Origin of the sequence: Echinicola shivajiensis, assembly GCF_018642165.1 — a bacterium.
In the GTDB taxonomy this organism is placed as follows: domain Bacteria; phylum Bacteroidota; class Bacteroidia; order Cytophagales; family Cyclobacteriaceae; genus Echinicola; species Echinicola shivajiensis.
In genome coordinates this window covers 1-57,671 of the sequence record NZ_JAHHZM010000006.1, presented here as the reverse complement: position 1 = coordinate 57,671, position 57,671 = coordinate 1, and the positions used below count along the sequence as shown (strand labels likewise).

General features: G+C 38.6%; 36 protein-coding genes (1 of these 36 running past the window's edge). 14 read left to right on the top strand and 22 right to left on the bottom strand.

Annotation, left to right across the window (positions count from 1 at the left end; all coding sequences use genetic code 11):
- The 8 genes from KMW37_RS12100 to KMW37_RS12065 all read right to left on the bottom strand — a co-directional run.
- Window positions 1-127, bottom strand: the 5' end (the start) of a protein-coding gene (locus KMW37_RS12100) for a universal stress protein (protein WP_215224897.1). It extends 701 nt beyond the left edge of the window; only the first 127 of its 828 coding nucleotides appear in the window; it begins with the start codon at window positions 125-127; the stop codon falls past the left edge of the window.
- Window positions 128-686: 559 nt separating this feature from the next.
- Entirely contained in the window at window positions 687-2,465 is a 1,779-nt protein-coding gene (locus tag KMW37_RS12095) for a sulfatase-like hydrolase/transferase (RefSeq protein WP_215224896.1), read from the bottom strand.
- Between the two features lie 127 nt (window positions 2,466-2,592).
- A complete protein-coding gene (locus tag KMW37_RS12090) occupies window positions 2,593-3,651 on the bottom strand; it encodes a glycoside hydrolase family protein (protein WP_215224895.1) in 1,059 nt (352 codons plus the stop codon).
- A gap of 151 nt (window positions 3,652-3,802) precedes the next feature.
- Window positions 3,803-4,249 (bottom strand): hypothetical protein, encoded by a 447-nt coding sequence (locus tag KMW37_RS12085; protein ID WP_215224894.1) that lies wholly within the window; start codon window positions 4,247-4,249, stop codon window positions 3,803-3,805.
- A gap of 23 nt (window positions 4,250-4,272) precedes the next feature.
- Window positions 4,273-6,162 (bottom strand): RagB/SusD family nutrient uptake outer membrane protein, encoded by a 1,890-nt coding sequence (locus KMW37_RS12080; protein ID WP_215224893.1) that lies wholly within the window; start codon window positions 6,160-6,162, stop codon window positions 4,273-4,275.
- Window positions 6,163-6,188: 26 nt separating this feature from the next.
- Window positions 6,189-9,734, bottom strand: coding sequence for a SusC/RagA family TonB-linked outer membrane protein (locus KMW37_RS12075; RefSeq protein WP_215224892.1), 3,546 nt, complete (start codon window positions 9,732-9,734; stop codon window positions 6,189-6,191).
- A gap of 107 nt (window positions 9,735-9,841) precedes the next feature.
- On the bottom strand, window positions 9,842-10,864 hold the full coding sequence (locus KMW37_RS12070) for a FecR family protein (protein ID WP_215224891.1): 1,023 nt from the start codon (window positions 10,862-10,864) through the stop codon (window positions 9,842-9,844).
- A 139-nt stretch (window positions 10,865-11,003) separates the two neighbouring features.
- Window positions 11,004-11,588 (bottom strand): RNA polymerase sigma-70 factor, encoded by a 585-nt coding sequence (locus tag KMW37_RS12065; RefSeq protein ID WP_215224890.1) that lies wholly within the window; start codon window positions 11,586-11,588, stop codon window positions 11,004-11,006.
- Between the two features lie 463 nt (window positions 11,589-12,051).
- On the opposite strand from KMW37_RS12065, the gene KMW37_RS12060 reads away from it, so the two are divergent.
- The gene (locus tag KMW37_RS12060) at window positions 12,052-12,489 is read left to right on the top strand and encodes a hypothetical protein (RefSeq protein WP_215224889.1); all 438 of its coding nucleotides are present in this window, start codon (window positions 12,052-12,054) and stop codon (window positions 12,487-12,489) included.
- 101 nt (window positions 12,490-12,590) lie between these two features.
- Window positions 12,591-13,061 (top strand): rhodanese-like domain-containing protein, encoded by a 471-nt coding sequence (locus KMW37_RS12055; protein WP_215224888.1) that lies wholly within the window; start codon window positions 12,591-12,593, stop codon window positions 13,059-13,061.
- 212 nt (window positions 13,062-13,273) lie between these two features.
- Here KMW37_RS12055 and KMW37_RS12050 read toward each other — a convergent pair whose 3' ends face one another.
- Window positions 13,274-15,112: an alkaline phosphatase gene (locus tag KMW37_RS12050; protein ID WP_215224887.1), complete on the bottom strand. Its 1,839-nt coding sequence runs from the start codon at window positions 15,110-15,112 to the stop codon at window positions 13,274-13,276.
- Between the two features lie 518 nt (window positions 15,113-15,630).
- On the opposite strand from KMW37_RS12050, the gene KMW37_RS12045 reads away from it, so the two are divergent.
- The 7 genes from KMW37_RS12045 to KMW37_RS12015 are packed head-to-tail and all read left to right on the top strand — an operon-like array spanning window position 15,631 to window position 22,337.
- A complete protein-coding gene (locus tag KMW37_RS12045; protein ID WP_215224886.1) occupies window positions 15,631-16,254 on the top strand; it encodes a TetR/AcrR family transcriptional regulator in 624 nt (207 codons plus the stop codon).
- 36 nt (window positions 16,255-16,290) lie between these two features.
- Window positions 16,291-17,556 (top strand): TolC family protein, encoded by a 1,266-nt coding sequence (locus KMW37_RS12040; protein WP_215224885.1) that lies wholly within the window; start codon window positions 16,291-16,293, stop codon window positions 17,554-17,556.
- A gap of 11 nt (window positions 17,557-17,567) precedes the next feature.
- Window positions 17,568-18,473, top strand: coding sequence for an HlyD family secretion protein (locus KMW37_RS12035; RefSeq protein WP_246581461.1), 906 nt, complete (start codon window positions 17,568-17,570; stop codon window positions 18,471-18,473).
- Window positions 18,466-19,377: an ABC transporter ATP-binding protein gene (locus KMW37_RS12030; protein ID WP_215224883.1), complete on the top strand. Its 912-nt coding sequence runs from the start codon at window positions 18,466-18,468 to the stop codon at window positions 19,375-19,377. Before KMW37_RS12035 ends, KMW37_RS12030 begins: the two co-directional genes overlap by 8 nt.
- Window positions 19,367-20,113, top strand: a complete 747-nt coding sequence (locus tag KMW37_RS12025) for an ABC transporter ATP-binding protein (protein WP_215224882.1) — start codon at window positions 19,367-19,369, stop codon at window positions 20,111-20,113. The genes KMW37_RS12030 and KMW37_RS12025 overlap by 11 nt, the downstream gene beginning before the upstream one ends.
- Window positions 20,114-20,115: 2 nt before the next feature.
- Window positions 20,116-21,222, top strand: a complete 1,107-nt coding sequence (locus KMW37_RS12020) for an ABC transporter permease (RefSeq protein WP_215224881.1) — start codon at window positions 20,116-20,118, stop codon at window positions 21,220-21,222.
- Window positions 21,219-22,337: an ABC transporter permease gene (locus tag KMW37_RS12015; RefSeq protein WP_215224880.1), complete on the top strand. Its 1,119-nt coding sequence runs from the start codon at window positions 21,219-21,221 to the stop codon at window positions 22,335-22,337. The genes KMW37_RS12020 and KMW37_RS12015 overlap by 4 nt, the downstream gene beginning before the upstream one ends.
- Window positions 22,338-22,540: 203 nt before the next feature.
- Here the strand turns inward: KMW37_RS12015 and KMW37_RS12010 are convergent, their stop codons facing one another.
- On the bottom strand, window positions 22,541-24,052 hold the full coding sequence (locus KMW37_RS12010; protein WP_215224879.1) for a sulfatase: 1,512 nt from the start codon (window positions 24,050-24,052) through the stop codon (window positions 22,541-22,543).
- A 272-nt stretch (window positions 24,053-24,324) separates the two neighbouring features.
- On the opposite strand from KMW37_RS12010, the gene KMW37_RS12005 reads away from it, so the two are divergent.
- From KMW37_RS12005 to KMW37_RS11985, 5 genes are all read left to right on the top strand, one after another.
- A complete protein-coding gene (locus KMW37_RS12005) occupies window positions 24,325-24,804 on the top strand; it encodes a YchJ family protein (RefSeq protein WP_215224878.1) in 480 nt (159 codons plus the stop codon).
- A 74-nt stretch (window positions 24,805-24,878) separates the two neighbouring features.
- The gene (locus KMW37_RS12000) at window positions 24,879-27,221 is read left to right on the top strand and encodes a type IA DNA topoisomerase (protein WP_215224877.1); all 2,343 of its coding nucleotides are present in this window, start codon (window positions 24,879-24,881) and stop codon (window positions 27,219-27,221) included.
- 189 nt (window positions 27,222-27,410) lie between these two features.
- The gene (corA, locus tag KMW37_RS11995) at window positions 27,411-28,508 is read left to right on the top strand and encodes a magnesium/cobalt transporter CorA (protein WP_215224876.1); all 1,098 of its coding nucleotides are present in this window, start codon (window positions 27,411-27,413) and stop codon (window positions 28,506-28,508) included.
- A 195-nt stretch (window positions 28,509-28,703) separates the two neighbouring features.
- Window positions 28,704-31,316, top strand: a complete 2,613-nt coding sequence (locus KMW37_RS11990) for a PAS domain S-box protein (protein WP_215224875.1) — start codon at window positions 28,704-28,706, stop codon at window positions 31,314-31,316.
- 546 nt (window positions 31,317-31,862) lie between these two features.
- Complete coding sequence (locus KMW37_RS11985) at window positions 31,863-32,252, top strand: response regulator (RefSeq protein ID WP_215224874.1); 390 nt, start codon at window positions 31,863-31,865, stop codon at window positions 32,250-32,252.
- A 55-nt stretch (window positions 32,253-32,307) separates the two neighbouring features.
- Here KMW37_RS11985 and KMW37_RS11980 read toward each other — a convergent pair whose 3' ends face one another.
- From KMW37_RS11980 to KMW37_RS11925, 12 genes are all read right to left on the bottom strand, one after another.
- Complete coding sequence (locus tag KMW37_RS11980; RefSeq protein WP_215224873.1) at window positions 32,308-33,921, bottom strand: fibronectin type III domain-containing protein; 1,614 nt, start codon at window positions 33,919-33,921, stop codon at window positions 32,308-32,310.
- Between the two features lie 384 nt (window positions 33,922-34,305).
- Window positions 34,306-35,820: a sulfatase gene (locus tag KMW37_RS11975; RefSeq protein WP_246581460.1), complete on the bottom strand. Its 1,515-nt coding sequence runs from the start codon at window positions 35,818-35,820 to the stop codon at window positions 34,306-34,308.
- A 388-nt stretch (window positions 35,821-36,208) separates the two neighbouring features.
- Window positions 36,209-37,873, bottom strand: a complete 1,665-nt coding sequence (locus KMW37_RS11970) for a glycoside hydrolase family protein (RefSeq protein ID WP_215224872.1) — start codon at window positions 37,871-37,873, stop codon at window positions 36,209-36,211.
- Between the two features lie 18 nt (window positions 37,874-37,891).
- Complete coding sequence (locus KMW37_RS11965) at window positions 37,892-40,345, bottom strand: glycoside hydrolase family 95 protein (protein WP_215224871.1); 2,454 nt, start codon at window positions 40,343-40,345, stop codon at window positions 37,892-37,894.
- Window positions 40,346-40,465: 120 nt separating this feature from the next.
- Complete coding sequence (locus KMW37_RS11960) at window positions 40,466-41,989, bottom strand: RagB/SusD family nutrient uptake outer membrane protein (protein ID WP_215224870.1); 1,524 nt, start codon at window positions 41,987-41,989, stop codon at window positions 40,466-40,468.
- A gap of 26 nt (window positions 41,990-42,015) precedes the next feature.
- Window positions 42,016-45,396 carry a SusC/RagA family TonB-linked outer membrane protein gene (locus KMW37_RS11955; RefSeq protein ID WP_246581459.1) on the bottom strand — a complete coding sequence of 1,127 codons (3,381 nt, stop codon included), beginning with the start codon at window positions 45,394-45,396 and terminating at the stop codon, window positions 42,016-42,018.
- A 48-nt stretch (window positions 45,397-45,444) separates the two neighbouring features.
- On the bottom strand, window positions 45,445-46,503 hold the full coding sequence (locus KMW37_RS11950; protein ID WP_215224869.1) for a FecR family protein: 1,059 nt from the start codon (window positions 46,501-46,503) through the stop codon (window positions 45,445-45,447).
- A gap of 211 nt (window positions 46,504-46,714) precedes the next feature.
- On the bottom strand, window positions 46,715-47,395 hold the full coding sequence (locus tag KMW37_RS11945) for an RNA polymerase sigma factor (RefSeq protein ID WP_215224868.1): 681 nt from the start codon (window positions 47,393-47,395) through the stop codon (window positions 46,715-46,717).
- A gap of 304 nt (window positions 47,396-47,699) precedes the next feature.
- A complete protein-coding gene (locus KMW37_RS11940) occupies window positions 47,700-48,110 on the bottom strand; it encodes an SRPBCC family protein (RefSeq protein ID WP_215224867.1) in 411 nt (136 codons plus the stop codon).
- Between the two features lie 2,190 nt (window positions 48,111-50,300).
- Window positions 50,301-50,762 carry an IS200/IS605 family transposase gene (gene tnpA, locus KMW37_RS11935; protein WP_215224866.1) on the bottom strand — a complete coding sequence of 154 codons (462 nt, stop codon included), beginning with the start codon at window positions 50,760-50,762 and terminating at the stop codon, window positions 50,301-50,303.
- 362 nt (window positions 50,763-51,124) lie between these two features.
- Window positions 51,125-52,687 (bottom strand): sulfatase family protein, encoded by a 1,563-nt coding sequence (locus KMW37_RS11930; RefSeq protein WP_215224865.1) that lies wholly within the window; start codon window positions 52,685-52,687, stop codon window positions 51,125-51,127.
- 510 nt (window positions 52,688-53,197) lie between these two features.
- On the bottom strand, window positions 53,198-55,267 hold the full coding sequence (locus KMW37_RS11925; RefSeq protein ID WP_215224864.1) for a sulfatase-like hydrolase/transferase: 2,070 nt from the start codon (window positions 55,265-55,267) through the stop codon (window positions 53,198-53,200).
- Between the last annotated feature and the right edge of the window lie 2,404 nt (window positions 55,268-57,671).

Below are 57,671 nucleotides of genomic sequence, written 5' to 3'. Positions count from 1 at the left end.
CCAACAGCGTATTGACTACATTTACCAAGGTTAGTTGAGCGCCAAGTTTTTCTGAAATTTTTAATGCACTTAAGAAGGCATTTTCTGAATATTTCGAGAAATCTACGGGAACAAGTATTTTTTTCATGACGAATAGGCATTTAATTAAACATTCATGACTTAAAAAGTTGATGGATTTAAATTGCCCATCAACCTAAGGGTTCTGACCATTTCCAATATCAAAAAGTTGTTGCAAAGAAAAAATGACCAATTTTGGTTTTACTGATGACTTTTATCATCCCGAAGCAGTAATCAGTACTAGACAATTGGCATTATTAAACGCAATATTTATGGATCATAAATTTTCTTTTACGCCTTCAATAAATTCACTTTTTCCGATTTTACTAACAAACAAAAAAATCCCGGAAATGCTTCCGGGATTTTTAACCTTTTCAAACCCTAATTATAACCTATTAAACGATTCTATAACAACAAATTAGGCGATTAATTAGGACATTTACTCTAATATATTTACCTAAAACCAATACTAAATTTGCCTTAAGCAAAAAATATATCATTTTTTGTGCAAATCTATCATACATACAACTATAAAAATGTACAGTTACACTTCTCTTTCCTATTTAATAGTCATAAATCAATTTTGAGAATCTTCTTTTTCCACATCATCAGTCATTAGTAAAATTATATCAAACCGAATTCATTCTATCCAAAAAGACGTAAAGCATAATACGGTCTCCCCATTGATTATCTGGATTGGACACCTCTACCTCTAGTTCCAATTCCACCTTACCTGCCTTAGAATTCTCCAGCTTTCCTAGTTCCAGCATCGAGTTATCCCCTGTCATCTTAAAAGATATGATGGGATTTCCACTTTCTCTAAGCTTAACATAGTCCCGTTCTGTTTTCAGTTCAAGGGATAAACTGCCCAGCTCTCTCAATACCTTTCCACTTTTGATAATCTTAACATGCTTGACTTTAACATTTGCATAGGTCAATCCAGAGTTTGATGACTCATACTCCCTAGCTATTCTCAATTGATAAGTCTGCTCTGTATTTGAAATGAACTTGCTTAAATCAACCTTTATGACTTTAGCCTGAGGTGTAAACTCTAACTTATCATAAATGTATCCGCCTAGCATTACCTCGTCTTTAAGCCCTTTATAATCCCCATACTTGCCCAGTAACTTATGTTTGGCTGGATACTTTGAAAGCTCACTGTTTTCAAAAATATCATCAAATAGGCCTTCTAATACCGTCCTAGCAGATGCAGTAATACCGGAATCATTTTGCTGATAAAAAGGATGTAATTCCCTTGGATCCTCCTTGAGATTATACAATCTCCCATCGTAATACAGTTTATAGTCCTTATCCCTTATATAAGTAGTCAGAGGATGAAAGAACGTCGAAAATATATAAGGTTTGCCTACTCTTTGTTTCTGATCAAGAACAGGCAATAGGGATACCCCATCCAATTTTTCTTTTACAGCAGATAAATCATATCCCGCTAAGTCTGCGAACGTCGGATAAAAATCAGTAAAATCGACAAGCTCATCAGAAGTTTGCCTTTTACCATCATATTTCACTAGCAACGGAACATGTACACCATCATGACTTGTAGTACCCTTTCCACCATAGATTACCTCACCATCACTCATATGATGCTCTAATGTTTTACTTCCATTATCGGTAGTATAGATGATAATTGTATTTTCATACAATCCATTTTCTTTGAGTTTTTGAATCACATTTCCAATCATCTTGTCCGCATATGTCACCATATCCTCAAAGTTTTGCTGCCAGTCAGTGGAAGTGGGATCTACGCTATCTGGCGTTGGCTCAAATGGATTATGCGCCAAGGACATTGGGTAATATATAAAAAAAGGCTGATCTTGATTTTTCTCGATAAAATCCAAGGTTCTTTCATTAAATCTATCAGGAGCATAGTCAGCTATAAATGCCCCTTCATTCTCCTCTAGTGGACAATTATAAAAATACCTTTTGAAAAACTCAGCATAAGTGAGCTCTCCTGGACTGCCATTGAACAAACTGAATTCGTCAAAACCCAATTCTTCAGGAGTTTTACTCAAGTGCCATTTCCCAAATGCTGCTGTTGTATAGCCTGCAGCTTTCATCATCTGTCCCAGTGGAAGAAATTCAAGATTAAAACTACCCCAACCCGTATAATTACGGTAGTTATACTGTCCAGTGATCAATTTAACTCTTGTGGGCACACAGAGTGGTTGGGCATCACAATTGGTAAAATCGGTACTTTCCTGTGCTAAGGCATCCAAATTGGGAGTCTGAAAGTTTAAAACCTCCTTATATCCCAAGGTCTCATAGCCCATATCATCCCCCAGAATAAAAATAATATTGGGTTTTGATGATTCGGCTTTCTCCCGCACTTGAGCGACTAAGTCCCAAAAATTCAACATAAAAACGCCTGCAAATATGAAGTACTTGATCATTTCCTTATTTTATAATGTGGTTTTTAAAATCCTAAATTACTATAAGCACTTAAAACCTAGTTAAAACTGACTTATGTGCTAATCTGAGTAAACTTTAAATGCCTGAATCATTGGTTCTCCTTTTGATTTATTCTTTGAATTTTAGGATATAACTTACCGTATGATCTCCACCAAACACATTGGTGCCTGAAGGCAAATAAAGATATTGGGGTTTGCCATCTAAAATAAGCAATTGAGGTCGCTCAAATTTAGCATAAGGGCGATTTTTTGGGCCATAGTGGACAGCCACATTCGACATATCTATAGGAACATAGGCATTGACATGATGAAATCCTTTCTCATACTCTCGGAAAGTGATGCCGTCGTCAGATAACCACAACAAACCACCACCTTCTTCGATCATACCGTGATTATCTGTAGTCAGCAAGGCAAATTTCCCGTTATACATAAATGCATATCCGTCTTCAATATTGGTATCATTGGAAGTCACGGGAAAGGGAAGTTGAACATATGGGCCTTCCAAATTTTCTGATACAGCAAGCCCCATTCTGGCTTTTTCAGATTTAAAATACAAGAAGTAGCCACCATTGGGATGCTTTAAAAGTGCTGGATTATTGACTCCATTGCTTGCTTGATAATTCCAATATTCCGGATTCTTGGGAGTATCCAGTATCAATCCATCTTTGTTTACTTTTTTCCATGGACCATAAGGACTTTCTGAAATGGCCATTCCTACCTTTTGATTGGACGGATGTATTGGACTATTAGGATTATCATTGGCAATATACAATAGAACATACTTACCATCTATAAATTGTATAGCAGGATTACATGCCCCGAAACGGTCCCATGAATCCAAACCAGTTCCAGCAATAGCTACATCTAAGAAAACAAATGGACCTTCTGGTCCCTCACCTACATAATGCGCAATTTCACTACTAGACCGCCATCCTGGCTCCACAGTATTCCCTTTCCACCTAGCCACAAAAAGATGAACTTTACCTTCTTTATCCATCACGGGGGAGGTTCCCCAAATCGTATAGCCTGGTTCATCGATGGCGACTCCAATATATTCCCATTGATCAGCAAATTCCTCCTTACCCTGGCCCAAAAGATTATCTGAAATAATAAATGATAGCAAGATTATCCAAAATATCTTACTATTGATCACCAAGACGTTTTTCATTTTTTCACCAATTTTAATCGTCACTTTAGGAAATTATAGTCTCATCCAAAACGGATGTTAATAGAGATTTTTCCTATACATTTTTTCTAAAAAACAAGGAGTTCATTTTTCCATGAACTCCTTGCCCCATACATGATAAAGTTATTCTAACTTAATCCACCAAATTAATGGTCCAATCATGGAGTGTACCATCTGCTGAATGAAGTCTGTACATAAAACTTCCAAATGTCAAATCACTTATAACCCCTCCTTTTGGGGCTCCATTTAAAGGCTCTACTAATTGGCTTCTGTGTGTAATAAGAAATCCTGCTTCGGTAAGCTCTTCCAAAGAAGGGACAGTAATAGTTACCACAAAGTTTTCATTATCAATATCCACTTTAGTCCCACTCAAAACAACTCTCCTCACACCTGTAGTTTCTTGATCATTATTGTAATATTCAGAAAGATGAAAATCATCTTTTATCTCGTATTCAAATATTTGCACATTCTGGATAAAGGCTTGATCTCCCCATTGTGCCAAGTCCATGTCTATTCTTGGATCGCAAGAACTAAATATCCCAACTAATCCAGCCAATATTATTAAAATGTATTTTTTCATGACTTTACAATTAAATATTTCAATTAAAACCACCCTGGATTTTGTTCAAGTGTTACTCCCCCTTTACTCAGATAAATCTCTATTTCTTCTGTGCCTATTGGAGATAAGTAATCCCTATCAGGATCTACAAATCCCCCATCTCCTGCATTTCCAAAATCTGCGGTGTTAAAGAATGGATTAAAATAATTTCCAGTTTCATCCAAGCCAAAATTGTTTCCTTCCAATAATTTCACATCATTCAATCCTACCCATTGAAAACCCTCTTGCTCGATTAGACCATTTTCATTATTCCAATAGGAGATAAATTCTGCTGCATGAGCTCCCAAAGGTTTGAAACCATTAAAAACTTCATCCATTACAGCCCATCTACGAATATCATCCCAACGAAAGCCTTCAAGAGCCAATTCTATCCTCCGCTCTCTTCGAATTTCATTTAAAATATTGGAAGCAGCTGGATCAAACCCATCATTATTAGAATAATTAATGGTCCATGAATTAATTGCTGCTAAATTCATTTCCGGCATGCCTGCCCTTTGACGAATTACATTGACACTTTTATCCAAATCATTTTGGGTAATATTACCCAAAATTGCTTTGGCCTCAGCAAAATTCAATAAGGCTTCTGCGTAGCGCATAATCAAATCAGAAGTCTCTCCATTTCTCCATTCATTTACATCAAACACCACTCCTTTCCAAGGTCTATATCCTGTAGGAGATGGTTGTCTCTGTTGATTTTGGATCAAACCCGGATAACTGGTCTTATAGGCGTGTTGGGAGCCTCCAGTTTGGTCATTAGCAACATCATATGCATCATAAAACCTGATTGTATTCCCTTCATTATTAACCGGTCTTGTCCAAATGGTTTGAGACAGTCTTGGATCTTTGTTTTCTCCAAGTGACCTTAGACTACTTTCATCATAAGTCATAGTGGATATTTCTGATGGAAGTCCATCTGCCATTAAAAACGCATCTACTAGTTGCTTAGTAATTCCCAGACCTGTTCCTTCATTAAAATTTCCATACACATTATGAGTGAGTGAAGCATCCTGGCTAAATACACGGTAAAAGAAAGCACCTGAAACTCCAGAATAATCCTTTTGTTGAAATAGATCTATCAGACTTCCTTGATAAATATTTCCTCCCTGATAATCAATAAGCAATTCACCAGCTTCTACCGCTTCCTGCAAAAACTCTGAGCCATCTTTACCTTCCACAGCAAATGGGGTATCCTTTTTTCCATGATAATATTCCCAGCTTCCTTCAAATAGTCCCACTCTTGTCTTTAACAAAAGTGCAGCCTCCTTATTGATCCTGCCAATTCCAGCATCTGATTTCCACGATAAATTCACAATCGCTGAGTCCAAATCTTTGATGATCTGAGAAGCCACTACATCTCTACTATCTCTTGGTTTGTACAATTCATCACTATCAATATTGAGCGATTTGGTAATAATCGGAACATCTCCATAAGTACTTAAAAGCTCAAAGTAAACCAATGCCCTTGTAAAGAAAGCTTCTCCTGTATATTGTCTTGATAAGATATCTCTAGGTACCTTATAGGTATTTTCAAGCAAATAATTAGCTCTTCGAATAAATCCATAATGTCCATCCCAACCAATTGAACCTGGGGCCGCACCTGAAACCCCTCTAGTATTTATTCTTCCCGCCGGACCTGAAGACACCAAATTATCTGTCCCATTCTCTGACGGAAGAACCCTGTTGCTTCCCATTGTCCTTAAAAGCATATTGTTATCATAAAAAGCGTTAACATAGCTTTTAAGGTCACTAGAATTAGTGAAAAAACCTTCTTCACTAAAACTGTCCAAAGGTTGTAAATTCAGAAAATCATCGCTGCATGATGCAAAGCCCAAGTTCATTGCCAACACCATGATGTATATACTCAACTTTTTCATCTTCTCCATCTTTTTTGTGTTCTTGATTAAAATCCGACATTAAGGCCAAAAGAAACAGTCTGGGAAGTAGGATAACCGCTTACCCCTCTTCGGATGAGCGTCGGATCCAGCTTAAGCCAAGAATTATTGTAAACAAATCCCAGATTTTCTACTGATGCGTTTAAGGACGCCCTCTTCAAACCTATTCGCTGAATAAGCTCCGGATTAAAGGCATAGCTTAGACTGATATTCTTAATCCTAAGGTTAGAAAGGTCAAATGCATAATGGTCATTCACTCTGTTCACATTCTTGCCATTTTGATATACCCTAGGAAAGAAAGCATCAGGGCTGTCCACTGACCAATATCCTAGTTCATTATGAAGATCATATGCCGTTCTGGAAGACCAACCTGTTGTGGAGGCGTGTCCCATTGCCATAGTATTATTGACATACCTGGTTTCCTGACCTACGCCATCAAGGAAGACAGATAAGTTCCAGCTTTTCCAACCAGCTCTAAGGAACACTCCGTATTTGTACCTTGGATAACTGTACCCTAATAATTCTCGGTCACCTTGGGCAAACCAATATCCTCCTGATCCATCACTAATTATCCCATCTCCATCTAAGTCTTTATAGAACACATCTCCGGGAAAATAGAAACCATTGCCATTGGCTACCCAGCCAGTTAAGTTTTCATTATTCTGGGCAATGCCTTCAAAACGCTGTCCATATACTTGTCCAAATACTTCACCCGGGGTCCATGTCCCCCCTCTTAATCCCGCTTCATTGCCAGGGCCGTATTCCACCACATAACCAATATAATCAGACAATATCCCTTTGATTCCATAGCGTAATGGTGAGCCGGCAATATTAAAAGCCTCATCTTCCCAATCCATGGAAAGTTCCCAACCTCTCGTTTCCGTTACTGCGTTGTTTGCCCTAGGCACAGATGTACCCAACACCACTGGCAGCTGCTCGGCTACACCCAAGGCATCAAAGGTAGTCCTTTGATACCAATGGTACTCTACCTTCAGACGGCTTTGAAAAAGTCCTGCTTCCATCCCAAAACCGATAGACTGAGGCTTTTCCCAAGTTCTATCTGATCGAGCTAGTGGCGGTGATGTAACATAAGGCTGACGACTTCCTTCAATAATAGAACGAGTGGTAGGATTGGTGCCAAAAACAGGTTGATAAGTATATAAATCTACATTATCGTTGGTCCCTCCATTTCCATTTACATCCAAACGCTGATTACCCAACTTTCCCCATGAACCTGTCACTTTAAATACATTGACAACCTCTTTAACCGGCCAAAAATCCTCCATTGCTATATTATAACCTGCTGATACGGAAGGGAAAAACGCCCATCTATTTTCTTCTGCAAAACGTGAAGAACCATCATAGCGTCCATTGAAGTCTAATAAATACTTGCTCTGATAGTTATAGCTTGCACGCATATAGACTCCCCTGGTTGCCCAATGGTACAAGCGTTCGGTCATAGAATAATTGTCTCCATAAGCGTTGCTCAAAACCGGAAAATCCTTGCTATACAGGTCCCTTCTGCTAGTATTGATTGCATTATACTTATTATACTCCTGTTGGGCTCCCAAAAGGAATAACATATGGTGATTCTCAATATCTTTCTTGTATTCAATATTTAAATCAGCCTGATAATAATGGCGATTGGCTTCGGACCTATCCAGTTCATCATAGGCGGCAGAACGGGCCGACCTCCTAAAAGTACCATCTCCCTGATCTACCATCACCTCAAAGGTGGTTGCACGGTTATTATTATAAGTGATATTTCTTGAATACTGTCCCCGAATAGTCATTCCCTTCATTGGCTTCATCACCAAATTGGGCGTCATCCATAGTTCATCTTCATTTCCTTCAAAATTCCCTTGCAAACCTTCAAAAACAGGAAATGCACTCAACCAATGATAGTTACCATCTGGATTTTTTATAGGAACGTTGGGAAAATAACTGATATTATTCCATAAATTCCCATCAGAGCCTTCTGTACCTGCAGCTCCTCTAAAGTTTGGACGAGTAGTTTTAATATTGGAATACCGGACATTCAACCCAACATTTATCCATTTATTGATGTCAGTATCTACTTTCAAAATAGCATTATACCGGGAAAACTTATCCAGATCAGTTTGATAGACCCCTTCTTTCGAATTATAGCCCAATCCCAAATAATAAGTTGTACTCTTATCACCACCTGATATGGTTAAATTATGGGTTGCATTAACAGAATGATTTTTAAAAGCTTCTCCAACATAGTCTGTATTCCCATGGGCATAATTATGTGCTTCCCACCTCATATCATCTGCTGCATTGCCTCCATCACGTTCGCCGATTCTACTGTTATTGGGAATTTCTCCCGCTATATGTCTCCTGATATTATCAATCGTAGATTGAGGGTAAAATCCTGTTACCTGCTGGGAATTATAAAAAGCATCATTCATATCCAAAGCAAAATCCAATGAGTTTTGGGTATGCGGCAACATAAATGGAGAGTTAATTTGAACATTAGTGGAGTAGTCTACCTGCATCGGCTTTCCTTTCTGCCCCTTCTTTGTTGTGATAACAATTACGCCAAAAGGAGCCCTAGAACCATAAATAGCTGAGGCTGCAGCATCCTTTAAAACCGAAATTGATTCAACATCATTTGGATTGACTGTATTAATGTCCTGCTCCACCCCATCTACAAGTATCAAGGGAGATTGAGTATTGCCCAAACCCGTAAACCCCCTAATATTCAGGTTAGCTGTTGCATCAGGAGCTCCAGAGGTAAGATTTACATTAAGCCCAGGAACTGCTCCTTCCAACATTTCAGCAACAGATCTTACAGGTCTGTTCTCTAAAACTTTTGGATCAACCATTTCAATAGCTGCAGTCAAATTGGCTTTCTTTTTAGTACCATAACCAACCACAACAACTTCTTCAAGCCCCTTATAATCCTCCTCGAGCTTAATCTCGATGGCTGATTGATTGTTTACAGTTACTTCCTGAGACTTATAACCTACAAAAGAAATTACCAATACCGCACCTTCATCAGGCACCTCAATAGAGAAATTACCATCGATATCAGTAACGGTCCCTTTAGTGGAGTTCTTTACCAATACAGTTGCGCCTGGTATGGGCTGCCCATCGAAATCCGAAAGGACTGTTCCATTTACAGTAAATTCTCTGATTGCGTATTCGATTATTTTCTCCTCAGAAGAGGCCTTACTTACACTGATGTTATTGTTAACCTGCTTAAATCTGAGTTTTTTCTCTCTGGCTATTTCGATCAAAACATCTTCAACGCTTTGCTTCTTTTTTTCAAGACTGATTCTTTCCGATAAAAACGAATCTGCTTTATCATACACGAATACAAAAGGGGTCTTAAGTTCCAATTCCCCAAATAGATCAACAAGCTTTTTATTATCAAAGCCGACATTGACACTTACTTCTTTCATGCTTTTCACGCTTTGGGCATTCGTATCCGTAGCCCATAACATGTTCACAAATAAAATCTGAGTGATTAGCCCAATTATAGAATAGGTAAATCCCATGAGCAATAGTTTTAGTACTCTTTTTTTCATACTTTTGAATGGTTTATTGTTTTAAAACAAGGCAATTAAACTTCTCTTTTACCGTATTGATTGGCAGATCAATACGGTATATTTTTTCTCATAAGCAAGGTTGTTTTTCAATTAAACATGAGTATCAATTTCTTGTCTTTCAATTCATAGTTAAAGCCCTTATTATAGGAAACCGCATCTAGGATGTTCGATAAATATTCGTTCTTGAAACTTCCCTTTAGATTCCAAGTTTGATCAGGAATACCTTTGATTTCCACACTTATACCATACCACCTACTGATTTCCTTTACAAAACCCGAAAGGTCCACTCCATCGAAAATCAATTCTCCATTTTTCCATAAAATGGCCTTATTAAAAGTGTTTATATCATTTTCTTTGCTAAACTCTCGGAATGCATCCAAAGATTTTATATAGGTCAAGCCCTTGCCAGGTGTTAAAAAAAGCGCCTTCTCTTCATCATTCTTGTGATTTAAGACTTTCACAGCCCCTTCCAATAGGGCTATGCTTAAGTGATTATCCCCTTTAAATGCGTGAACGTTGAACTCTGTCCCTAGCACTTTTACTTCCAAGTCTTCCACTTTTACTGCGAATGGTCTGCTTGTATCCCTTACTATATCAAAAAATGCTTCACCTTCTAGTATTACAGACCTGCTAGAATCTGAAAAATGCTCTGGATAAGAAAGTTTGCTATCTGCATTTAGCCATACTTTTGATCCATCTGGCAACTGAAATTGGGATTTTTGACCCAAGGGGTTCATTTTATGAACTTCAGCAATTGAAATAGGTTGAATTACTTCCTCCTGTTTATTAAAAAACATAAGGGATAAAACCAATATCGTCACCAATGATGCTGCTACACCATAGCTTATTCTTCTTATATTCCAGCTTTTCGTGTTATTTTGATCACCATCCTTTAAATACTGTTCCCAAATTTTTCTTTTTTGATCTTCATGATTAATCAGCTTATTGTCCTCTATATCTGCCAACCAAAAAGCCTGGAGTTTTTCAAATTCATACTGGTTTCTATGATCCTTTTTCAGCCATTCATGCACAGCCTTCTTTTCAGAAGTAGAAGCACTTCCTTGAAAAAATCTGATTAATAAAATTTCTATATCTTGGTTCTTATCCATGAAGTCATGTTATCTAGATCAATAATAAAGACAACAGTTCTTCTAAAAACCCGTAATGATCATTTAACTTTTTTCACTTTTTCAGAAAAAATATTTTAATGCAAGATAAAACGCCAAAAAATATATCAGTAAGTACATACTAAAGCAATAAAGACAGAAACCGCTGATTTGAAACAGAAATCCTACCCTTATATTCATCATAAAATTGTTGAAGAGTTACCCTTAAATCTGTAATGGCCAATTTCAAATGAACCTCAACAGTCCTCTCTGATATTTCCAATATCTCTGCCACCTCCTTATAGGATAAATTTTCGTCCTTTACCATTTTGAAAACCAGCCTTCTTTTCGGTGGTAAATTTTCAATCACCCGATTAAGTTCCCTTTTTAAATCACTATTGATCATCTTCTTTTCTGGATCTGAAACATCTGGAATTAGATAATCCTGTATATCATCAATGCTTATTTTTCCTTTTTCTCTTGAAGCAACCTTAAGCGTATTTAGTGCCCGGTTTTTAACCATTTTGAATAGATATCCTTCAAAATTTTGAATTTGAAGCAATCCTTCCCTTTTCTGAAGTAATTGTAGAATCACATCGGAAACGATCTCCTCGGCCTGTTGGTAGTTGGGTAAAAACAATAAAGCCAAATTGATAAGTCTAGTATGATAATGATCAAAAAAAAGAGAAAATGCCCTTTCATCATTTTTATCAACTATTCTGCTCAAAATATTTTTCAGCTTAATTGGATTCATATCTCACCAAAAGGGGATTTAAATAAATTGGATGACTGAAGCAAAACTTTTTCGTAAGTAATTATTTCTGCTTTACAACAAATATCAAATTTAGAACATTTGCCCTAAATAACAATTGTTTGTATAATTTTTACATAATTACAAACATCCCCCCTCGAATTGCCATATTGACCGTACGTTGATAGTTATTCCTTTAATTTTTTCGGAGCAAAAAGAATAATAGGCATATTTTTTTTATTCAATACTAGCCCATAACAATCTTAGCTTAAACAAAACATCGTAATTGATAGTTAAAAAAATGTTCTTTGTTCTGTATTGATTGAAATAAATATTTGACCACAAAAGAAAACAAGAACAATATCAGGAAGGTAAAAAATCACCCTAATATAATTCCTGAATAAAATTGCTCAGAGTTTCAAACTATATAATTACGAAAATGCAAGGCGTTAATCCCGGACATCAAGGATTGTTCGAAAATCTCTTAAATAATTTTCACACTGTTACAAAAAGAAGCCCCTCTACTAGTGAAGAAAAAGAAATTCTAGAGTTGTCCCAATTACTGGTAAGTCCTGAACAGGCTATTGTTGCTCCTCAGATTACACATTACCATTTAATCCAATCTACCATGGACACTACTTGTATGGAATTCGGAATGTCTGATCTTAGTTCCAAAAAGGAAAGATGGGCGGGAATCTTCTGTTTTGAAAATAAATACATTTTGGTCAGCTCACCTTCCTCAATTGAAAAGTCCAGTCTAGAAATTCAAATTTTGGGATCGGACATAAGCGCTATTCCTCTTATAATATCCTATAAAACCAAAGACGGTTTCTGGTTGGAGTTTGAATGGCTGTACCATTTCACTTTTGATTCATAATGGACATATAGCATTTTTTTAAGTACCAATAATGGAAAAAATGCACCTTAAGTTTTTAAAACTAGGTAAAAAGCTCAAATTGTAATTAAATTAAAAAAGCCATGATTGATTACAATAGACACCTTACTTCAAAAAAGAAAAAGACAGTCCTTCTTTACATCCCTCTTATATTCTTAATAGTTTTAGTCACTTTAGCCTTTCAACAAAAAGAACCTTGGACTGCCAAGCAAATGATGCCTCCAGCTGAATTGGCAAAGAAACTTCAATTACCTGATTCCAGACAGCCATTGATTATTAGCATTGGACCACAAGCGGTAATAAAAAATTCAGTGGATATTGGACCTGGAGAAAACCCAAAAAACATAAGCAAGCTAAAAGCCTTAGTAAACAAATTGCCCAAGGATAGTGAAATCGTATTGTATTGTGGATGCTGCCCACTAACCAAGTGTCCAAACGTAAGACCAGCATTCTCCACCTTAAATGAAATGGGCTTTAAAAACCATAAGTTATTGGCTCTTTTGACCAATATAAAAGTAGACTGGATGGATAAAGATTACCCCATCAAAGAATAGCTTAATTCCTTTTCAAAGTGGAATAAACTTAAAAAAAGATCGAAATAGCTCTAAGCAGTCTTATTTCGATCTTTTTCTTATACATTCCAAAGTAATTTATGCCCCATGGCAGAAAAGGAAAACCTAGCATATTTTGCTATAAGGATTAACTTTTGGACTCCTTATTACACTCTTTTTGGGATGGAAATTCGCCAAATATATTTTCAAAGCTCCTACTGGTTTACTTGATGATACTTTTCAACCAATTTCATGATTTTTTCAAAAATGGCAGTGTTCTCAAAAACTCCCGTAAATTCTTCTGCATGGGAACCATAAGCAAAAAGAGGCACCATTATACCTGTATGGTCATGGGTACTAAATTCTAACTCAACTTCTCCCTTTTCCAAATTTCCCTGAGGTACCGTCACTCCACCGGTTTCATGATCTGCGGTGATAAGCACCAAGGTTCCGGGGTGTTCATCAGCGTATTTTATCACCTCTCCAACAGCCACATCAAAGTCAATCTCTTCTTCAACTACCATTTCAGCATCATTGATATGTCCACCCGAATCAATCATAGCTCCTTCAATTAATAGAAAAAATGGGGCTTGCTTTCTATCCAAGAATGCTAGCGCGTTTTGTGTAGCCTCCAACAGATAACCTACCCTACCATTTGTCACTTTAGGTAGGCCCTGATTACTGGCAAAATATCCTATTCGGTCTTCCTCGGCTCCAGCTATTTCTCCCAATGATTTAGCCATAACAAAGCCGGACTTTTTTAAAGGCTCGATTAAATTCCTTCCATTGACCAAAAAATCATTTTTCCCAGCTCCTACAAACAAACTTAATTTACTTTTACTCAGATCACTCGCTATATCTACTGTCATTCCCCTATCCTTTCTGTGTGCATAAAAAGAAGATGGAGTAGCTCCTGTCACATGATCAGTAGTCACTATTCCACTGTTGAAATTATATTCCTTGAGGATTTCTGGTAGATTTTTCAATGCTTGATCATTCACAGAAAACCCTATGGCCCTATTATTGGCTTTTTCACCTGTGGCCAAAGCGGTGGCACCTGCTGCTGAATCAGTAGTAAAATCATCTGCTGACTGGGTCTTTACCAAGGCGATATGCTTGAGCTGGGTAAGCGTCAATTGACCGCCATTTGCATACATACCAGCTGAAATGTGTGCTAGGCCATTTCCATCGCCAACCATCAAAATGATCTGTTTTACTGGTACTTCTTGACCATCCACAAGATATTTTGGTTGGTAAATATCATGTTGATGATTACTTCCCACCACATTCTTTGGCATTATTCGGAGGTATTCATAAGCTTTGTTTGGCTGATCGGTATTGATATAATCAATTCCTAAATCATAAAAAGCTTTCCATGCTGATTTGCTATCTGGTGCACCCCAAAACCTAATGGGTCGATTGGCATCATGAACAGTTTTGATCAGGTCTTTCAACACTTTTTCCTCATCAGCCACCAATCTGCCCTTTCCATTCCAAACAGAATATTTACTATAAGGCAAACTTACCAAGGCAATTTTATCCCAAGGCAAACCACTTGTTAGATCTGTACTTTGGTAATCAAACTGGATAAGATCCGAATATTTTGAATAATCCTTTGGATCTGGCCTGCTGCCAGAAACCACCACCCGTACACCAGGTTTTGAACCATCAGAAAGAATATCTCTGTAATTTTCCAAGTTTTTTTCAAGCACGGCCAAAGTAGCGTATGCCTCAGTTTTGATGTCTACCAATAATTGGAAATTCATGGAAGGTTCAAGGCCCAACTCGGCAGCTTTCCTAATAGGTTCCAGATAAAGGCTTTCCAAAGTTCGCCCGGCTGTTATGCTTTCCTTTTCGTGAGCCACCATAAGCTGTCCTTCCACTAATAGCACATCAGCTTCTATAGAAGCACAATGATTGGAAAAAGCTGTCCAGAAAGGCACATTTTGCTCATAGTCATTATGGGAATGAAGTTTAAAAAGAGGCTCTTCTTGGGCTATCAAGTTAAAAGACAATAAAAAGCACATAAGTGCCAAGAGATTCCTGATTTTCATGTAGAGATTGATTTATTTTGTTGGTTTTAAAATACTAATCCATCAAAATATTTGGGATCAAGACAAGCCTCTCTCAATAGAAATTAAACACGCAACTCCATTTTTATACTTCCCAGTCAGTTGAACCACTATTTAGAACAGATCATCTTTAATATTTCAAGCGCTTTGCACTTAGAATATTTTATACATAATCCATTCTTAATTCCATGATGGCTAAAGAATAGGATATAAATGATGTTAACGAAAACTCCTCTATTGGATTAATAGGCACAATCACGAAAATTCCAAATACTAATTGATTGAGCGATACATTGAATAATTGGGGATGTTGAAAGTACAAAATTATTCAGAATATTTTCGAAAATAATCCCAATAAAGATTACCAATTGGTTAAGTTTCCCACAAGACGCCTGTCCAATTAATGATTAAAAGTGATTTAATCATTTGATTAATATTTTTGATTAAAATCTTTGTTTAATAACTATTTGATGAATACCTTTCAGAAAAAATCATCATTTATGTCTCTTCAAAGCAAAGAAAAAGATCATTCTACGGAAGAATTAATAAAAAGATCTGCCAAAAAAATCTTTCAGGAAAAAGGATTTGCAGCAACCAGAACGAGAGATATTGCAGAGGAGGCGGGGATTAATCTTGCCTTATTGAATTATTATTTCAGGAGCAAACAAAAATTATTTGACCTGATCATGTTAGAAACATTGCAGGAATTTATCCAATCCATCAGTGTGGTCTTCAATGACAGGAACTCAACCTTGGAGGAGAAAATAGAAGCTTTTGCTCATAGGTACATTGATTTTTTGCTTGGCCAGCCCAATATCCCCTTATTTATCCTCAATGAAATCAAGGGTAAACCAGAACATATAATAGACAATGTCCCCATGAAGTCCATCCTTCTCCAATCCCATTTTACCCAACAATATGAAAAGGCAGTTATGGATGAAGAATTACCACAGCTTGACTTCATGCACTTTCTTATGAATCTGATAGCATTAACTGTCTTTCCTTTTATAGCAAGTCCTCTGTTGAAACCTCTGGGAGGAATTTCCAATGAAAGATTCAGAGAAATGATGCTGGAAAGAAAGAAACTGATTCCTAAATGGATAGGCTTACTAAAAGCCATATAAATCATAAACCATGTGTTTGAATAAAAATAAATTATCATGGCCAATCTAATCAGTAAAACCATTTTCATCCTGACACTTCTTTACATTCCCATAGCAGAAGCTCAGGAAATCAACTCCATTAGTTTGGACAGCTGCTATAGTCTGGCAAAGCTAAACTATCCACTGATCAAACAATATCAACTCATCGAACAAACCAATGACCTAAACATTGATAATATAAATAGAGGAATACTACCCAGAATACAGTTTGCAGGGCAAGCCTCTTACCAATCAGATGTCACTTCAGTTCCTGATTTTGAAATGGCTGTCCCTCCCATCAGCAAAGACCAGTACAGAATTTATGGAGAGATAAGCCAACCCCTTACTGAATTGTTTATCAATGACAAACAAAAACAATTGGCCAAGGCCTATACCCAAATTCAAAAACAAAACACCGAAGTAACCCTTTATCAATTAAGGGACAGGGTCAATCAGTTGTATTTCGGTATTCTATTGGCCGAACAACAGTTGAACCAAATTCAACTTTTTAAATCAGATATTGAAGCTGGAATAGCAAAAGTCCGATCTGCAGTAGAAAATGGTGTTGCTTTAAGGAGTGAGTTAGAGTTATTGCAGGCTGAACTGCTACAGATCAATCAAAAAGCCATCAGTATCCAATCTAATAAAGCAACTTTTAAAAAGATGTTGGCCCAATTCACCCAGCTTTCAGTAAGTGATTTTGACCATTTAGAGAAGCCAGTACTGCCTCATTTCAGTAATGAAAATAATCGACCGGAAAGACTATTATATGCCAACCAAAGGGACTTAAACGCTATCAAGCAAACCATGATTTCTGACAAGTCCTTACCAAGGTTCAATTTGTTTTTCCAAGGCGGTTATGGACGTCCTGCATTAAACATGTTGGATGACAATTTCAAACCGTATTTTATAACTGGGATCAAATTGCAATGGAATGTATCCAGCTTTTATACCACAAGCAGAGAAAAGCAAATACTAAACCTTAACCAGTCAGAACTGGCTGTTCAGGAAGAAAACTTCCTGTTCAACACACAACTGAATATCGAGCAACAGGAAACAGAAGTCGGCAAGCTAAAGAAACTCATTCAAACAGACCAAGAGATCATTGCGCTTAGGGAGAATATCAAGAATACTTCCCAGTCGCAACTTGAGTATGGGGTAATCACTGCTTCTGATTATTTGCAAAGGGTCAATGAAGCCAATCGGGCAAGGCAAGATCTCTCCTACCATGAAATACAGTTAATGGCTGTATTATATGATAATAAAACCACCACAGGAAACTAATGAATAGTCCTATGAAAAATATAAATATCATCTTTACTGTTATTTTACTGATGGCTATAAGCCAAGCCTGTGAAAAAAGGACCTTTGATGCCTCTGGTGCCTTTGAGGCGGAAGAGACCATTATTTCAGCCGAAGTTTCAGGCAAAATAATGGAGCTAAAGTTGGAAGAAGGACAAGAACTGACCCAAGGTCAAGCAATAGGCTATATAGACAGCACCCAATTGGCACTACAAAAAAAGCAAATTGCAGCGCAAATAAGGGCCATTTTAGCAAAAAAACCCAATATCCCTGTCCAATTGGCCAGTATTCAAGAAAGGCTTCAGGCAGCAAAAAAGGAACAAAACCGCATACAAAATCTAATAGCTGAAGATGCCGCCACTGCCAAACAACTGGATGATATCAATGCCGAAGTACTGGTATTGGAGAAACAGTTCAGCGCACAAAAGTCCAGCTTAAATATTTCCTCTGGAGGTTTAGATCAGGAAATCTTACCGCTACAGGCCCAGCAGCAACAAATTGAAGACAATTTGAAAAAGAGTCTTTTAATCAATCCCATAGCGGGAACAGTATTGGTAAAATACATGGAAGAGTATGAAATGGCTGTTCCGGGAAAGCCATTGTACAAAATTGCCAATCTATCCACTTTAATCCTTAGGGTCTATATTACAGCTGACCAATTGGCAGAAATTCGATTAGGACAAGAAGTTAGGGTATTTACTGATAATGGAAAAGGAGAATTCAAGGAGACACAAGGAACAGTAAGCTGGATAAGTGATAAAGCTGAGTTCACTCCCAAAACCATCCAAACCAAGGCAGAAAGGGCCAATATGGTTTATGCTATAAAGGTAAAGGTTCCCAATACGGGTCAATACAAAATAGGGATGTACGGAGAAATCAACTTTTCAGAAAATGATTGATATTGTCCTAAAAAACATCCATAAATCCTACCAAAAAGGAAGCATCAAAGCCTTACAGAGCATTTCCTTCTCGGTAGATAATGGAGAGCTCTTTGGATTGATTGGTCCCGACGGAGCTGGAAAAACTTCCTTATTTAGGATATTGACCACCCTTATCCTTCCTGACCAAGGTGAAGCCTGGGTAAATGGAGCGGATATTCAAAAGGACTATAAAAAAATCCGCCAACATATTGGCTATATGCCAGGGAAATTCTCCCTTTATCAGGATTTAACGGTGGAAGAAAACCTCCGGTTTTTTGCCACTATTTTCAATACCAGCATTAAGGAGAACTATGAGCTGATCAAAGATATCTATATTCAAATTGAGCCTTTCAAAAATCGAAGGGCTGGCCAACTCTCTGGCGGGATGAAGCAGAAACTGGCACTTTGCTGTGCACTCATCCATAAACCCAAGGTATTATTTCTTGATGAACCTACCACAGGGGTGGACACAGTTTCGAGAAAAGAATTCTGGGAAATGCTCCATAGGTTAAGAGAGCAAGGTATCACCATATTGGTTTCCACTCCTTATATGGACGAAGCCAAGCAATGCGATAGAATCGCACTAATTCAGTCTGGAAAAATCATGTCCATAGACCAACCCAAAAATATTGTTAAGCAGTTTCCCAAACCCCTATTTGCCATAAAATCCAGCAATATGAGTGCTTTGCTGAAGGAATTACGAGATCACCCAATGGTAGACAGTTGTTTTTCCTTCGGGGAAAATCACCATATTACCCTTAAGGACCCGCAAATGGAAAACAAGCTATTGGATACCTTGAAGACCCACGGTGACTTACACATCTCCCCCATCACGCCGAGTATAGAGGATTGTTTTATTCAACTGATGAACAATGAAGGGTAAACCAGTAATAAGTGTCCAAAAACTGACCAAAAAATTCGGTGATTTCATTGCCACCAATGCCATTAGCTTTGATGTGCAAAAGGGAGAAATATTTGGTTTTTTGGGAGCAAACGGTGCTGGAAAAACCACCGCGATGCGTATGCTCTGTGGACTTTCTATCCCCAGTTCTGGAGAGGCAAAAGTGGCTGGGTTTGATATTTATAAAGAGACCGAAAAGATCAAGAAAAATATAGGCTATATGAGCCAAAAGTTCTCCCTATATGAGGACCTCAACACATGGGAAAACATTGAGTTCTTTGGAGGGATATATGGATTGAGCAGTAAGGAAATTAAAGCCAAAAGCAAAGCCCTGATTGAGCAGTTGGGGATGGAATCAGAAGCTGATAAGTTAGTAAGTTCACTTCCATTGGGCTGGAAGCAAAAGCTGGCCTTTTCGGTGGCCATTATTCATGAGCCTCAGATTGTTTTTCTGGACGAACCTACTGGCGGAGTAGACCCTGTCACAAGAAGACAATTTTGGGACTTGATTTATGATGCTTCCGATAAGGGAATCACGGTATTTGTCACTACCCACTATATGGATGAGGCAGAATATTGCAATCGGATATCCATGATGGTAGATGGCAGCATCAAGGCCCTGGACAGCCCTGAGAACTTAAAGTCCCAATTCAATGCCAACAGCATGGATGAGGTATTTTATGAACTGGCACGCGGTGCCCAAAGAAAATCAGACTAAGGATGAAAGTGTTTTTGGCGTTTGTTCGGAAAGAATTCTATCATGTATTTCGTGACAGAAAGACCCTTTTATTATTATTTGGACTGCCCATAGCCCAAATTATCCTCTTTGGCTTTGCTTTGACCAATGAAATAAAAGACAGCTCCATTCTGATCTGCGATTATGCCCAAGATGAAACCAGTCATCAAATTACCGATAAATTGGCAGCGGGAGACCATTTCATCTTGAAAAAGCAGCTTTTGAGCCATCGAGAAATACTGGAAGAATTCAAGGCTGGAAATATAAAAATGGCCGTAGTTTTCCCTCCTAATTTCCAGCATGATCTATATCATGAAAACAGGTCGCAAATCCAGCTTATTTCCGATGCCTCTGATCCCAATATTGCTACCACCATTAGCAATTATGCCAGACAGATCATCCTAGACTACCAGCAAAGCCTGATTCCTGACCATAATCTCCCCTATTCCATCAATGTGGAAACAAGGATGATTTATAATCCGGAACTGAAAGGGACGACCAACTTTGTTCCCGGAGTAATGGCACTGGTTCTGTTATTAATCTGTGTATTAATGACCTCGGTTTCCATAGTAAAAGAAAAGGAAATGGGAACGATGGAGGTTTTATTGGTTTCTCCCTTCAACCCTATTTTGGTCATACTGTCCAAAGCTGTCCCCTATCTCGTGCTCTCATTGGTCAATCTTATCATCATCCTTTTGCTTAGCATTTACCTACTTGATATGCCCATCAATGGAAGTATCGTGTTGCTGTTTGCTGTCAGCGCATTGCTGATCATCACTGCGCTTTCCATGGGTTTACTGATTTCCAATGTCACCAATTCCCAACAGGCAGCCATGTTGGTTTCGCTGATGGGAATGCTTCTGCCCACCATGATATTCACAGGCTTTATGTTTCCCATAGAGAATATGCCTATCGTGCTGCAGGTAATTTCCAATATCGTTCCCTCAAAATGGTATTATATCATCGTAAAATCCATTATGATCAAAGGGTTGGGATTTGCTGCAATTTGGAAGGAAACCCTGATACTTATGGGAATGACCTTGGTTTTACTAGCACTGAGTATTAAGAATTTCAAAACCAGATTGGCATGAAAACCCTGAGATTTCTATTGCGCAAAGAATTCAAGCAAATATTCAGGAACCCTATCATCCTGAGATTGATCTTGGTCATTCCAATAGTCCAGCTTTTGGTGCTTCCATTGGCTGCCGACTTTGAAATAAAGAACATCAATATAGCCGTGGTTGACCATGACCGTTCCCCCTATTCTCAAAAATTGACTTCAAAAATCATCGCGTCCGGCTATTTCAAACTCAGTAATTTTGGCAATAGCTATGAGGAAGCGTATGAAATAATGGAAAAAAACGAGGCCGACCTCATCTTGGAAATACCTGTTGATTTTGAAAAGAACTTTGTCAGAGAACAGCATGAAGATCTATTTCTTGCGATCAATGCCATCAATGGCACCAAGGCCAGTGTTGGTGGAGTTTATCTAAGTAATATTATCAACAACTTCAATCACGAAATTCGACAAGATTGGTTAACTATGTCTAATAATTCTGTCCCGCAAATTGAAATAGCCACACTCAATTGGTTCAACCCTCATATGAATTACAAACTCTATATGGTTCCAGGCATTTTGGCCTTTTTGGTCACCATGGTCGGATCCTATATGTGCTCGCTCAACCTGGTCAAAGAAAAGGAAATAGGAACCATAGAACAGATCAATGTAACACCTATCAAAAAATATCATTTTATCCTAGGCAAACTGATCCCTTTTTGGTTGATCGGTATGTTTATATTCAGCATTGGACTATTTATCGTGGCCCGAGTAGTTTATGGTATTGTGCCCGCAGGAAGCATCTTGGTATTATACGCCTTCTTGGCGCTTTACTTGGTAGCTGTTTTGGGAGTTGGACTCTTGATTTCCACTTATTCCAATAGTCAGCAGCAAGCCATGTCCTTGGCCTTTTTCTTTATAATGATTTTCCTATTGATGAGCGGGCTATTTACACCAATTGAAGGGATGCCTGTTTGGGCCAAGGTTATTACCAAGATCAATCCTGTTACTTATTTTATCGATGTAATGCGTATGGTGGTGATGAAGGGAAGTGGTTTTTCCCAGTTGAAAAATCATTTCTTGATCATGTTTGGTTTTGCGGTATTCTTTAACTCCTGGGCCATTTGGAATTACCGTAAAACGAATTAATGAGTTTGGTTTAACCACAGAGGGCTCAGAGGGCACTGAGGGATTAAGTTAAATATGAGTCAAGATTATTTTAGCTAGGTGAAGTTTTCCAATCACCTTTTTATAATAAATGAGGGATTCTAAATCCCGCTGAATTTGCTGTTCGGGATTACAAATCCCGAACAGCTTTGAATAGCTGCTCTGGATTTCAAAAAAACTAACGATTATTCATAAATCCCTGTATTCCCCTGCTCCCAAAGTGGCATTAATTGCTCGACTATTTCTGGATTTTCTTGGGCTATGTTCACAGTTTCATTAGGATCATCTCTATGATCATAAAGCTCTATTTCGGGCTGTTGGTCCCTATAATATTTACTCAATCTGTAATCAGGTGTCCTTAATGAAATTCCATTTCTAAAATATCCATAGGCTGTATTTCTCCAATCTTCCCAATTAGGGTTTTCCATCAATGGGACCATACTTTTTCCATCCAAAGGATAATTGGTCTCTACACCAGCCAAGTCCATCAATGTAGGATAGATATCAGTAGAGCTAACAATTTTGTCAATGACAGCCCCCTCCAATTTAGGGTTTTTAATCATCAGAACACTTTTAAGGCCTCTTTCAAAAATAGTATGTTTCCCCCAAACCAGTTGGTCTCCCAAATGCCATCCATGATCACCCCAAACCACTACAATGGTATTTTCATCCATTCCCAAGCGCTCCAGTTCCTCCAAAACCTTTCCTACCTGCGCATCCACATAGCTGATTGCCGCTAGATATCCATGTCGCAACCTTTTGGCATAAGCATCTGAAATTTTATGATCAAGACCTGCTTTTTCCTCTCCCAGCTGATAATTATTAAACTCTCCACTCCCATGTAAACTGACCTTGGAAGCATTTTCCGGAATATCTGCAAAAGGGGCTAAAGGGATGGAATCTTCATCATAAAGGTCCCAGTATTTTTTTGGTGCGTTGAATGGTAAATGTGGCTTAAAGAATCCAACCGCCAAACAAAAAGGTTCTTCAGATTTATTTTTTTTCAAATACCTCAACTTCTCAATAGCCAAATTTGCTGTAAGCCCATCAGGATACCCCTCATCACCTACCTCTGCCATTTCATAAGGTTTTACCTTCATCTTCAGGTCATTTCTATTACTTCCATCAGCATAGCCAAAAAAAGCATTGTGCCCAGTTCCCCATTTACCCGCATCAAATAGCATCTCATCCCAACTATGAGGCAACTCTAATTTATCACTTTTAGGTTCTCGATAAGCATATACATAACCATCAGGATGATGGGAAATTTTACCGATCCCTATAGTATAATATCCGTTTCTATTCAGCTGATGAACAAAAGTCTCCGGCACTTCCCCTTCAGGTTTCCCTGCAATCTTATCTGCAGCCACCTGATTACTCAAATCCCCTTTGGTTCTAGGTAATTGACCGGTCAACAGACTATATCTAGAGGCTCCGCAAGTAGGTACAGTAACATAATGGTTCTTAAACAAACTACTTTGGCTTGCTAGTTTGTCCAGGTTAGGAGAATGGACATAATCCTTCCCATAAGCCCCCAACTCGGGCCTTAGATCATCTATGGCAATAAAAAGGATATTTGGCGGGGCTTGTTCTTTCTCTTGGCAACTAACTGTTGAAAGCAATATTAAACCAAAAAGGGCGATTAGGGCGATAGACTTTAATTGAAAATAATTCAACTTTGCGAAGTTAAAAGACATTTGATTTTCTTTAATTCAAAATTAGGGAATAAAAATCAAGGTAATATTTCACTCCACAAAATTTTAATGGAATAAAAAAAATGAATCTTGGTTATTCTTGTCCTCCTATTTTCTTTAATAATTTGATACTTTCTTTTGCATCATGTAGTTTGGGACCTTTTACATTTTTACAGAAGCACATTTTCAAAATCATTTTAAAGTTGCTTTAATCCATAAATTCAATGGATATATTTGCAGGGATTTTCCAGTTTATAAATAAGTAAAAAAGGGATATGATTGATTGTTATTGTGGATCGGGACGACATTTCCAACATTGCTGTAAACCTATTATAGAAAACCATTCCGCAGAAACTGCTGAAGAACTTATGCGATCCCGCTATACAGCATATTGTGTAGGTGAAGCAGCTTATATCCATCAGACTTCCCATCCCAAGGTCCGTAGCCAATATCGGCTTGAGGATATTCAAAATTGGTCCAAAGAAAACCGATGGACAAAACTGGAAATAATACATACCAATAAGGGTAATTCCTCAGATAATGAGGGATTAGTGGAATTCAAAGCTCATTTTATAGCCCCTGATGGAAAAGTCCATATCCATCACGAAAGGTCCTTATTCTTAAAAGAGGACAACAAATGGTATTATCTGGAAGGAAGTTTCCCAAAACCAACTTCGGTACAATCCCAAAAGATTTCCCGCAATGATCCTTGTCCCTGTGGAAGTGGCAAGAAGTTTAAAAAATGTTGTGGCTAACCATTATTGTTCTTTATTTTTAACCCTTTCAATTTATTCATCAGGAAATATTCAAATCCTGTTTTCCAGTTTCCATGAAAGTTTGCATCGCCGAAAAACCCAGTGTAGCCAAAGAGATCGCCCAAGTCATTGGGGCCAATACCAGAAAAGACGGGTACTTTGAAGGAAATGGCTATCAGGTCACTTGGACATTCGGGCATTTCTGCACGCTTTATCCTCCTGAGGATTATAACACCAGTTGGAAGCGATGGGACCTGTACACTCTGCCCATGTTGCCCACAAGGTTTGAGACCAAAGTCATAGATGACAGTGGGGTAAAGAAGCAGTTCAAGGTCATCCAACAGTTATTCAAGCAAGCTGAATTGGTTATCAACTGTGGTGATGCCGGCCAAGAAGGAGAACTTATCCAACGTTGGGTGATGAAACAGGCAGACTACAAAGGTCCAGTTCAGCGCCTATGGATTTCATCATTGACCACTGAGTCAATTCAATCAGGCTTTGATAATCTGAAGCCTGCGGAGGATTTTGACAACCTCTTTTATGCGGGAAGTTCAAGGGCCATCGGTGATTGGCTTTTGGGGATGAATGCTACAAGACTATATACACTTAAATATGGCGGGTACAAACAAGTTCTTTCCATTGGAAGAGTGCAAACTCCTACCCTAGCCATGCTTGTCCAACGGCATCATGAAATAGAAAACTTCAAGCCGGAACCTTATTGGGAACTTCAAACCCTTTATCGGGACACCAAATTCAGTAGTACTGAAGGTAAATTCTTCAAAAAGGAAGATGGGGAAAAGCTGCTTGAGCAAGTGAGTGGTAAAGACCTTTTTATAACTGATGTTGAAAAAAAGGAAGGCAAGGAATATGCACCAAAATTATTTGACCTGACCAGCTTGCAGGTGTACTGTAATAATAAATTCAGTTTTACCGCTGACACCACTCTTAAACTGGTACAGAAGCTATATGAGATGAAAGTGGTCACCTATCCGAGGGTAGACACCACCTTCCTGCCCAATGATATGTACCCTAAGGTTCCTGGGATTTTGAAAGGACTTAGCAATTATTCCCACTATACAGCACCTTTATTGGGCAAGAAGATCAGAAAGTCCACCAAGGTTTTCAATGACAAAAAGGTAACCGATCACCATGCCATTATTCCTACCGGTGAACAAAAGCCATTACCAAATGCAGAACAAAAGGTTTATGATATTATCGTAAGACGCTTTATTGCTGTGTTCTATCCCGATTGTAAAGTGGCCAAAACACAGGTAAATGCAGCTGTAGAAGAAGTCACCTTCCAGGCTAAAGGCAAAGAAATTCTTGATGAAGGGTGGAGAGTATTATTTCCCAAGGACTCAAAGAAAAATAAGGAGGAAGAAGACAAAGAAGATGAAGAAGGCATCTTACCTTCCTTTGATAAAGGGGAACATGGACCTCATGAGCCATCATTTACTGAAAAGACAACCAAACCACCTAAAACCTATACGGAGGCCTCGCTGCTCAGGGCGATGGAAACTGCTGGAAAACAAGTTGAAGATGAGGAACTCCGTGACCTAATGAAGGCCAATGGCATTGGAAGGCCATCCACAAGGGCAAGTATCATAGAGACCCTTTTTAGAAGAAAATATATAGAAAGAAGAAAGAACCAAGTTGTTCCAACTGAAATGGGGATACAATTGATCGGCACCATCCAAAATGAGCTATTGAAATCAGCTGAACTAACAGGACAGTGGGAAAAGCAACTCAAGGAAATTGAAGAGGGTGAATTCAGTGCGATCAAGTTCATCCACAATATGAAAAGCATGGTAGCTGAGCTGGTGCATGAAGTGCGCCAAGAAACAGGCAAACCAAGATTGGCTGCCCCAGAACCTCCTGCAAAAGCTACAACAAAAAACACTGAGGCCAAATCTGCCCCAACACAAAAACCAAAAAAGAGCGCTAAAAGCATCGAGGAAGTAAGTTGTCCAAAATGTAATAAAGGACATATCATCAAGGGAAAATCTGCCTATGGCTGCAGCAACTGGAAGTCAGGATGCAATATCCGTTTTCCTTTTACATTCTTGGAGAAAAAACTGACAGATAAGCAAGTCCAACGTCTCATTGAAAAAAAGGCCACTACCCAATTAAAAGGATTTATGCTCAATGGTCAAAAGGTGAATGGTATCATAAAATTAACTGGAGACTTTCAGTTTGAGCTTGAGTCAAAGGAAGAGAAGCCAAAGAAAACCGATGATAATAAAATGCCCTCTTGTCCTAAATGCAAAAAAGGAACAATTATAAAAGGTAAGACTGCTTATGGATGTAGTGAATGGAAATCAGGCTGTGATTTCAGGTTTGCATTTCAAGATATCAAAACCATAGCGAATGGTCGGCCGCTCACCAAAAAGCTCGTATTGGAAATTATCAGTAGTTAAAAGAGGAAATTAAAACAGGTCAAATAACCTTATATTTTTTAAATTAATTTTCTTTAAATAATTTAAACAAGCTAAATCATATGGTAGATAAACGTACTTTTTTTCATTATCTGCAAATATTTAAAAGGTGATAAAACCCAAAAAAAACATATCTTGTCATGAATGAAATCGGCCAAAAATTTTTCTAATATGATTAAACCTAAAATTCACTTGCCTTCTAATCCTTTTAAATTCATTAAAAAGCAAAAAGAGGAAATTGGTATTTCCCCTGATGAGTTATTGTTTCGGGGAATAAGGAAATCTGACAAAGTCCATTTAAGAATCATAGACTATGATGCTGAAAAGCTGACCGAAAAATCCATTGAAAATATAGCTGAGACTTTGTCATTTGCCAAAACCAAAACTGTTACTTGGTTAAATATTGATGGTCTCCATGATGCCCTCATAATGGATTATATCCACAAAGGCTTTGACCTGCAAAAACTCATTTTGTCCACTGTAATGGATACCCAGGCTAGACCAACAGTCCAGGACTATGAAACCTGCATCTTTATATCCCTTAAAATGTTATATCGGGATTCGGAGACTGACCAATTAATGGCTGAGAATTTAAGCTTGGTAATTTTGGATAAGCTGTTGATTTCTTTTCAGGAAAGAAAGGGAGATGTATTCGAACCAGTAAGGGAGAGAATAAGAATGCACAAACGACGCATTAGAAGTTCTGGAACTGATTATTTGGCCTTTACCCTATTGGATGTTGTCATTGATAATTATATCTACAACCTCGGTATATTGGGAGATAAAATAGAGGATTTGGAAGATATGCTTCTTACCAATCAAAGCAAAAAAATCATTAATCAAATCAACCGGTATAAAAGAGAGCTTAACTTCATCAGGAAATGTGTACAACCTGCAAAGGAAATGATATTGTCACTGGCCAAGCTTGATACGGACCTGATTGATGATGAAAATGAAATATACTTCAGGGAACTTCAGACCAATATCAGCCATGCTACTGAAACCTCTGATAATTACAGGGAAATGTTATCCGATCAGCTGAATATCTATCACACTACCATTAGTTCCAAATTAAATGATATCATGAAGTTCCTAACCATCTTCTCGGTTATTTTTATTCCTTTGACTTTTATTGCGGGGATTTATGGGACCAATTTTGATGTACTCCCAGAATTACATTACCAGTACAGTTATTATATCATGTGGATCGTAATGATCATTATTACCATTGTAATGTTGACCTATTTCAAAATTAAAAAATGGTTTTAGCTCCACTGATTTTCACTTCAAGGTCTTAAAATTTTCAATAAAAATCATTAAACTTTAGATCGATTTATCAAATCGTCTTAGCTAATCAAAAATGAAATTGATAATTGCAGAAATTCCCTAAATAATCATGAGAACACCTCTTGATTAGGAATATCAAACGCATTTAATTTTTAATAAGAGAAAGGGCTTTACCCGATGAACTACTTAGAGAAAGAGCTTAAGGATTTGCTTCAAAAGGATGATTCAATATTTGATTTTATCAAAGAATCCTCATTGGATGGAGTGTGGTATTGGGACATAGAAAACCCAGAAAACGAATGGATGGATGATAAGTTCTGGTCGACCTTAGGCTATGACCCTGATTCCATGCCACATAAATCTGCGGCATGGCAAAATATTATTTTTGAGGAGGATCTCAAAAATGTCCGGGTTAATTTCGAAAAACACTGTAGTAATCCAGATCATCCATATGATCAAATCGTTAGATACCGCCATAAGGAAGGTCACACTGTATGGATAAGATGTCGAGGAATGGCCCTTAGGGATCAAAGTGGCAAAGCCATTAGGATGCTGGGAGCTCATACAGACCTCAGTGAACTCAAAAAAAAGGAAGAAATACTAGAACAATGCAATACAGCAGCTGCCATTGGGTATTGGAGCCTTAAGCTCAAAACATTAAATCTTGATCTAGGAAAAGTAACCAAGAAGATACTAGAAATTAAAAATGATTGTCAGCCTCCGCTAAAGGCCTGTTTAAATAAATTGGAGAACTATAATGACAAACAATTAATAATTAACAGTAGCCGGCAGGCGATAGAAAACAACAGCCCTTTCGAGTTAGAAGTACCCATTCTTGGTTTAAACGGGAACAGGCATTGGATCAAAATTATTGGCATTCCACAAATCCACGAAGGTCAAGTCTTGGAATTTTATGGTACTATTCAAGATATCGATAAACAAAAAGTTCAAAGCCTCAAACTTACCAAGGAAAGAGAAAAGCTTAATAATGTCATCAAGGGCACCAATATTGGCACCTGGGAATGGAATATTCAAACAGGAGAAACTATTTTTAATGAACGATGGGCCAAAATGTTGGGCTATTCATTAAATGAACTTCAACCATTATCCATCAATACACTTGAAAAATTCATCCATCCTGATGATCTAATAAAATCACGCAAAAAGCTGGAGCAATACTTTTCAGGAAAAACAGATTTTTATAAATGTGAATGTAGGGTAAAGCACAAAGATGGGCATTGGATCTGGATTATGGACAAAGGAAAGGTATTTTCCTGGACACCAGACGGAAAACCCCTGCTTATGTTTGGGACTCACCGGGACATTACCACCAGTAAGCAAATAACAGAAAACCAAAGTCTCTTTATTAAACATGCACCCTCTGCACTTGCAATGGTCAACCTAGACTTTCGGTATATTGGTGCTTCTCAAAAATGGTTACAAATCTTTCATGTGGAGGAAGGTAAAATGGATAAGCTCACCCTCCTTGACACTTTTCCTGAAGCTAAAGACAAAATAGAAGAAATCAAGGAACACTGCATCAGAGGGAACAATCACTCTGAAGAAGCTTATAAATTAACCAAAGAAGGGAGTGTACAATGGCTTAAATGGGAAGCAAGTCCTTGGATAGGTGATAATGGTAAAGTAGGAGGATTTATCATGTCTGCAGAAGATATCACCCAACAAAAAGTAAATGAAGAAAAGCTAAAGATCAGTGAACTTTCATTCCTCAGAAATTTTTCCAATTCGGGGATTGGAATGGGGCTTGTCAGTCTGGAAGGTTATTGGTTAAAGGTAAATAAAAAGTTATGTAAAATAATAGGATATTCTTCAGAAGAGCTGCTTAAGTTAACATTTGCAGAAATCACTCACCCTGATGACCTAGAAACAGATTTGGCTTTTTGTGAAGAATTATTGGCAGGCAAAAGAGAAAACTATCAGATGGAAAAACGATACTTCCACAAAAATGGCGATATCGTTAATATCATTCTGGCAGTGTCCTTGGTCAGAGATGTCAAGAATCACCCCATGTATTTTATTTCCCAAATAATTGATATTACGGAATTAAAGAAAGCCCAGCAAAAGATCCAGACACTATTAAACACAACCCAAGAGCAAAACAACAGGTTACAAAACTTTGCCCATATCGTTTCGCATAACCTAAAATCACATTCAGGAAATATCGATTTCATGATAGATATTGTATTGGATGAAAAACCTGAATTAAAAGAGTTCCCAACAATTTCCCATTTAAAGCAAGCTTCAAAAAATCTTTCCGAGACTATTTACCATTTAAATGAGGTAGCTTTAATAAACACTTCTGTAAAGCAAAACCTAAAACGCATCTCGGTCTATGACTCCATTAATAAAGGAATAGAGAACATTTCAGCTTTAGCAAAATCTGCCCAAGTAAAAATCATCAACAGAATAGAACCGGGCCCCCAGATACTAGGGCTTCCTGCTTATCTGGACAGTATCATCCTCAATTTCTTGACCAATGGTATTAAATACCGTTCAAATGGAAAAGAAGACAAGTTAGAAATTAATTGCCATGAACAAGGAGACTATGTGGTTCTAACCTTTAAGGACAATGGATTAGGAATTGATTTAGAGCGGAATAGAAAAGATCTTTTTGGGATGTATAAGACCTTCCATAGACACCCTGAATCAAGAGGTATTGGTCTTTTCATTACCAAAAGTCAAGTGGACGCCTTAGGAGGTAAAATAGAAGTAGAAAGTGAAGTGGGCAAAGGAACTACCTTTGAGGTGTATTTTGAAAAATTTCAATAGGCGATTTCCTAAACTCAATAAACAGACTTGGATTTCAAATTGAAATCTACTATTTTAAATAATTAAGCACTGAATAATAAGCAATTACAAAACTTGCATTAGGTTTTGATTTTTGCAGGAAGATATTGCTTCACCAGCAATGCATATTTTAGACCAAAAGGTGGGGTGATGATTTCCAAATCCATACAATTTCCAAATCTATATGAAATTGCATTTTGTAAAATTAAATAATTCGGATTTTAAACTGGACTATTACTCGAAAGACACTGAAAGAACAATATCTATAAGTTTAGGTTATCTATATGACCTGTTCTTCACTAAACCTTGACTTTTAGATGATAGTAGTGTAAAAACAATAATTAAAGAATAAAATTTCAAAACACAATGAAAACAGCTGATGAATATTTCCTATATTTGTTTAGTGGTGTAACCAATAAAAAGTCATCACCCAAAAGATAATGAAAAGAAATATAGCAAAGTATCATCTACTTAGTAATGTAACTTTTCCCCTTAATTTATTGGTTAGCTATACATTTGGATAATGACATGAAGAAAATCAATAGTCTTTGCATTATAGATGATGATCCTATCTATACTTTCGGCTTGAAGAAAATAATCGAATTGGGCGGGTTCGACGTGGACACTATTTTTTACGAAAATGGAAAAGAGGCTTATGAAAAATTATCTGAAACCCTCAATGAGGGCAGGACTCTTCCTGAGGTGATTTTACTGGACATCAATATGCCAATATGGAATGGATGGAAATTTTTGGATGAATTCACAAAAATAAGAACCAAACAAAAGGCTAATATATATATTATCTCTAGCTCAATTGACCCTAAAGATCATGAAAAAGCTAAGGAATATGATGTGATTAACAATTTCATCATCAAGCCAATTTCAATAGAAAAAATCAGCCAATTGCTTATAAGTTGATCAAACTTGAGGTAGTCAGTCCTATAAAAGTTTTCCTCGCTGGAGGAACCCTTTTTCACTCCACTTCAAAAGACTGTATCGCTGACCAATCACTCCAATTAAGATGTTGGTCTCTATACCTTACCTTCCAATAATACTTCTTCCCTGAAGTCAATAGTTTAAACACTTTTTCATCTGTAAGGTCATCATCTTTTTGTTGGTTTTCATTATAATACCAATTCTCATGCTGTTTCCAACTATCAAAAATCAGATTGGAGAATTCTGGATCAGTGCTGATTTGCCAATTTGAGGCGGCATGGAATGCTTCTTTTCGATCACTCTTAAATTCACCAGCCTGAAGCACGAGACCTCTCGCTGGGACCAATTCATTTACAGGAAATATATTTTTAGGGACATGTGGTTTTCTTTCCATTTTCCACACAGTAATAGAATCCGTCAGATCATTGTCCTTGGCCAGATATTGATTACCACGACTCATCCTTTTAACTGTAAATTTTGGATCAGCAGGATTCGCATCCACCTCTACCATAACAAACCCATATTCATCTTGAGTTACAGTAAACTCATCATAATCCCTGCCCTCAAATTCTCCCCAATTATCCAATGCACCCCCTGCCGAGGCAACATTGACCCAAAGGTGCTTATGATCTTTTGACTGACCCCTGGAGTACCCATGTGTATGTCCAAAAAAATGTATGCTAGGCTTTCCTGTTTTTTCTGTAAAGTCCTCTAGCTTTTTCACTACCTCTCCAGAAAACTCCTCCTCCCCTGGTATCCAGAGTTCAGATTTATGTGGATGGTGCATTTGTGCAAAAACAAAGTCTATTTCCTCCATTTCTGCCGTTTCCTCCAAAATCTTATCCAACCATCTCAGTTGATAGTTACTACCTCCAATCCCGTCATCTACATTGGAATTTAAGCCCAATATTCTGGTATTTCCATAATCTTTGTACCACCAGTTCTCAGCAAACTCTGGGCTACCGTTCTTAGGAAGACTGAAATACTTAAAATAAAAAACCGATTGGTTTTCATGGTTTCCCAGGACTGGATAAACAGGCACTTGTGAAAAAAGCTTTTGTGCTGGTTGGAAGAAATGTTCCCTCCACTGGATATAGTTTGCCCCATTTTGAACTAAATCGCCTGGAATAAGTACCATAGCCAGATTTTCTGGAACCTCACCTTGAAACTCTTTGTCAAGATAGGCCAATATCCCTTCATTGACTACCTCATAAAACTTATCAGGTTCATTCCCGTCTATCTGCATATCACTCATGGCTACCAAATTGAAAGACTTCCTGTCCTTTGCAAATGGGGGAGTTTTAAACTGATAAATATCAGAAAAAGCCTTTCCTGTCCTCACCCTATAATAATAGACGCTTAATCGTTCCAAACCTGTCAGGGAGACTTCATGGACCCGGGCATCTGTAAAATTAATATCAATGGAATTCCCAGAAGTACTATTACCTAAATTAGGTGTAAGCCCCCACTCAACAATACTTTCCTCACCACTATCTGTTTGCCACATTACAGTTATCGAATTAGGAGAGGCATTTTGAAGATAAGGTTCTATTTCGATTTGCTGGGCATTCAAATTACCCACATTACAAGCAAAAAGAGTCAACAAGCAAGTCAAGGCTACACGATTGAAATCCAAAAACAATAATCTCATTATGATCAATTATGATATTTAAACATGTTAAGGTGTGCAGCAAATATTCTTCTATGATTATATGATCAACAAAAACTCCTTAATGAATAAGAATTACTGCATCTACTTAATATTTGACAAAAATAACCATTGGCATCTCATACGCACTCGATTAAACATTATCATTATGTAAACCCTATTTTATTAAAAAAGGCTATTGAGTAAAAAAATCAATCTAAAATAAGCCGCTGTCTCTTGCCACTTATGAAGCTATAATGATCCGCAGAATATGACTTGTAAAAACTATATTAGTATGCTTCTTCATTAAAAAGAAAACCACATTGCAAAAAACAATGTGGTTTTTATATCCATTAAAGAATATTTAATGCCTGATAAAGTCTAAGGTTATTGCAAGGCCATTTGCGGATACGGGACAGGCATGCCTGTGGCTTTTATAATCGGCATTTGTGCCTTGGTTTCCTTTAGATGCTTGGTCAACAATTCTGCCAATTCAGAAGCCATTTTAGGGTTCTGATTTATTAGATTGTTCTCTTCACCGATATCCTTAGTAATATTAAATAGTTCCATCCTTTGATCTGCGTGATGATAAATCAATTTCCAATCACCCTTTCTTACTACACTGTATGGGGGCTGGTCATAGGTATTGGGGTAATGCCAAAACAGGGCTCTCTCTCCATCCGCTTTTTCTCCATTCAATAACGGGACAAAACTTTGACCATCCACTTCTTTGTCGATCCCTTTTGAAATACCTGCCATTTCCAAAAAGCTAGGATAGATATCTTCAATGATCAGGTAGTCATCGATCACCCTGCCCGGCTGGCTCACACCTGGCCACTTTACGATCATTGGTACCCTGATGCCTCCTTCATAAGGCGTTATCTTATGCCCTCTCAAAGGCAGGTTCTGAGGGGTTTGTTTAGGACTACCATTGTCAGACATAAATACAATGATGGTATTGTCTTTCACACCTAACTTTTCCAACTGCCTGATGATATCGCCCAGGGATTTATCCATTCCCTCGATCATGGAAGCGTAAGTAGCTTGAAATTCTCCTAAGCCAGCATCTATATACTTTTGATAAAAACGCTCATCCTTTTCCCAAGGGGCATGAATCGCATAATGGGACATGTATAAATAAAAGGGTTTCCCTTTATCCACTGCAGTGGCAATGGCCTTATTGGCCTCCAAGGTCAGGGCTTCCGTCAAGAAAATTTCTTTTCCATGGTACTTTTCCAAACCCGGCACATCCCAAATAGGACTGCCTGATCTCCAGACGGCACTAAAATCATGCTTTCCATGATAACTTCCAGGCCCTCCTGCGGCATGTCCAGCTATATTGACATCAAAGCCCAGGTTTTTAGGATCCTCTCCCGGCGTACCCTCGGCCCCAAAGTGTGCTTTGCCCACATGGATGGTTTCATAACCAGCCTCTCTCAAAAGCTGCGGAAGTGTACTATGGTAAACAGTCAAATCCTGTCCTTCCTGATCACTCAAACCATTTAAGTTCCATTTTGGGGATTGCAATATAGGATGATCCTGGTCAGGGGATTTATCTTTCCTTAATGTCCAGGAAGTCACCCTATGTCTTGCGGCATTCATACCAGTCATTAAACTGATCCTTGATGGGGAACATACTGCCGAGGCATAGGCTTGGGTAAACTTATCCCCCTCGCTGGCCAGTTTTTCCATATTGGGGGTATAATATTGCTTATTGAGTGTGGTCTTTTCGGTGTAAAAAGGCACAGAAGTATCCTGCCAGCCCATATCGTCTACAAAGAAGAAAACTATATTGGGGGCTTTCTTCTGTTCTTCAGTTTGGGCCAAAAGCATTCCCGAATTTAAAATCAGGATAAGTAAAAATATAGAGCCGAAAGCTTTTATTGTTTTATTTATCATCATAATAATACTTAATTTATGTGTATCCGCTGTGCTGCATGTAGCCGAATAAACAAAGGGTTTAACTTATTTTTAGACTTTCCTACTTTTTCCATCGATGAAAAAGTAGGAAAAAAATCTAGACCGTGGAGCCTCCCGCCACGGGCGGGCAAGATATTCAAATTGAGCCGAATACGGTTTCGATTAGGTACTATTATCTCAATTTGATTTTGGAACTCTTGCTAGGGGCTAAAAATGAGCGGATCTCGCTGTTCCACGACGCGAGCTAGCTCATTTTCTTAACGCCCTCCTCAATCGTTCCAAAACCGAATGCTCCAAAGGTCAAATAATAGATTTCGGTGAATATTTCGTTTATTAGAGGATACGTGCAAAAACATGGATACGCATATACTTATTTTACTGGTGAAGTGTCTTTAACTTCCCCCTTTAATCTATCTGAAACTTTTCCTTTTGAGCTTATCAATACCTCCACCTCAAGCGGTCCTTGTGGTAATTCGCCATTTTTTATTGGAATATGGACAGTAGTTTTTTCAAAGGGACTTAATGCTGGAATATTTTCCCTACCGATTTCTATCAAATCATCTCCCTTTTGGTATTGTACTTTTAGTTTAGATTTTCCAGAAGCAATCTGTCCAAAATTTTGAACTTCGACTGACAGGTTATTATCCTCAAGTACAGGCAATTTAGCCGACAAGGCTGCTTCCAAATACTCCACCCATGGCAGTCTAGCATAGCCAAAGAGCAAAGCGCCTGAGCGATCCTTACCAATAAGTTTAGCCGCAAAATTGTCTGACTTAAAGCCATTTCCTTTAGCCTCAAAAACCAAAACCAGGTCTTCCCCGGATGGTCTGGAATGGATCAATTTACTGCCTCGACCAAAATTCACCTCCTCTGGTGCTCCAAAGCGCAGGGAAGAAAGGTCCATGTCTTTTTGGGCATCAAATCCTTCCTCAGACTTCACCAAAACCTCAATACTTTGGGTTTTGGCAGTTATCTCTTTTTTATTAAGTATCGTCAACTGCCTTCCCACGATCAAGGGAATTCCTATGTTCTTAGAACTGTGTTCATCATTTGGTTTGTCCTCATGCTTCAAATAATCAATCACGGCAAAGTTGGCCTGAACTGCCCTGCCCAACTCATCCTGAAGAATTTTTATCCTTTCATATTTGAACCAATCTTCCTTCGTTCCATCGGTATACTGGGTAATTCCTGGCATATAGGCCTCTCCTGGATCCGTTTTCCAATGGATACCATCCTTTGACCTGAGATAGAAGGCGATTCTTCCCAACCAATCATTGACTATAAGGTGATATTGAACATGATCTTTCCAAACTACAGGATCCTCAAATCGGCCATCTACGGGCGGATAAACCCGTTCATTGCTGACTTGATTGAAAGTAGAAATACCATCTTTGCTGAACCATACTCCACCTCCCCTACATACCATCAAATAGGATCCATCTTCACGTTGGGCAAATGTCAAATTGGAAAGTCCCTCTATAATTGGTCTGTCTCTGGGATCAAATTCATATTTACCATAAAGCCATGGTCCATTTAAGTTTTTGGAGACATAATATCCATCAATCACATAAATGATATACCTACCATCTTTGGTCTTATACATTTCAGGGTTATGCCCTTTGCCTATTGTATCTATCACCTTAAAAGGCCCTATAGAATTGTCAGAAACGGCGTGTACTACAATTGAATTTGGCCATTCCATATGTCCCTTAGGAGCATCTTCTCTCCATCTACAAACAAAAAGATGATACTTGCCGTCTTTCTCCTTGAGGATGTTTCCACCCCAATAAGACCATTCCCCATCTTCAATCCCATTATCGATGTATCTCGGAACAACACCTTCCTCTCCCCAAGTATCTTTCACCAATTCCCCCACGGGTTCGATAGGTTCAAAAAGATCAAGAAAGCGAGCTCCTTCAACAAGATTTTGCCATTCTGAAGGCCTTTCTCTCTCCTGAATTTGGGCAACACCATTGAGGGAGCATAGGAGCAACATAAATAATATTCCGTAAAAAGCTTTTCCTTGTTTGATCATATCAAATTTTCTCTGTACTTAAATTCCAGTCAAAACATAGGTTTCTCCTTTTTGGGTATCAAAGCTCATTGTCTTAGAAGTACTTCCTTCATTCTTGATAAGCTCCTTACCTTTTGCTGTGGTAACTTTCATTCCTGCTGGCACCAATACACTACATTCTGCACCAGCCAATGATTGAATCTCCGCATTAAGCACCTTTCCATTTTCCCATAAGAAGCTAACCACAAAAGCCCCTCGGGCATGCATTCCTTTTACACTTCCCTTTTGCCATGCCTTGGAAGTAGGTAGAGCAGGAATAAGCCTGATCGTTTCATCTTTTCCTTGGCTTTGAAAAAGCATTTCTGCAATCCCAGCAGCACCACCAAAGTTACCATCAATTTGGAATGGCGGATGGGCGCAGAATAAGTTGGCATAGGTACCACCATTACTCATGACGATCTTCGTGCCATCACCTCCTACCGGTTGTAATAGCTTCTTTAAAAGCAATAAGGCATGGTCGCCATCACCTAATCTCGCCCAGAAGTTAATCTTCCATGCACGGCTCCAACCTGTTCCTCCATCACCTCTTATTTCCAAAGATTTGGTTACTGCATCAGCTAATTCTGGAGTATCCCAAGGAGTGATTTCATCATAAGGGTGCAATCCATACAAATGTGAAACATGGCGGTGATGAGGATCTGCATCCTTCCAATCATGTAACCATTCATTTAAGTCACCTTCTTTCCCAATTTGGTTAGGAGCCAGACGATCACGCTTTTCGGCCAATTCCCTTGCAAACACTTCATCTATACCCAAAACCTCAGCTGCTTTAATGGTACTACCAAAAACCTCTCTACTTATCTGCATATCCATCGTTGGGCCCATGACCGTATGACCACGGTAACCATTTGGCTTTACATAGGCGTTCTCAGGGGAGTTGGATGGCGCAGTTACCAAATATTGGTTTTCAGGTTCTTCAATGAGAATAGATGATAAAAATTCAGCCGCCCCCTTCAGCACAGGGTAGTATTCCTCCAAAAAAGCAGTATCCCTGGTAAATCTATAATGTTCCCAAACATGTTCAGCCAGCCAAGCACCACCTGTCATGGTACTTCCCCAACTTGCCCCCTCTCCTGGTGAAGTATATCTCCAAGGGTTACTGATCACATGGGCCACCCATCCTGGAGCATCGTAATATGCTTTTGCGGTTTTTTCTCCATGTTCTACCAAATCAGCCGTAAACTGATGCACCGGTTCAGCCAAATCACCCAAACCAACTTGTTCCGCAATCCAATAATTCATCTGGAGATTAATATCCAAGTGATAATCACCATTCCATGGTGCCTGATACTCAGGTGCCCAAATTCCTTGAAGATTGGCTGGCAACTGGCCTGGTTGTGAAGAGGAAATCAACAGGTATTTGCCATAATTAAAGTATAATACTGGCAACTGGGCATCTTCCTTACCATCTGCATATCTTTGTAGCCTTTCAGGTGTACTTAAGCCCATGACCTCATCATCGTGATGATTCAGTTTAAGTATGTTTCTTTTAAAATATTCCTGATATGCCTCAATATGACGTTTCTCGGCGCCTTTGATTTCAAATGCAGCAACTTTCTTATTAACCGCATCAACAGGATTACCTTTCCTTGTTTTTGGGTCTTCAATATTATAGTCAGTAGCCGCTGCAATTATCAAATAACAGGTATTGGCACCTTCGACATCTATTAGTCCATCGGTGCTATTGACTTCTCCCCCATTAGCAATAACTTTCACCGTAGAAGCGAACTTCATCCCAGGCATATCTGCATTAGGAAGTTGACCTGTCATTAAAAGTTGGGCATTACCTACGCTTTTAATGCTAGCATTCTCCTTCCTGTCCAATCCAACTTTAAAACTCAGTTTTTTCTTCTTTGAGGCTGACAGCTTAACCAAAATCACGTCATCTTCAATACTGGAAAATGCTTCTTGGATATAGTTCACACCTTCCCTGCTCCATTCTGTTCTGGCCAAGGCATTTTCTATGTCAAGAATCCTTGAATACCCAGAGTAATCAGCTAGGGTATCTTTCCAAGTGATCCACAGGTCTCCAAGGGTTTGGTAACTACCATAGCTTACCTTGGCCCCATTCCCACGACCTGAACCAGGCCCCTTACTGACAAAGTTCTTTTGCAATAATTCCTCGGCAGCCTTATTATTACCCTCAAGCAATAACTTCTGTATGTCATCTAGATACTCATGGGCATTTTCCCTGTCGGCATCCTGAACACCACCTGACCAAAGGGACTTTTCATTGAGAATAATTCTGTCCAGATTTGGATTGCCAAAAATCATTCCTCCAAGCTGTCCATTGCCTATTGGCAAAGTCTCCAAATGGTTCCTTGCGGGTTTTTTAAAATAAAGACTGAGATCTGTCTTCTGCGCCAATAAATTATGCCCTAATAATACTAAACCTCCCATAAATGGAAGGGCTTTTCTAAAAAGCTTTTTCATTCTGCTAAAATGTATATTCTTTAAAATTGAGAAGTATGTTAGGGCTTAAATAGATCATAAGCCCTAAAAGTAGAAAAGCCTTGAGTAATCCCAAAGCTTTTCTATTTAATCTACTGATTTTTATTGATAATCGGGATTCTGTACCAATATACCATTGCTTTTGTCAATTTCAGACTGTGGAATTGGCCAGTGGAAAAATTTATCCTCATAATGGTAACCGACGATTCCGTCCTCAACGTTATTCAGGACATCTTCAGCAATTCCCCATCGCTTCAAATCGTAAAGCCTCAAACCTTCAAAGGCCAATTCAATTCTCCTCTCGTGTCTGATACGCTCGCGCATCTCTTCTTTAGATAGTCCGCTTGGCAAGACAGGCATATCAGATCTAAGTCTCACTTCGTTCACTGCTTCATACACAGCAGTACTTGGCCCAGAAAGTTCGTTTTCCAATTCGGCATACATCAACAATACATCAGCATATCTTAACAGCACCCAATCTTGTTGACTTCGGGTTGAATAACCATATGGGATCAAACTTGGTGTCAGAAACTTCTTCAGACCAAATGTAGTAGGACCTCCATTAGATGGTGTATGCGTATTTCCTCCTCCCCAATCCACATAATCTTTGAATACAGTTTTAGCCAATCTACTGTCCCTATTATTAAAAAGTTGATCTGCATCTGTTAAAGGTGATTCCCCGAATGGAAGTCCATCAGTGCATTCATAATCATCCACAAAATTCTGAAGCGGGCTGATCACAAACCAATCACCATACCATTGGTCCATTGCTGTGGCATTATCAGGTGCCAAAAACTTAATCGAGAATATAATCTCCTCATTTCCTTCCTGCGTACCATCCTTGAATACATCAACATATTCCTCAGACAAATCATAACCTGCTCCCATTAACGAAGTAGCTATACCCTTGGCAGATTGAAGAATGTCTGCTTTTGCATTTCCATTTTCATCATAGGCGTCATACATCAAGATCCTCAACAATAAAGCTTCTGCTGAAGATTTAACGGCATGCCCTCCTCCATCACTAAATGGAACTGCGCTAAGCTTCCCTATGGCCTCATTCAGATCAGCAGTTATTTGGTTAAATACAGCTGACTCTGGTTGTTTCTCCTGATGCTGGTTATCCATGTTCAAGGGTTCCAACACAATTGGTACAGCGCCATAAGCTTTGTATAATTCAAAATAATAGTAAGCCCTAAAAAATTTGGCTTCTCCTTCATAAACACTCCTTTGCTCACTACTAATATCCGTACCGACATAATCGGACAATTGATCCAAGAAAATATTAATTCTTGCTATTGCCTGATAGCTAGTTCCATAAATATTAGCAACATATCCGCCAGAAGTCGGATTGATGTTTCCTTGAACAATTTCCCTAGAATTCCAATAATTATGCTGTCCATAACCATTATCAGTCAATACATCCAAATTAGGTGCTCCAAAGGAAAACATGGAGTTTTGGATGGTTCCATAAATTGCTGTGAGGGCATTGTCGAAATCTGCCTTGGATTTCCAAAACAGGCTAGATGATAACTGATCAGTTGGGTTTTTATCAAGGAATCCTTCACATCCCGCCATCAACGTTATCGTCAATATGATTATAATATGTTGTTTTATCCTTTTCATAATCGCTTAGTTTTTGATTGGGAGAATTAAAGTTGAACTTGAAGGCCAAAAGAGTAAATCTTATTCTGCGGATAGTTTACGAAATTCCCATTCCCACCTCTTTCAGGATCAAGTCCAGGATAATCAGTGATGGTAAATAAATTATCCCCTGAGAAATAAACCCTCAATTTGTTGAGTTTCAGCTTATTCAAAATGGCTTCATTAAAGCTATATCCCAGCACCAAATTCTTCATTCTCAAGTAGCTGGCATCTTGTAGGAAATAGGTAGATGCTCTAGAAATCTTACCACCATCATTCCATCCCCAGTACATTTTAGGCATGGTTGTCGAAGGATTTTCAGGAGTCCAGCGATTTCTCCAATCCACTGTTGGTACGGCACCTTGTACAAATGGTATTGTTCCCCAATTGTTTACAAAAACATCCCTTTTCTGTACTCCTTGGAAGAAAGCAGAAAAGTCAAATCCCTTATAAGAAGCTCCTAGGTTAAAAGAATATTCAAACTTTGGAAATGGATTGCCTATAACTACACGGTCATCTGCATTGATCACATTATCTCCATTTTGATCCTTGAACTTCAAATCTCCTGGAGTGGTATTATCATTGAATTGCTTTGGAGAGTTGTTAACTTCTTCCTCTGTTTGGAAAATACCTTCCCATTCCAACATATAATAGCTGCCCCAAGGTAATCCCTCCCGATAAATATTATTACCGCTGATCTGCTCTGCTCCATACTCAACCAGCTTATTTCTAAATCGGTCAATATAGAAACCGGCTTCATAATTCAATCCTTCCAAACTACCATCCTTGATGTAGTTTCTATAATTCATGCTGAATTCCAAACCAGTGTTCTCCATCACCCCGTCATTGATGGTAGGAGGTGTCAATCCCACTACCCCGGCCAATTGGGATTCCCTCAAAATGTCAGAGGTGACCTTTTTATACCAATCCACTGTAACACTCAGTCCATTAAAAATCAACATGTCAAGACCAATATCGGTCACTTTGGTGGTTTCCCATTTGATATTGGCATTGGATAGCCTGGTTTGGGCGACCCCGGTGGAAAGGTCTGCATTATCAAACGGGTAGGCTCCAGTGAACACCAATATATCCTGATAAGGGTAAAGACCTATATTTTGATTTCCCAGTTCACCATATGAAGCCCTAAGCTTAAGGTCATTTAACCAGTTGATATCTCCATCAGCAATAAAGGACTCTTCAGACACCCTCCAACCTGCAGAAACAGAAGGGAAAGCACCCCATCTAGTATCTGGACTCAATCTACTGGTACCATCATAACGAAGGTTCACCTCAAGTAAATAGCGCTCATCATAATTGTAGCCTGCACGTCCAAAAAATGATTGGATGGCCCAACCGTTGCTAGTTCCGGAAGCATTTTGCACTGCTGGACTACCAGCATCCAACTCTAATAGTTCATTGCTGGAAAAACGTTCTCTATAACCTCTTAAAAACTCATAGGAGTTACTTTCTTGGCTATATCCACCTTGCAAGTTTAAATGATGCTTTTCGTCAATACTTTTCTCATAATTTAAGTAAGTAAACAAATTGGTATAGATCTCCTGATAAGCATCCATCATGAGCCCTCTACCTCCCACATCCAAATCAGTCATAAAATCACCAGTTTGGTAATTGTATAATGGTACAGCAGGCCTCCAGTCTTTACTTTTTGAAAAATCAGCTACCACAGCTCCCTTGGTATACCATTTTAATCCCGGTACCAATTGGAATTCTGTCCAGGCCTGGGCATTGATAGAATGGTCCACCAAGGTATTGAGCACCCCATTTTCTACAATGGCCACAGGGTTTTTATTATTACTTTCAAAAGGAAAAGCTTTATAAGCATACCTTCCGGAGCCATCAGGCAAGGTAGGCATATAGGTTGGAGCTTGTGACAAAGTGGACAAGAACATGTCCACCCCTCCCTGACGCGGATTAGATCGGTCGCCCCTTTTTAAAGATAGGTTGGTACCGAACTTGATATTTTCATTCAAACCAGAGTTTAGGTTTACCCTAAAATTATAGCGCTCATAATCAAAGCCCTTCATCACCCCTTCTTGATTGACATATCCTAGTGAAACATTATAGGTGGTTAGTTTCTCGCCCCCATTGAACGACAAATAGTGGTTTTGCGTCGGTGCAGGATTAAACATGATGTCCACCCAATCTGCATTGGGATATTTATTCCTATCCGTAGCATTTCTGTACATGTCTATCTGCTCCTGGGTGTACAGGCCAGTAGTGATATTGGTATTCAACTTTGCCTCATTGAATAATTCCATATATTCTGCAGAATTGGTAATAAATTCTGGCATTCTAGAAGGTGTATTGATGGCATAGTTGCCGTTATAATCAATTTTCAATCCTCCCTTAGATCCCTTTTTGGTAGTTACCAAAATCACACCATTGGCAGCCCTAGAACCATAGATTGAAGCTGAAGCGGCATCCTTAAGAACAGAAACATTCTCTATATCATTTGGAGAGATATCGGATAAACTACCTTCTACACCATCTATTAGGACCAATGGATTAGAACCCGCACCACTGAAAGTACCTTGGCCCCTGATCTGGATCCCAAGGCCTTCATTTCCAGGTTGACCAGAATTTTGTACTACCCTTACACCTGGTAACCTACCCTGCAACATGGAAGCAGCATTGGTTACAGGTCTTCTTGAAAGTACGTCACCATCTACATCTGCCACAGCACCAGTTACATTGATTTTTTTCTGGGTACCAAAGCCTACTACAACCACTTCTTCCAAACCCTGAAGATCCTCTTCCAGCACCACTTCGATGATCGACTGATTACCAACCCTAATCTCTTGAGGCTTGTATCCCACGAAAGAAAAGATCAGTATTGACTCCTCATCAGGAACAGTGATAGAAAAAGCCCCGTCAATATCCGTTGCAGTACCTGTTGTGGTCCCCTTAATGCTTACAGTTGCTCCTGGAATGGCCATTCCATCAACTGCAGAGGTTACCACTCCCTTCACTGTTTTATCAAACACTACGTTTTCCACCATAACCTCTTCTTCTTGTTTGGAAACATGGATGGTATTATTGATACTTTTAAAACGTAATTTGGCATTTCTTGAAAGCTCCTCCAATGCCGATAATAAGGTACCATTTTGAACGGACAGATCTTGCGGAGGCACATTTCCCAGCCTTTGCTTCTCATAGGCAAAGGCATAACCTGTCTTCCTTTCTATTTCCTCAAAAATGGAATAAAGCTCTTGCTGATTGGCATGAATGGTGAGGTACACTTCATCAATGCCCTTGTCTTGTGAGCTGTTGGCCCTAGCAGTCAGGGTCTGGCTTAACATTACAAATGCCAGCAAAAATGGCATCCATACCATCCTGCTAAAATTTAAAATTGGTACGTGTTGTTTCATAATCATTCTGGGTTAGTTGAAAATTATGTTATTAATAATCATATGAGTTTACATTGTATTGTCCTTGGATTTCACCAATACTGTTTGTCCCTGTATTTCGAATTTTATTCCGGCAGAATATTCCATTCCCATCAGAACATTTTTGAGGCTTTGGTCTTCAAACCTCCCTGTATAGTCTCCTTCAAGTGTTACATCCTTTTCAATGACAAAGGAGACATCATACCAGTTGGAGAGTTGTTCAAAAACCTCATCATACTGCGTATCCTGAAATTTTAGGATCTTTTCTTTCCAGCCCACCAATAATTCATAATCATAGAAATCCTTGCTCATTGCATTGGTTTTCCTGTCATAAAAAATGGCTTCTGTTGGAGTAATATGGCTTTCTATTCCATTGCCCGTGCTCACACGGACCTTCCCTGTTACTACAGCTACATGGAGTTTGTTTTGGCCATCATATGCCTTGATATCGAAAGAGGTTCCTAATACCCTGGTCTCCAATTCCCCACTTTTAACTATAAAGGGCCTTGCTGTATCCCTTTCCACATCAAAAAATGCCTGTCCTTTCAAATCTATTTCTCTAGTATTGCCAAAAGTTTCAGGATAACTTATGCTACTACCTGAATTCAATACCACCTTAGACCCATCAGGAAGCATGACCGTCTTTTTTATGCCTTTTGGGGCTGATTTATATATTGTTGGAATACTCACTGCAATAACCTCTTCCTTTGGTTTGTTGAACCAAATACTGTAAGAAAGCATCATCATTCCCAAAAGAAGAATAGATGCCGCTATAGACCCTCCCCAAGTGAAAATTCCAGGTTTCTTCACAGCATAATATCTGCTACTACCTTCCTCATCACTCTTATGGTTAGCCAGGATAAGTTGATCCAAACCTTTATAGAATCTTTCTTCATCCATCTTATTTTCTTCAACAGGCTTCAGGTTTTTGGCTATCAGTCTGGCATTATTGAACATTTTTATCTTATCAGGATTGTTCCTGCACCACTTTTCCCAGTACCTGTTGCTATGGTCGTTTGGCGCACTTACCCATTTGATAAAAAATGTGTTTTTCAGAAAATCAGATTCGTTCTTTGGCTTGAATTCCATTTATATATCTCTAGATTGAAATCAATTTTGCTTTATTGATTACTTAGAGACACACATTCAAAAAGTGACATCGGAAAAAATGAGATTTTTTTAAAAAAAATTAATTCAAGTTAAATCTGCTTATCTGAAATAAAGCCAATAGCCTGAATAAGGGTGTTTTGAAAGTTGGAAGAGGGAAGTCCGAAGTGGGAGGTTGGAAGAGAGTTTAAAATCAAACCATATTCAATAATAGAGGCAGCAGAAAAAGTACGTCTTCATGTTTTTTCAAGACCTCGGACATATTGTTAAGTGCCTTATAAAGTAGATTTCGAGCGGAGCGTAAATTGGAAAAATCCATTATCCCAGCAATCTCCTTGTATGAAAGCTGTTCAAAAAAATAGAGTGAAATGATTTCCCTTTGTCTTACAGGTAAGTCATTGCTGATTTTGTGAAGAAGTTTTTTCACATCAATGGTAAAGGGGGTAGTCAAGGCATAGAAATCAGCTTCAACCTCCATCTTAAAACCATCCTCCCGTTCATAATCTTCATTTAGTTTTATCTTTCTGTTTCGCTTTAAAACCCTTAACAGTTTTCTGCGATAGGATGAATAGAGGTAATTTTTAATGGACTTAATTTCTCCTAATTGGTGTTTTTTAGAGACCATATACAAAAAGACATCTTGAACAATATCATATGCCAAGTCCCGATCATTGGTTATCTGAGTGCCGTAGTTAAACAATCTATCTGCATAGCGGGTATAGATTTCGGCCAGGGCTTCATCTTCACCCATTTTCACTCCTTCCCATAATGATTCATCTGTTAGGGAACTAACAGAATTGCCCATTAGGGGTAAGGCATCCTCCTTGGTTGGATTATCCTTATTATCTGAAAACTGTGTATTCAGGCGAAGCATTTTGGGTGTTTTGGGAAATATTAACAAAGGATTCTTGGGCAGAATTATGGATAGGAGTTAGCAATAATATATTATTCAACCCTATCCAATACCCTAAATCAAAATAAAACAACATCTAGGCAGCTTAATATCAAAATTTCCTAAAAGCTTTTTATGGCTATTGCAAATCAGGTATGGATATTGGGTAAAATAAAATCAATAACTAAAAAGTTAAATTAAAAAAGGCCTTATCAGAGAATAGTAGTTAATATTCTCCAATAAGGCCTTTAAGTATGTTAAATTTCTAATATATATATTTATCCCATTATTTGGATTCAACGTATTTTGCGAAATTATCCAAAATTGCCTGCCAGCCTGCCCTTTGCATTTCCAATGGATTTAAGCTCTCCGGATCAAATGTTTCCTCAATTAATGTTTTATCACCTTCAGCTTTAAAAACCACCTGTACATTTCTTCCGTCCTCCAGATCATATGTGATCAGTTCCTCTTGTATTACATCCCGGTAAACACCTGAAAAGTCAAATCCCATACTACCATCTTTTGCTTCCATTCTAGCGGTAAAAACGCCTCCTTTTTTTAGGTCATTGGCGGCACTAGGGCAATGCCAGTCATCGGAGGCGGCATTCCATTTTGTGATATGTTCTGGTTCAGTCCAATATTTCCAAACTTTCTCGATCGGGGCATTCACAGTGGTTTTAATGATGATTCTTTCCATGGTACAGTTATCTTATGGTTTTAAAAATGAGCATTTAATTTAATAAATATAATGCTTTCCCATTAGCTATAGGGAAATTGTCTTTTCTCTTTAATAGTTTGTTCGACCCCGTCGGGGTCGGGATTTGATTTTCGCTACCGATCCTAATTGTGTATTACCCCTGCGGGGTAAAAGGACCTTTTTAAATAGTCATTACCATCGATCTAATTAAAAAAATTCTTCGGTTCATAATAGATATATCAGGGTTGCCATCAACACAAGAATAAAATCATAACACATTAATTAATATTGGCTAACCTGTTCTTGTTGACGCTTTGTTCGACCCCTTCGGGGGTGGGATTTGATTTTCGCTATCGACCCTAATTGTGTATTACCCCTACGGGGTAAAAGGACCTTTTTAAATAGTCATTATCATCGGTCTAATAAAAAAAATTCTTCGGTTAATAATAGATATATCAGGGTTGCTATCAACACAAGAATAAAATCATAACACTTTAATTAATATTGGCTAACCTGTTCTTGTTGACGCTTTGTTCGACCCCGTCGGGGGCGGGATTTGATTTTCGCTACCGATCCTAATTGTGTATTACCCCTGCGGGGTAAAAGGACCTTTTTAAATAGTCATTACCATCGATCTAATTAAAAAAATTCTTCGGTTCATAATAGATATATCAGGGTTGCCATCAACACAAGAATAAAATCATAACACATTAATTAATATTGGCTAACCTGTTCTTGTTGACGCTTTGTTCGACCCCTTCGGGGGCGGGATTTGATTTTCGCTATCGACCCTAATTGTGTATTACCCCTACGGGGTAAAAGGACCTTTTTAAATAGTCATTATCATCGGTCTAATAAAAAAAATTCTTCGGTTAATAATAGATATATCAGGGTTGCTATCAACACAAGAATAAAATCATAACACTTTAATTAATATTGGCTAACCTGTTCTTGTTGACGGTTTGTTCGACCCCGTCGGGGGCGGGATTTGATTTTCGCTATCGACCCTAATTGTGTATTACCCCTACGGGGTAAAAGGACCTTTTTAAATAGTCATTATCATCGATCTAATTAAAAAAATTCTTCGGTTAATAATAGATATATCAGGGTTGCTATCAACATAAGAATAAAATCATAACACATTAATTAATATTGGCTAACCTGTTCTTGTTGACGCTTTGTTCGACCCCCTCGGGGGCGGGATTAGATTTTCGTTATCGACCCTAATTGTGTATTACCCCTACGGGGTAAAAGGACCTTTTTAAATAGTCATTATCATCGATCTAATTAAAAAAATTCTTCGGTTAATAATAGATATATCAGGGTTGCTATCAACACAAGAATAAAATCATAACACTTTAATTAATATTGGCTAACCTGTTCTTGTTGACGGTTTGTTCGACCCCGTCGGGGGCGGGATTTGATTTTCGCTATCGACCCTAATTGTGTATTATCCCTGCGGGGTAATAGGACCATTTTTAATAGTCATTATCATCGATCCAATTAAAAAAATTCTTCGGTTCATAATAGATATATCAGGGTTGCTATCAACACAAGAATAAAATCATAACACATTAATTAATATTGGCTAACATGTTCTTGCTGACGGTTTGTTCGACCCCGTCGGGGTCGGTATGGGAATATTGTATACCAGGCTAAAAGTGTTTTACCCCTTCGGGGTATAAATAGCAATGGGGGATTTTCGAAACTAAACCACTATGTACTAGAAGTGCATAGGTTTCACTAGCGATTGAGACCAATAAAAGAACATATCAAGATCCCAAAGGGATCAAACCTTTCTAACGAAATCGCATAAGTATGTATAATCCTACGACTCCAAAGGAGTCGAACATAAACGGGTGATTAGATAAGAAAAACAACCGCATCCTACATATCCTTAAAAATTGTTCTTTACCGAAAATATCATATTCGACCCCTTCGGGGTCGGTATCGAATATCTTATCCTAGACTAAAAATGTATTACCCCTCCGGGGTATAAATAGTAACGGGAAGATTTACGAAAATGAATGGATCCTACAGCTGAATACAAAAAAGAATCATACCACCCTAGCAGAAAATTATTGGACAAGCTATCAGGATTCCACAGAGATCAAACCGCCCTAACAAAAACAAATGCATATTACCAACCGACTCCAAAGGAGTCGTACAAAAAAACTTTCCATGACTAACTTAATCTATCCAATCAAATAAGTATTCTTCCTTAAATTCCACCTCGTATTCATTTAAAAAGACCTTATACTCTTTGCGAAATTTATTCTTGGTATGGTGTTCCTTTTGATTATGAATATAACTAATAACCCGATCTATGGAATCTGGACAATGGGAAAAAGCTCCAAATCCCTCTTGCCAAAGAAATACTCGTCCCTTTATTAACGATTGGTTTATATATGAATTACTGGATTTTTTTATTTCTCTGACCAAATCAGATAAACAGCAGGATGGTCGCATTCCTATCAAGATATGAATATGATCAGGCATGCCATTTATAGCCAGTAATTTTTGTCCTTTATTGGTAATTATTCCTGAAATGTATTTGTGCAGATCAGTTTCCCATTCAGGTTTTATTAAGCTTCTTCTTCCTTTAACTGCAAAAATCACATGGATATATATTTGTGAAAAAGTACTGGACATATTTATAGATTTAAAAATGGAATTTAATTTATTGATTATACAATTAAAAACAAAACATTGATAATCAAATAACTACAACAAAAATATTCGACCCCTTCAGGGTCGGTACAGGAATATCGCATACCAGGCTAAGCATGTTTTACCACTTCGGGGTACAGATGGTAATAGGAAGATTTTCTAAAGAATAGATTATCTAGCAGGATCCCGAAGGGATCAAACCTTTTTAACGAAATCGCCTAATCTGAAGAACCTACCGACTCCGAAGGTGTCGTACAAAGTCACTTTTATCCATCAATATCCCCGTTAAATAAACAAAGCCCGGATATAATCCGGGCTTTTGAAGGAGGGCTTGGTGCTAAGGTTTATTTTAATTCCAAAGCTTCCACTTCTTTGTTTTCGTTACCTCTGATTTCATTATAATCAGCGATCATAGCTTCCAGTTTCTCAGGATTGCTGGCAGCCACATTGTTTTGCTGGCCAATGTCATCCTTTAGATTATAAAGCTGATATTCGCTATCATTGCCTAATTCAATATTCACATGTCCAGCTACAGCAGGGCCTTTGTATGGAGGAATCATTATCCAATCACCTTGCCTTAAGGCGGTTCTTGAAGTAGCTTCCAAAACCAATTCCTCTCTACCCTTTTGGGTTTTCCCCATAAATGCATCCAAAAGGTTTTTGCTGTCCAAATCTTTTTGCTCATTGCCCACCAATTCAGCCACCGAATTCAATAAATCCATCTGGCAAACCAAGGCATCAGAAACTTGAGGAGCAATCTTATCTTTCCAGTATACCATGAATGGCACACGGGTACCCGCTTCAAACAAACTGTATTTGCCACCTCTAAGGGGACCAGCTGGCGTATGGTCACCCAATTTTTCTACTGCATCATCATAATAACCATCATTCAATACTGGACCATTGTCACTGGAGAAGACAATCATAGTATTTTCCATCAAGCCTTCTTCCTCCAAGGTTCTCAAAAACTCTCCTACACACCAGTCTGCCTCCAAGATAACATCCCCTCTAGGCCCCATACCTGATTTACCTTCAAATCTAGGATGTGGCGTACGCGGCACATGTGGCTGTTGCAAAGCATAGTAAAGGAAAAATGGCTCATCCTTATGAGCTTTAACATATTCTTGGGCCTTTGCCAAGAAATGGTCAGCCATGTCTACATCAGACCATTTGGCAGCTTCTCCACCTTTCATAAAGCCAATTCTAGGCACACCGTTTACAATGCTATTATTATGTCCGTGATGCCATCTCATCGTCAACAATTCAGGATTGTCTTTACCGGTAGGCTCCCCTTCAAAGTTCTTGGAATAGCTCACCTCAATAGGATCGTTGGGATCAAGGTTGACCACATGACCATCTTCTATATAAACTGTGGGAACCCTATCTTGAGTGGCTGCCAAAATATGGCTATAATCAAAGCCAACTTCATTAGGGCTAGGACTGATTTTTTCGTTCCAATTGACATTTCCGCTCCCCAATCCAAGGTGCCACTTTCCTACAATTCCAGTATAATAACCTTGTTCTTTAAGCATTTTAGGAAGGGTCATCTGGTCGGTACTGATCAACAATGGCGCAGTACCTGGAAGGATCTTAGCGTTTTTATTTCTCCAAGGATACATGCCTGTCAATAGTGCATATCTACTTGGAGTACAAGTAGCTGAAGAGGCATAGCCGTTGGTGAAACGAATTCCGCCATTGGCCAGTTTGTCCATATTTGGAGTACTGATTTCGGTAGCACCATAAGCACTGACATCACCATATCCCAAATCATCCATATAAATTACTATGATATTGGGTTTGGTAACTTCAGCACTTGCTGTTTCATTTTGGGTTTTGGAACTACATCCTATAGTGGCCATCGTTACCAATAGGAACAAGGCCAGTAATTTTAAAGAATTATATTTCATAAGTTAATAATTAATTTTACTAATCTAATCTTAGGTAAACATACATATGGAATTATCTACTTCATAATTTGATCTTTTTATGTTCTTTTCCATCGATGAAAAGAACCAAAAATCTAGGCCTGTGGAGTATCTTTCAAATTGATCAATCCCGTTTAAGGAAATATTCATTTTTCTCAATTTAATTTTGAAGAATAGCTACAGATTAAAAAAGAGTGGATCTTGCTCGTCCACTTCGCAAGCTAACTCATTTTCTTAGCATCTTCCGCCATCCTTCAAAACCAGATACTCCAAGGGCCGTCTTGTATAGATATCATTATAAAGGCTATATTTTGTTTACGTGTAAATCCCCTAATACTCAGAATCGGTTTATTTGTTTTGGTTGTAAATTCTATTTATGGTTCTTCTGTTAATTAAGTCTCATTTAAACATTTAAGTTGATTATTAAATTTAATATTGTCCAGCAGCAAAGCTTCTGAACAATATTTCCATTTCTAAATAAGTCAATAATTGTTACCTGAAATAAACATTGTCAGGTAATTCACTTTTGCCTGTGTCATTGAAGTTCCAGTATAGATTCAGCTTTGGTTTGGAGTCCAAACCTTTATTGGAATAATAAAGCTTGATGGGATGATAACCCGCTTCCAGATATACTGTACCTGAAACTGGGCCATCAGAGGAATAATTTCCATCCAAGACTCCTATATCATGTATTCTCATGAAAACTTTTTGGGATCCAGCCTCTACTGAAAACTCATATTTACCATCACCAGGCACCCTTATATACCCCTCGTAAACCTGGAGGTTACCTTTAGACTGCTCATCAGCAAAAGATAAAGCGGTCAGTTTTTTACTTTGAATTGCCTTTCCTTTCAACTGTGGAATCCAAGGAGCATCATAATGATAACTATAAACATTTAATCCAGGCTTGGCTTTTTTCAAATCCAATGCCGGCACCAATTCCTTATCATATGGTCGAGGAGCTTCCGCATCTGCAATTCTTTTTCTTAGTACAGCAGCTTTAAATTCCTTTTGGAGCTCTGGCATCGTAGCAGCCAAATCACTCGCTTGTTGAGTATCTTGAGTCACATCATAGATTTCAAAGTCATCATCATGGCCTTGGATATTATACCTTACTCCTACCATATTTCCTTTACGGATCATCTGCATCTGACCACGTTTCTTGCCTTGATGAGCTTCAGTAAATTCTGCGTATTTAGGCGTACTGCCATTTTGGAAATATTCCACATAGACCTGGCTTTCCAGCTGTTTACCTTTTCCAGTCAGGGACGGCAATAATGAGACCCCATCAGCTCTCACTGGAGCCCCTATTCCCGCAGCATCTGCGAAAGTAGGCAACCAATCGTAAGAAATACTAGGCTCATCCACCACCGTATTTTCCTTTATTTGGCCTGGCCAGTAAGCAATGGTGGCCGTTCGCAAGCCACCTTCATACACATCCCTTTTGATGCCATCAAAGTTTGCGAAGTTATTAAAGAACTCTGGTGTATAATCGACATATTCCTTAGGTAAATAGGACTCTCTAGAAGGTCCATTATCAGAGGTAAATACCACCAAGGTATGCTCATCAATTTCCAAGTCCTTCAATAATTGCAGGATATCCCCAACCTGGTCATCAATTCTTCTGTTTACCGTAGCGTAGCGCTTATAGGTATCAGGCCAAGCCACTTCAGGTGTGGCCGAGTTTTTATCATCATCATAGGTGGCATTGGCAAATTCAGGGTAAGTAAAGGAATCCACCTCTCCAGAGGCCGTGTTGATCATTTTTCCCGGAGTTCCCAACCACTGTAAGCCACCATTTAGGCCTGCTCCTTCTGGGTAATCCTGGGTAGGCAATTCCAAAACAGCATGAGGAGTATCATAAGAAAGGAACATAAAGAATGGCTCATTTGCTTTTTCCTTTTTATGCTCAATAATATATTGTTTGGCCTTGGCTGTGAATAGATCACCAGTATAGCATTTGTCCAGCCCTTGGGTTATTTCATAATTTTCGTAAACCTCTTTAGCTCCACGATAAACTCCCTCTACGGGATAGTGCTCATGTCCATCACGGTGACGGATATAACCGTAGTAATAGTCAAATCCTTTCTTGAGTGGGTGCGATGGCCAATCAGGACCTTCTCCTTCACCTTGCAATCCCCACTTCCCAATTAAGGCTGTCGAATAGCCTGCTTCTTTGAGTACATCTGCAATGGTATAATTATCTCCCAGGTACTTGTCAAACTGATTATCCCTGACATGGGCATGACCTTGGTTTACCCCCATTAAAATAGAGGCCCTTGAAGGCGCACATACCGGTGCAGAAGTATAGTGATTAGTCAACATGGCTCCTGCTTCAGCCATTTTGTCCAATTCTGGCGTTAATATCCAAGGCTCACTGCGATCTCCAGTGGCCATCCGTTCATTTTGGAAAAATTTACCCAAATCCCCATATCCCAGGTCATCGGTAAGAATAAAGATAATGTTCGGCTTCTCTTTTGAAGCCTGCTGTGCATTTAGGCTTACAGAAAATAATAAGCTGCTTATTAGCATTAAACTAAAAAAGCGATATTTTTTATGCATTATAATAGGGGTTTAAATAATTTTAAGCAATTTGTTATTTTATAAATAATCTGAGCAACAAAATTCATGTACTTAGATTATCTCAATTTATTAAAATGTTTTCTGTTCTTTTATTCAGTGATAGAATAGTTTTAATGGTCTTCATGAATGCTTCGCATTTCCATCGATGAAAAGAACCATCCCGATAGCTATCGGGACTAGGCCTGTGGAGCCTCCTTCAAATTTGTCTATTCCATTTCCGATTTATTTCATTGTCCCAATTTGATTTTGAAAAATTGCTTCAGGTTAAAAATGAGTGGATCTTGCTCGTCCACTTCGCAAGTTAACTCATTTTTTAAACACCTTTCACAATTGTTCAAAACCGGATCCTCCAATGGCCTTTATAGGGATTCTCATATAGTTCTGACTGATAAAATAAGATTATATAAGAACAGCCTGAATAGTAAATACATAATTCTAATCTTTAATAGAAGTAAATAAATCAGGACAATGTTGCTTATTAATTCTTTTGAAGATACTATTCCAGTTTTATCTTATAATATTTCCATATTTAAAAGGCCAATTTATTGAATTTATTCAAATAATCTTGATCATTTTATATGGATTTAGGCAATTCATATAAAATCATGAAAGGAAATAATAGGTTTTTCATAAGGAAAAGGAATTTTAATAGTGAGAGGGGAGTCTTGAACCTGCTTGATGGAAGACCGGAGACAGAAGAGGGCATTGCAAATGCCCTATTATATATAGGGTCCACATTGCAAATGTGGAAAAGCATTATCTGAAGTTATCGATTAAAGAGGATGGAAATACGAGGTATGAGGTACGAAATAGGAAGTGCGAGGACCGACGTATGGAAAAAAGAGTAAAGACTGGAAATGGAATAAGTTTTCAGTCTTTGTCATTCAACATTTGACTTTCAGCATGCCTAATTCAACATTCCATTCCTCATTCCAATTTCCACTCCAGCCCCCGAAGGGGTCAAACATACGTAGATGTCAAGCAATACGTCATCCCAACGACCCTGAAAGGGTCGAACCTCGTACGGTACAGAAAGAATAATGTGCTAAGACCAATCGTGCTTTTGACATTCAGTATTCCCTTATTCTCATTGCCCCCCTCCCCCCGGCCCCTGAAGGGGAGCCAGCCACAGAGGGGATCGGATCTGGTGTGGAATATGAGGTAAGAAGCAGGGAGATGGTGGTAGCATAAAACGAATGGTTAGGGGCATTGCAAATGCTCCGTTATACGGGTTCCACATTGCAAATGCGGAACAGCTGGTCTTAGGGCTTCGACTCCGCTCAGCCTGACAAATATAAGTTATCCCTGTCAATGGTAGGAGTAGGAACAACAACGTGGCATTCTCAAATACCATAAAGGAGAATTTGTTCGACCTCCTTCGGGGTCGTTGGGATGTTGGTTTATACCACGTCTACGGATGTGTTACCCCTTCAGGGGAAGTAGCAAATGATTATTCATTGCCACGAACCCTGCAACGTGCCATTCTCAAATACCATAAAAGAAAATTTGTTCGACCTCCTTCGGGGTCGTTGGGATTTTGATTTATACCTCGTCTACGGATGTGTTACCCCTTCAGGGTAAGTAGCAAATGATTATTCATTGCCAGGAACCCTGCGGCGTGGCATGCTCAAATACCATAAAAGAAAATTTGTTCGATCTCCTTCGGGGGCGTTGGAATTTTGTTTTATACCTCATCTACGGATGTGTTACCCCTTAGGGGTAAGTAACAAATGATCATTCATTGCCACGAACCCTGCAGCGTGCCATTCTCAAATACCATAAAAAAGAATTTGTTCGACCTCCTTCGGGGTCGTTGGGATTTTGGTTTATACCACGTCTACGGATGTGTTAGCCCTTAGGGTAAGTAACAAATGATCATTCATTGCCAGGAACCCTGCGGCGTGGCATGCTCAAATACCATAAAAGAAAATTTGTTCGATCTCCTTCGGGGGCGTTGGAATTTTGTTTTATACCTCATCTACGGATGTGTTACCCCTTAGGGGTAAGTAACAAATGATCATTCATTGCCACGAACCCTGCAGCGTGCCATTCTCAAATACCCAAAAAGAGAATTTGTTCGACCTCCTTTGGGGTCGTTGGAATTTTGTTTTATAACTCATCTACGGATGTGTTACCCCTTAGGGGTAAGTAACAAGTGATCATTCATTACGAGAGGTCAACACTTTCTCAAACATAAAGTAGCTGAATGAAAGTTGGCAATTTATAGATTGCGTCACCCTGAGCGGACCTGTCTAACCACCAGGTAGAGTCGAAGGGTTTGTCTTAGGGCTTCGACTTAAGTTTATCCTGAGCTAAGTCGAAGGGCTCAGCCTGACAAATATAAGTTACCCCTGTCAATGGTAGGAGTAGGAACAACAACGTG

What these genes read in the sequence shown, in the direction of transcription:
- KMW37_RS12095 (WP_215224896.1), bottom strand. Translation starts at nt 2,465, where the DNA reads ATGATCAAGTACTTCATATTTGCAGGCGTTTTTATGTTGAATTTTTGG.
- KMW37_RS12090 (WP_215224895.1), bottom strand. Translation starts at nt 3,651, where the DNA reads ATGAAAAACGTCTTGGTGATCAATAGTAAGATATTTTGGATAATCTTG.
- KMW37_RS12085 (WP_215224894.1), bottom strand. Translation starts at nt 4,249, where the DNA reads ATGAAAAAATACATTTTAATAATATTGGCTGGATTAGTTGGGATATTT.
- KMW37_RS12080 (WP_215224893.1), bottom strand. Translation starts at nt 6,162, where the DNA reads ATGAAAAAGTTGAGTATATACATCATGGTGTTGGCAATGAACTTGGGC.
- KMW37_RS12075 (WP_215224892.1), bottom strand. Translation starts at nt 9,734, where the DNA reads ATGAAAAAAAGAGTACTAAAACTATTGCTCATGGGATTTACCTATTCT.
- KMW37_RS12070 (WP_215224891.1), bottom strand. Translation starts at nt 10,864, where the DNA reads ATGGATAAGAACCAAGATATAGAAATTTTATTAATCAGATTTTTTCAA.
- KMW37_RS12060 (WP_215224889.1), top strand. Translation starts at nt 12,052, where the DNA reads ATGCAAGGCGTTAATCCCGGACATCAAGGATTGTTCGAAAATCTCTTA.
- KMW37_RS12055 (WP_215224888.1), top strand. Translation starts at nt 12,591, where the DNA reads ATGATTGATTACAATAGACACCTTACTTCAAAAAAGAAAAAGACAGTC.
- KMW37_RS12050 (WP_215224887.1), bottom strand. Translation starts at nt 15,112, where the DNA reads ATGAAAATCAGGAATCTCTTGGCACTTATGTGCTTTTTATTGTCTTTT.
- KMW37_RS12045 (WP_215224886.1), top strand. Translation starts at nt 15,631, where the DNA reads ATGTCTCTTCAAAGCAAAGAAAAAGATCATTCTACGGAAGAATTAATA.
- KMW37_RS12040 (WP_215224885.1), top strand. Translation starts at nt 16,291, where the DNA reads ATGGCCAATCTAATCAGTAAAACCATTTTCATCCTGACACTTCTTTAC.
- KMW37_RS12035 (WP_246581461.1), top strand. Translation starts at nt 17,568, where the DNA reads ATGAAAAATATAAATATCATCTTTACTGTTATTTTACTGATGGCTATA.
- KMW37_RS12030 (WP_215224883.1), top strand. Translation starts at nt 18,466, where the DNA reads ATGATTGATATTGTCCTAAAAAACATCCATAAATCCTACCAAAAAGGA.
- KMW37_RS12025 (WP_215224882.1), top strand. Translation starts at nt 19,367, where the DNA reads ATGAAGGGTAAACCAGTAATAAGTGTCCAAAAACTGACCAAAAAATTC.
- KMW37_RS12020 (WP_215224881.1), top strand. Translation starts at nt 20,116, where the DNA reads ATGAAAGTGTTTTTGGCGTTTGTTCGGAAAGAATTCTATCATGTATTT.
- KMW37_RS12015 (WP_215224880.1), top strand. Translation starts at nt 21,219, where the DNA reads ATGAAAACCCTGAGATTTCTATTGCGCAAAGAATTCAAGCAAATATTC.
- KMW37_RS12010 (WP_215224879.1), bottom strand. Translation starts at nt 24,052, where the DNA reads ATGTCTTTTAACTTCGCAAAGTTGAATTATTTTCAATTAAAGTCTATC.
- KMW37_RS12005 (WP_215224878.1), top strand. Translation starts at nt 24,325, where the DNA reads ATGATTGATTGTTATTGTGGATCGGGACGACATTTCCAACATTGCTGT.
- KMW37_RS12000 (WP_215224877.1), top strand. Translation starts at nt 24,879, where the DNA reads ATGAAAGTTTGCATCGCCGAAAAACCCAGTGTAGCCAAAGAGATCGCC.
- corA (WP_215224876.1), top strand. Translation starts at nt 27,411, where the DNA reads ATGATTAAACCTAAAATTCACTTGCCTTCTAATCCTTTTAAATTCATT.
- KMW37_RS11990 (WP_215224875.1), top strand. Translation starts at nt 28,704, where the DNA reads ATGAACTACTTAGAGAAAGAGCTTAAGGATTTGCTTCAAAAGGATGAT.
- KMW37_RS11985 (WP_215224874.1), top strand. Translation starts at nt 31,863, where the DNA reads ATGAAGAAAATCAATAGTCTTTGCATTATAGATGATGATCCTATCTAT.
- KMW37_RS11980 (WP_215224873.1), bottom strand. Translation starts at nt 33,921, where the DNA reads ATGAGATTATTGTTTTTGGATTTCAATCGTGTAGCCTTGACTTGCTTG.
- KMW37_RS11975 (WP_246581460.1), bottom strand. Translation starts at nt 35,820, where the DNA reads ATGATGATAAATAAAACAATAAAAGCTTTCGGCTCTATATTTTTACTT.
- KMW37_RS11970 (WP_215224872.1), bottom strand. Translation starts at nt 37,873, where the DNA reads ATGATCAAACAAGGAAAAGCTTTTTACGGAATATTATTTATGTTGCTC.
- KMW37_RS11965 (WP_215224871.1), bottom strand. Translation starts at nt 40,345, where the DNA reads ATGAAAAAGCTTTTTAGAAAAGCCCTTCCATTTATGGGAGGTTTAGTA.
- KMW37_RS11960 (WP_215224870.1), bottom strand. Translation starts at nt 41,989, where the DNA reads ATGAAAAGGATAAAACAACATATTATAATCATATTGACGATAACGTTG.
- KMW37_RS11955 (WP_246581459.1), bottom strand. Translation starts at nt 45,396, where the DNA reads ATGAAACAACACGTACCAATTTTAAATTTTAGCAGGATGGTATGGATG.
- KMW37_RS11950 (WP_215224869.1), bottom strand. Translation starts at nt 46,503, where the DNA reads ATGGAATTCAAGCCAAAGAACGAATCTGATTTTCTGAAAAACACATTT.
- KMW37_RS11945 (WP_215224868.1), bottom strand. Translation starts at nt 47,395, where the DNA reads ATGCTTCGCCTGAATACACAGTTTTCAGATAATAAGGATAATCCAACC.
- KMW37_RS11940 (WP_215224867.1), bottom strand. Translation starts at nt 48,110, where the DNA reads ATGGAAAGAATCATCATTAAAACCACTGTGAATGCCCCGATCGAGAAA.
- tnpA (WP_215224866.1), bottom strand. Translation starts at nt 50,762, where the DNA reads ATGTCCAGTACTTTTTCACAAATATATATCCATGTGATTTTTGCAGTT.
- KMW37_RS11930 (WP_215224865.1), bottom strand. Translation starts at nt 52,687, where the DNA reads ATGAAATATAATTCTTTAAAATTACTGGCCTTGTTCCTATTGGTAACG.
- KMW37_RS11925 (WP_215224864.1), bottom strand. Translation starts at nt 55,267, where the DNA reads ATGCATAAAAAATATCGCTTTTTTAGTTTAATGCTAATAAGCAGCTTA.